The following is a 57,671-nucleotide window of genomic DNA, read 5'->3' as shown; positions in this document are numbered from 1 at the left end:
ATAGAATGTATATAATTTTGAGATTCATTAATTATATCCTCAATATTTAAATGTTGATGCTTATGCAGTTGTAAGTTTAACAAACTAGTAATTAATTGCAAATTGTTTTTTACTCTATGATGCAATTCTTTTAACAAAATTTCTTTCTGCTCTAAAGCGCTAACTACAACCTTTTTTTGATTTATAATAATTTTAGATTTATCCTTATTCTTTTTATAAACTATAAACAAAACAATCATGATTAGTAAAAGAGACAGGATAGCTACTAAATGAATCAAACCCTTTATCTCTTTTCTTTTTACTTCTTTTTTACTCTCTAATAGCTCTTTCGTTTTATTTTCTACATCTAATTTAATTGTTTCTTTTGTATAATTTTTATTAATTTTTAGTTGCTCTAAAGAGTCTACCAAATTATCTTTTCGTTCAAAATAAATATTAGCATTATATACATCACCTTTTAATAGTAAATTTTTAGCTTTAAGTTCTAAAGCATCTATTTTTAAACGATTATTTTTTGATTTATAGTTTAATTTAGAAAGACTATCCAAATATTTTAGAGAAATTATTGGCTGTTTTTTAAAATAGTATATTTTTGCTATTCTATAATAAGTTGCTTGCTGTATATTAGTTTTATCAAGAGCTATACTTGATTTTAATACTTTAAATTGTGCAGGTAAAGCTTTCTCAAATTCTTTATTTACAATATCTATTTTTGATATATTAGAGTTTATTATATTAATAAAATGATTTAGATTGATAAAATTTGATTCATCTACTTTTTTTATATTTAATTGAAGATTTTTTAAAGCTTTATTAAAATAAAATAAAGCACTATCATATTTCTTTTCATGAAAATAAGAAACTCCTAAATTATTTTGACTAGTAGATATTAATTGAAATAAATTATGATTAGATTTTATGGACTTTAAATTTTGTAATTGTAGTTTAAAATATTTTTTAGATTGTTTATAATTTCTAAGATTAAAATATAAATGAGCATATGCATCAATTAATCCTTGTTCAGCAGAGTGTATATTATTTTTCCTATTCTTAAGAGTATGCTTATTTTTAAATTTACCATAATATAATGGCAAAATTTTCAATAGTTCTTCATATTGTTTAGAATTATTGTAAGCTGTTTTTAGAAAAGATAGTACTAATACAGCTTCCTTCATTTCTAAAAAACTATCAAAAGTTAATAACTCTCTTGCATGATAAATAGCTTCGGCTAAAAATTTAGATTGTTTTTTATAAAAATAAAAAATATAGAATTTAACCTTTATAACTGCTTGTTCATCCTCGTATTTTTTACTCCATTTTAAACAATTATTTGCTAATTTTAAATAATCTTTTGATAAATTATAAGTTGAATTATTATACTTTGTAATCTTTTCAAAATAATCGAAAGCTGCTTTAAACTCCGTATAATTTGTTATTGAATTTCTTTTAGGCTTATGTAATTCAATTGTTTTTATTTGACCATTAGATGACAAAACATTAACAAAAAATATAAGAAACAAATATTTATTCATTCAGATAAAGGTGCTACTTGGAGGTTATTAAATTGAAGGCACAAAATTATATAACTAATTTTCAGGAACTATATTATTAGAATTTAAAAATAAAAAAACGTAGAATTATAAATTTATAAATGTTAAACTTGATAATATTTGTGTGAAGTTCAATCGAGTAAAAAAATTAAATAAATTAGTATCTTGACTACCATTCTTTATTTTCTTATTTTTAGAGATATAAAATGTTGATATTATGAAAACTACAAGAAGACTAGAGACTGCATTAATAAAGCTTTACAATGCCTATCATAATAACAGACTGAATCCAGAAGACTGTACAGCTTGTGCTGTGGGAAATATTTTAGATAATCATGATAGCTGGAAACACCTATCTAACGAACACGGTTCTTTAAAATTAAGTTATGTTGGCAGAGTTCATCAAAATTTAGGAAGAAAATTTAATGGATATTCACCAGAAGAAATATTACAAATAGAAAAAGTTTTTCTGGATGCCTGCGGATTTAAAACTCCTTTATGTCACTATAATGTTAAACCCAAAAATTACATGTCAAAAGATGTTCAATTTAATGGTTTATCTGCTGTGATAGACTTACTTTGTAAATTAGACAACATAGATAACGTAATGAATTTCTCAAAACTTTTTGAACAAGAAAATGGTGAACCTATATATCACCTCAAAACTTTTTTAGCATAAAAAAACCGATTCATTTCTGAATCGGTTTATATATAATTTATTCTGGAACCTATCCTCCAAAGTCATCAAAGCGAATATTTTCATCTGAAAGACCAAAATCTTCTCCCATTTTCTGAACAGCTTTGTTCATTAATGGTGGTCCACAGAAATATAATTCTAAATCTTCTGGTGAATCGTGTTTAGATAAATAATTATCAATAACACAGTTGTGGATAAATCCTACAAAACCATCTCCAGCTTCATCATGAATATCGGATTTTACTTTCCAATTATCAGCTTCTAAAGGATCTGATAATGCGATAAAGAATTTAAAGTTAGGAAAATCTTTTTCTAAAGCTCTAAAGTGCTCTATATAAAACAATTCTGCTTTAGAACGTCCTCCGTACCAATAAGTAACTTTTCTACCTGTTTTTAATGTTCTAAATAAGTGATACAAGTGAGAACGCATTGGCGCCATACCTGCTCCTCCACCAACATATAACATTTCTGCATCAGATTCATTGATAAAAAATTCTCCATAAGGTCCAGAGATAACACATTTATCACCTTTCTTTAAATTAAAAATATAAGAAGATGCTACTCCCGGATTTACATCCATCCATCCACCTTTAGCTCTATCAAAAGGAGGTGTAGCAATACGTACATTTAACATAATTTCTCTACCTTCTGCTGGGTAAGAAGCCATTGAATAAGCTCTTTCTACAGTTTCAGTATTTTTCATTACCAACGGACGTAGTTTAAACTTGTCCCACTCTGCTTCAAATTTGTCTGGAGTTTCGTGCTCCTCTGGGTGAGCAGTAATATCCATATCAGCATACTTAACTTCGCAAGGAGGAATTTCAATTTGAATATACCCACCTGCTTTGTATCCCATATCTTCAGGAATCTCAACTACAAATTCCTTAATAAAAGAAGCTACATTATAATTTCTTACAACTACAGCATCCCATTTCTTAATTCCAAAAATTTCTTCTGGAATAGAAATATCCATATCCTGTTTTACTTTAACTTGACATGCTAAACGAATACCGTGTTTTAATTCTTTACGTGTAAAGTGAGGCGTTTCTGTTGGTAAAGCTTCACCTCCACCAGAATTTACGTGACACTCACATTGCACACAAGATCCACCTCCACCACATGCAGATGGTAAAAATATTTTCTCGTTTCCTAATGTTGTTAAAAGTGTGCTACCAGAACCTACTTCTATCTTTTTATCTCCATTAATTGTAATTGTTACCGGACCAGAAGGCGATAATTTTTGTTTTACAAATAATAATAATGCTACCAATACCAGTGTTAATATTAAAAAAGCTGCTACTGTTGCAATAATGGTTCCTGTTGTACCTGCTGCTAATATCATATCTACTCTTGGTTTGTATTTGTGTTTTCAGCTACAATTTCTTTAGCAGCATCTTTTACTTCTTCTTTCTTAATAATTGCTTCTACAGCTGGCTTTTCTTCTTCTTTCTCATCATCTCCTCCAGTTAACATTCCTCCAAAACTCATAAAACCAATTGCCATTAACCCTGTAATGATAAACGTAATACCTAAGCCTCTTAATGCAGGTGGCACACTTGAATATCTAATTTTTTCACGAATTGCTGCAATTGCTAAAATTGCTAAAAACCATCCGATTCCAGAACCAACTCCGTAAGTTAATGCCAAACCTAAAGTAGGAATTTCTCTTGACTGCATAAATAAACTTCCTCCTAAAATTGCACAGTTTACTGCAATTAATGGTAAGAAAATACCTAACGAATTGTATAACGAAGGAGAAAATTTCTCTACAATTATTTCTACCAGCTGTACCATAGTTGCAATAGTTGCAATAAACATGATAAATGATAAGAAACTTAAATCGTATTCTGCATATTCTGGACCTAACCAAACTAATGCGCCTTCTTTTAAAATGTATTGATCTAACAACCAGTTTAATGGTACAGTTACTGCTAATACAAAAATAACAGCAGCACCTAAACCAACAGCAGTAGATACTTTTTTAGATACAGCAAGGTAAGAACACATCCCTAAAAAGGTTGCAAATACCATGTTATCTATAAAAATCGATTTGAAAAATAATTCTATATGTTCCATATATATTTAGTTTTTAGTGGTTAGTTTTTAGTTATTAGCACTTACTACTAACAACTATTTACTAATTACTAATTTTTAATTCTCTTCAATTAATGATTTGTTCTTTGTACGTTGAACCCAAATGATAATACCAACTACAATTAATGCCATTGGTGATAATAACATAAACCCGTTATTTTCGTAACCAATTGCATACAATCCTGTTTTTTCTATCGGATCTCCTAAAACTTTAAATCCTAATAAAGTACCAGAACCCAATAATTCTCTAAAGAAACCAACTGCAATTAAAATTAAACCATAACCAACTGAATTTCCAATTCCGTCTAAGAAAGATCTCCAAGGTCCGTTACCCAAAGCAAAAGCTTCAAAACGTCCCATAATAATACAGTTTGTAATAATCAATCCAACAAAAACCGATAATGTTTTACTTAGTTCGTAAGCAAATGCTTTTAAAACTAAGTCTACAATAATTACCAATGTTGCAACTACAATTAATTGAACGATAATTCTAATTTTTGATGGTATAATATTTCTCATTAAAGAGATTACTACGTTACCTAAACCTAGTACAAACATTACCGAAATTGCCATTACAATAGAGGCTTTTAATTCTGCTGTAATTGCTAAAGCAGAACAAATACCTAAAACTTGAATTGTAATAGGGTTATTATCTAATAATGGATCTGTAATTAATACCGCGTCTTTTTTTGATAAAAGTCCCATAAATTATTTTTTTAATGATTTAAAATAAGGTACGTATAATTTTAAATCAGATTTTATCATGGCAGAAACTCCATCACCAGTAATTGTTGCACCAGCAATAGCATCTACTTCATAATCTGTTTTTTCTTGATTCTTAGGATCATTATTTCCTTTAGCTACAGTAATTCCTTTAAAAACTCCTGCATCTGTTAACAAGTGTTCTCCATAGAAATCATCCATAAAGAAACGTTGTTTAATGTTTGCTCCTAAACCAGGTGTTTCTCCTTTATGGTCAAAATAAGCTCCTTGTACAACCATATTTTCATCCATAGCAACATAACCCCAAATTGCATCCCAAAGACCTTTTCCTCTAATTGGAGCTACATAAAATGTTTTACCATCTTTTTCTCCAATAAATAAAGGTAATTTTCTAATCTCACCTGCTTTTGCATTTGCTTGTTGTTTTTTAACATCAATTAAATAAGGCTCTTGATTATTATTCTCTGCCATGTATTCGGCTCTATTTTGCTGACTAGCAACAACATTACCATTAACCTCAAGAACTAATTGTTCTTTGATATATTTATTAAACTCTTCTTCTGCAACTGCAGTAGAAACAAAATTTGCATTTGACTCATCATTTTCATTAACGCCCATTGCGTATAAAATATTCTGTTGCTTTTCTATTCTTTTATTTTCGTCAATATTTGGTCTTAAAGACGATGCAAAAAATGCTAACAACGAACCAACAATTAATACCATAATTACGGCAAAAATTATTGTATAACTATTACTATCTGTTCTCTTACTCATAATTAGGCAGTTTTAACTTTAGTACGTTTTAATCTTTTCTTTATGTTTCCTTGTACCACATAATGGTCTATTGTTGGTGCAAAAACATTCATTAACAAAATTGCTAACATAACACCTTCTGGATATGCAGGGTTAAATACACGAATCATAATTGCTATAAAACCTGCTAAGAAACCATAAATCCACTTTCCTTTGTTTGTTTGTGCTGCTGTTACTGGATCTGTAGCCATAAAAACAGCTCCAAATGCCAAACCACCAATTAATAATTGCTCCCACCAAGGTGCATTCATTAACCCATAAAACTTACTAGACTCTGTAATAATTTCTGCTCCAACAATTAAGTTAAAGATGAAACCCATTACTGCTGCTCCTAAAAAAGTAGAAAGAATAATTCTCCAACTTCCAATTTTTGTAAAAATTAAAAATGCAGCTCCTAAAAGAATTAAGAAAGTTGATGTTTCTCCTACAGAACCTGGTATAAATCCAAAAAACTTATCCCAAGTAGAGTAAACTACCTCTTGACTTTGAGCATAAGCTCCTAAAATAGTTTCTCCTGAAATTGCATCTTCTGTACCCACTCTATTAACAGCATCATGCACCCAAACTTTATCTCCAGACATCCAAGTAGGGTATGCAAAGAATAAAAATGCTCTAATTGTTAATGCTGGGTTTAAGATATTCATCCCTGTACCACCAAAAACTTCTTTACCAATTACTACACCAAAGATTACTGCTACTGCTAACATCCATAAAGGTGTATCTACTGGTACAATTAAAGGCACTAACATACCTGTTACTAAATATCCTTCTTCTACTTCGTGTCCTTTAATTACTGCAAAAATAAATTCTACAATAAGCCCTACTGCATAAGAAACGATTACTAATGGTAATACTTTTATAATCCCAATCCAAAGGTTATCAAACGTAAAAAAGTTTGCTAACACATCTGTTCTTAAAGAATTATCTATTGCTGCATAGTGTTGAAAACCTGCATTAAACATTCCAAAAATTAAGCAAGGAACTAAAGCCATAATTACAATATTCATTGTACGCTTTAAATCATCTGCTGCTTTTATATGAGTTCCTCCGTGAGTAACATCATTTGGTAAATATAAAAAAGTATGGATTGCGTTAAACGCAGGAGCCATCTTTGTTCCTTTATATTTTTCTTTTAAATTATGTAAATTTTGTTTTAAGCCCATAATCTTATCCTAATTCTTCTCTCATTAAATCTAAACCTTCACGTATTATTTTTTGGTGAGGTTGTTTAGACACACAAATAAATTCTGTTAGTGCAAAATCTTCTGGAGCTACTTCGTAACCTCCTAAAGCTTCCATTTCATCTAAATCTTTATACATAAATGCTTTTAACAATTGCATTGGATAAATATCTAAAGGAAAAACTTGTTCGTAAGAACCTGTAACAACAAATGCTCTATGTTCTCCGTTTGTATTTGTATTTAAGTCGTATTTTTTCTTTGGTGTTAACCAAGAGAAAGTTAACGCTCTAGATGTAGAAATTTTATTAAAAACTGGCTTATTCCAACCAAAAAACTCATAATCATCTCCTTCTGGAATTGCAGTAATTTGGTTATCATAATACCCTAAAAAATCATCCGCTTTTACTTCTTTACCTGAAAGTACATTACCACTAATTACTCTTGCATTATCATTTTCTAAATTACTAGCTGTAATATCTGCAATAGTTGCTCCTGCAATTGCAGTAACATATTGTGGTTTACTAAATTTAGAACCTGTTAAAGCAATTGTTCTTGTTGCATTAAACTTACCTGTTAAAAACAACTCACCAATAATAACTAAATCTTGAGGAGTAATAACCCAAACAACTTCTCCTTTATTAATAGGGTCTATTTTTGCAATTTGAGTACTTACATTACCTGAAGGATGAGGACCAGAAACTTTATGTAATTCTACTCCGTTTACTTTTGATAAAGGAGAATTAGAATTAGCACCAACAGAAACATGCACTTTACCTTCTGTTAATTTAGAAACTGCTGTAATTGCAGCTTGTAATTCTGCTTCTTTACCTGCTAAAGTATAATCTAAATCTGCAGCTAATGGCGCACTTGCATATGCAGAAATAAAGATTGCTTTTGGCGCTTGACTAGGATTTGCAACCACATCATAAGGACGCTGCCTTACAAATGGCCAACAACCAGAAGCAAATAAATAGTTCTTAACCTCTTCTGCAGACATGCTTGCTGCATCTTTAGTACCGAAATCTTTAAATTCTTGTGTAGAATCTGCTGCGATCTTAACTGTTAAAACTTTTCTTCTAGCGCCACGAATTACCTCTACAACTTTACCAGAAACCGGACTTGGAAACAAAATACGTTCGTCACTTTTTGAATGAAAAAGTGCCTCACCTGCTTTTACTTCTGCGCCTTCTTTAGCTATAAGTTTAGGGATAATTCCGTGAAAATCTTCTGGCTTAACTGCATAAACACTACTTAAAGTAATAGCTGTAGTTGTTTTTTCTGCACCGCCAACAAGCTTAATATCTAAGCCTTTTTTAATACGAATGTCTTTTGACATAGTAATTTGGAATTGTTAGTTATCATAAAAAATCAAGCAAATTTAGGCTTTTTGCCATTTATGAAAGAAATATTTTAACTTTTATCTTGGCTAATATTTCTTATTTATAATAATTCTAAATTATTAATTTTATTGAAATCGTTTTAGTAGTAATTTTTGGCTTAAATATTGATTAATCAAAAAAATGAATGTTATTTTTGTTAGATGAGTAAAAAAAATTTTATACCAATATTTATTTTTTTGAGCTTTCATATATTTTCTCAAAATATAAAATCGATACAACTTAGACCCCTACAAGAAAACAACTTTTCTTCTATTGTTCCTTTAGGTACAATTCTAGAATTATCTTTTGATGATTTAGATGCTGACAGTAAAGATTATCAATACAAAATAGAGCACATGACCCATAATTGGGAGTCGAGTAGATTATCTTCTAGCCAATATATAGATGGTTTTGACCAAAATACAATTATAAATGTAACTAACTCTTTTAATACGCTTCAAAATTACACACATTATTCGGTACAAATACCTAATGTAAATACTGTAATTACAAAAAGCGGAAACTATCTTTTATCAGTTTTAAATAGTTATGATGAAGTTGTGTTTACCAAACGTTTTGTATTGTACGAAAACTTAGTAACAACTGGAGTTATTGTAGAAAGAAGCAGAAATACAAAAACACTAAATACACAGCAAACAGTTCAGTTCTCTGTAAATCACCCTAATCTAACAATTAACAACCCTAACCAAGAAATAAGCATCGTTATTTTAAAAAATAATAATTGGAATGAGAAAATTACAGACATTCAACCATCGTTTTTTAAGCAAAATCAATTACTATATACTTATACCAACAAAACAAACTTTTGGGGAGGAAATGAATATTCGTTTTTCGACAGCAAATTAATTAGCAACAGCAGTTTAAATATTGCAAAAGTGATCAAAAAAGACATTTACCATCATTATATTTATCCTGCTAACTACAATCCTTATACGACCTACAAATACAATCCGGATATAAATGGGCAATTTGTAATTAGGACTTTAGAAGCGGATGATTCTGAAACTGAAGCAGATTATGTGTCTATGCATTTTTCACTTAATACAGAAGAACCCTTTGCAAATAAAGAAGTATATATTTACGGTGCTTTTAATGATTTTAAGCTCACTGATGAAAATAGAATGCTGTATAATTACGAGGAAAAAGCGTACAACGGAAACCTTATATTAAAACAAGGTTTTTACAATTATACTTTTGTGACACTTGATAACAATCAAACGGTAGATACTAATGAAATTAATGGTTCGTTTTATCAAACAGAAAATGAATATACTGTTATTGTTTACTACAAACCTTTTGGTAGTTTTTACGAACGTGTAGCCGGAATTGGTACTGGTTATTTTAATCAGAATAAATAAAAAATAAAATTTTAACTTATTGTTTTTATTAATTTAATAAAAAGTCAGTTTTACTTTATGCAATCACTAAAAAACAAATTTACCTTTAAAGTTCTAATAGGATATATTATCCTTGGTTTTTTGGCTACAATTTCTGGTTTTTTAGTACTTTCTGAAATCAAAACTTTTACTCAAATACAAAAACAAGATATTTCTGATAGAAATATTATAGTTAAAACTGGAACTTTAATAGCTAGTATCTATAAAAATGAAAGTTTAGCTAGAGCTGCTCTTCAATTTAATTCTGAATCAAAATTTAATGAATATTTAGATGAAAACAAGCTGTTAGTAACCAAAATAGATTCACTAAAACTTATCATAACTAATAATTCTCAAGAATTTATTTTAGATAGTATTAAACTAATTATTGATAAAAAATTAAAAAACATTATTGATTTAAAGAATTTAGACAACAATACTAATTCTGACGAATCTATAAATAACGCCATTAGCAAATTAAGTTCTATTGACTCTCTTTTGGTTAAAATAACAATAAACGATTTTGTTAATAACCCTTTACTTTTCGACAATGAAACCCGTTCTAAATTAGAAGACTTTGCACTTCAATTAAACCAATATGTACCAAAAGATTCCATAAATAATATCGAACAAAAAAAGATTGATTCTTTAGTATCCGTTTCTAGAGATATGTTAAAAAAAGCTCAGAATAGAAATAACATTCAACGTTTATCCTTAAGAAAAAAACAAAACGAACTTATAGAAAACGACTTAACTATTTCTAGAAAATTATACGAACTTTTAGAAAACCTGGAAAAAGACATTATTCTCTACACAAGTAGCATGAATAAACAACGAGAAGAAACCTTAAATCAAAGTAAAAAAATAATTCTACTGGCAGCAGGAGTCAGTTTTATAATTATTGTTCTCTTTTCTATTATTATTTTGAGTGATTACTGGAAAACCCAGAAATACAGAAATCAGTTAGAAAAAGCCAATACAAAAACAACATCCCTTTTAAAAAGTAGAGAGCAATTAATTTCTATGGTAAGTCATGATTTAAGAACTCCATTAAACACCATTTCTGGTTTTAGTGAACTCCTTCAAAAATCAAGCAAAAATACAAAAGATAAAAATTATATAGATCATATTAGAAGAGCATCTAGTTATATGGGACAATTGGTTGATGATCTTTTAGAGTTTTCTAAACTAGAAAATGGTCATATAAATATAGAATCAATACCTTTTAATTTAGAAAATTGCATTAATGAAATTGTTCTTAATGCTAAAAGCATCATTAAAGACAAACCAATAAACTTAGTGGTTAAGCATGATAAATCTATTGACAACCTTATTATTGGAGATCCTTTTAGGATAAAACAAATTTTATCTAATTTAATTGTAAATGCCTGCAAATTTACAAATGAAGGAACTATAACAGTAGAAAGTATTTTAAGACGTAATACTGATGAAAATACTTTAGAGATTTTAGTAAGTGACACAGGTATTGGGATCAGCAAAAAACAAAAAGAAACTATTTTTAAGGCTTTTAATCAAGCAGAAAATAGTAAAACCAATAATTTAAAAGGATTCGGTTTAGGACTAACTATTTCTAAAAAACTGGCAGAATTACTAAACGGAACTTTAAGTTTAGAAAGTGAAGTAAATGTAGGGAGTACTTTTAGTTTAAAAACACCAATTATTATATCAAAAAAGCCAATTGCAAAAATTGATGAGACTAAAAATGTTATTCCTTTGTTTAACCTAACAGCTGTTGTGGTAGAAGATGATGCTTCTATAAGACAACTTTTAGAAGATTTTTTAAAACAATTTAATATTAAATCTCACACATTTGAAAACGCCCAAGACGCTATTAAATCCATTAAAAAATTAACTTACGATTTTGTTTTAACAGATATTCAGCTACCAAAAATGAATGGTATTCATTTTATGGAAATTCTTAAAAAGAAAAAACATTATTCTAATCAACCTTTTTTCGCAATGACAGGGCGTGCAAATATTTCTAGAGAAGAATTGATGAAAATTGGTTTTTCTGAAGTATTGATAAAACCATTTGATTCTGATAAACTTCAAAACGTTTTACATCATTTTTTTACTGCTCAACATATAGATGCTACATCAAATTATATAAAACAACAAAAAACTACTGACGGATTTAGCCTTAAAACTATAAATTCTTTTTTAAATAATGATGTTAAAGCTATAGAAAACACCTTACAGATTTTCTTAAAAGACACTTTAAAAAACTATGCAACATTAAAAGAAGCTAAAAAAAATGATGACATACAATTACTGAATCAAATAAGTCATAAAATGTTGAGTATGTTTAAACAACTAGAAGTTAAAAATCTAATTCCTCATTTAGAAATGTTTGAAACTGCTGATTCTTTTGATAACGAGGTTTTTATTGATTTTGAAAATCAATTAGATACATTTATAACCTCATTAAAGAATTATCTTAACTAAGATTGTATTCTTTCATTTTATTATAAAGTGTTTTTCTTGTGATATTTAATAATTTAGCTGCTTGTGTTCTATTATTACTCACCTCTTGTAACGCATTTATAATAAGTGCTTTTTCGTTCTCTTTTGTAGAAAATTTATTAGATAAACTTACAGCATTATTAGAACCAGGCTTAACATTTGTTAACTCACTAGGCAAAACATTTACATCTATAATTTCTGATTTTGTTAGTAAAGTAGCTCTTTTAATTACATTAGATAACTCTCTTAAATTACCTGGCCATTGATAATTCTGAAAAACAGTTAATACATTTTTAGAAAAACCTACAACAGATTTATTTAGTTGTTTATTAGATTTATTTAAAAAGAAATCTGCATATAAGATTAAATCATCATTTCTATCTTTTAGATTAGGTACTTTAATAGAAAACTCATTTAAACGATGGTATAAATCCTCTCTAAAATCACCTTTTTCTACTGCTAAAAGTAAATCTTCGTTTGTTGCAGTAATTAATCGGATATCAACGTTAATTTCTTTACTACTACCAATTGGTTTAACTTTTCTTTCCTGTAAAGCTCTTAGTAACTGTATTTGATTTTCGTAAGTTAAATTACCAACCTCATCTAAAAATAATGTTCCACCATTTGCAGACTCAAAATGACCTATTTTATCTTCATTTGCTCCCGTAAAAGATCCTTTTTTATGACCAAAAAACTCACTAGATGCTATTTCTCTTGGTATTGCACCACAATCTACAGGAATAAAAGGCTTGTCTTTTCTAGAACTTTTTAAGTGAATTGTTTTAGCAACTACTTCTTTTCCTGTTCCGCTTTCTCCTGTAACTAACACAGACATATCCGTTGGTGCTACAAGATCTATATACTCATTAAGTACTTTAGAAGAATTACTAATTCCTTTTACAAAATCTGCTGATTTTTTGCTGGTTACTTTCTCTTCTTTCTTTTTAGAAATTACTGTTGAATTTTCTGATTTTTCTTCTAAAGCGTTACTTATCACTTCTAAAACCTCATCTGGGTTAAAGGGTTTAGATATATAATCAAAAGCCCCTTGTTTCATTGCTTGGACAGCAGTAGACACTTCTGCATAACTAGTCATTAAAACAACAGGTACTGGTTCTTTATTTTTTTTTATTTGCTTTAATAAAGCAATTCCGTCACCATCTGGCAGACGTAAATCTGTAAAAACTAGGTCGTAATTTTGTTTCTCTAATTGTTGTAGTGCATTTTTTATATTGTAACTAACGTCAACAATATAATTATGTCGTTTTAAAAATTGCTTTAACATTTCTGAGAATGCCACATCATCTTCTACTAATAAAATCCCTTTCATAAAGCTTATTCATTTCTTACAAAAATATTAAGATAAATTGATTATAATAAAAAAAAGGCATTTTAATTAAAAAATACCTTTTCTCCTCTTTTTGAAAATTTGAAAAATTGAGTTTAAGATTTTTACATCTTTACTTTACTAACTACTTTTTCTTTAATCACTTCATCTTTTTTAAGCCACTCCCCCTTTTTATCTGCATAAACAACTCTTTCTGTTTCATCAACAGTAAGTGCTATTTTATATTGATCATTTGTATTTACATAAACTTTAGTAACTGTTGCTTCTGAAAAATCTTTTAAAATTGCATCTACAACTTTAGCAGGCAATTCTTTAATAGTAATTTCTTTAAAATCGTCATCTACTGATACAACTGCAATTTCATTTATTACCTTATTATTATTGTCCTCTAAAGCAAAAATTGAAACACTACTTGTTAAAATTATTACCGTTACTGTTAAAATTAATTTTTTCATAATTTATTTTTTTTAGTTATTATTAAAAATTGGTATTGATGATTCTATAATATATAATCAGACTCATTTTCTTTCTTTACATCTTCTTTATCCAACCAATTACCTTCTTTGTCTGCATAAACAAAACTTTTAGTTTCGTCATCAATCATAAATTTTATTTTATATTGACTTTTTTCGTTTACATAAGCTTTGGTAACAATTGCGGCGGAAAAATCTTCTAAAATTGAATCTACAACCGCACCTGGCAATTCTTTTAAAGTAATTTCTTTAAATTCATCACTATTAACTACAACAACAATTTGATTTAAATTCTTGTTATAATTATTCTCTAATGCAAATGTTGAAACTCCACTGGTTAAAACTGCTACTGTGATTGTTAAGATTAATTTTTTCATGATTCTTGATTTATATTAGTTTGTATTAAAAATGAGTTTAAAGATCATTTTAATCTCTAATTTACTCACTGACTGTAATTATATCCTCTTTTTTTAACCAATTACCTTCCTTATCAGCATAAAGAACTTTTTCTGTTTCATCAACAGTAATTTCAATTTTATACTGCTCGCTTTCATTTACATACACTTTAGATATAGCACCTGTTTTAAAGTCTTTCAATATTGCTTCAGTAACTGATTCTGGTAATTCTTTTATAGTAATTTCTTTAAATTCATCATTTACGACTACTGTAACAACTTGGTTAGAATTATTGTTACTATTGTTTGATAAAGCAAATGTTGAAACTCCACTTGTTAGTAATACTACTGCTACAGTTAAAACTAATTTTTTCATGATTTGTGTTTTTTAAATTTATAGTTATTGTTTTACGATTAGGTATAAAGAAATAAACATGCCACAGAAACATACTCACACACAAAAACACGTAAAACACTATAAGTCAATATTTTAAATAAAAAACACGATTATTTAACTATATATATTTTGTGTAAAAACCGGGTAATTTTGATTAAAACTGAGTAAACTTTACCCAATTTAAAAACACAAATAGTTTTTACAACTCTCAAAAGCAAGAAATTACCATTTATGGAGTAGTATTTTATTTAAAATAAATAGAAAAAAATCACTTGTAACATTTAAACAAAAAAACTACTTTTACTCATAATGGTATACAAAATAACAAAAGGAATAAAAATTTCTGTCAAAACAAATTACAACGGTGCAGACTATAGAAATAATAGGTTGTACCATACCTTTTCTTATGTAATATCTATTGAAAATAAATCTTCTGATACAGTAAAACTAACAGATAGATTCTGGAAAATTTATGATTCCTTAAATAGTACAGAAATTGTAAGTGGAGAAGGTGTAGTTGGCCAAACACCTGTTTTAAAACCAAATGACACTTATGTTTATAGTTCTGGTTGCTTTTTAGAATCTAATGTGGGAGCAATGAAAGGTTTTTATACCATGATTAATACAGATACATATCAACAATTTAAAGTAATAATACCAACTTTTCAACTAACAACCCTAGCATTATTAAACTAAGAAAAGCAAAAAATAAAAAACTGATTATTAAAGACCCAGAATGTTTAAACTGTGGTCATCCTTTTAGTGGTCATGAAAAATTTTGTCCAGATTGCGGGCAAGAAAATAAAGGTAATAGAATTCCTTTTGCAAATTTTGTTCAAGAATTATTTAGCGGTTTATTTAGTTTTGATGCTAAATTTTGGAAAACCATAATTCCTCTTTTAATAAAACCTGGTAAAGTTTCTAGAGATTATATTGATGGTAAAAGACAACGTTACACAAACCCATTTCGGTTTTACCTAATGGCTTCAATTATATTCTTTCTAATAATTGGGTTATCTAAAAATTTAGACAAGTTTAACGAATTAAAAAACGGTAACTTAAAGACAAGCACAAAAAACTTAGTAACTTTTGATGGTAATGAAAAAACAGAAAGTATTGATTTAGACTCTCTAAGAACAGCCATTAACAACGATTTAAAAAATGCTTGGATTCCTATAGACTCAATTAAAAGAAAACAAATTGCAGATGCTGCTGTAGAAGACGCAAAAGACAGTACCAAAACTGTCAGCAAAAATAGTATTGGTTTTAGCGGCTTAAAAATAGACGACTATATTCGTTTTCAAAAAAAACACCCTACTTTAGAAATAGACAGTGCTTTAGATAGTTTAAGCTTAGAAAAAACGTTTATTAATCGTTTTTTGTACAGCAGAGCAAAAGTTGTAAACTCTTTTATAGATCAACAAGATAGCCAAGAACAATTTTTAAATCAAATGCTTTCTTACGGTTCAATAGCACTTTTTATATTTCTACCTTTTTTTACTTTATTCTTAAAACTTTTTTATATCAGAAAAAAATACACGTATGTAGATCATTTAATTTTTGTTTTCCACACACAAACCGTATTTTTTATGTTAATTTCTATTTACTTTTTATTAGATATTTTCGGCTTAAATCCAAAATCTTGGCTTTTTACAATTTTGTTTTTAATCTACCTTTTTATAGCTATGAAAAATTTTTACAGACAAGGCTTTTTTAAAACCTTTATTAAATTCTTGTTCTTAAATTTAAACTACATGATTATTTCTTGCTTTGGAATTACTATTGTAGCATTAATTTCTTTTGTATTGTTTTAGAACTGTTTACAAAATCTAAATATCTCATTTTAATTTCTGACTCAACTTTCTTTACAGAAGTAATACTTACGGTTTCTACAGTATCACGTTTCATCTTTATAGAAACCTCTCTGTTCCCTAAATTTTCTTGTTGATGAAATTCTAATATTTCCTCTTGCTTAAACTCATCATTTTCTAACACCCAATCAGCAAACCAATTTTTCCTTAAAGCTTTCATTTCTTCTGTGTATAAAGTTGATGAAGACCAAATAGCAGATTCTTGCGCTAACTTATTAAAATGTTTTATTTTTCCATCCCAAACCAACTCATAAGTTTTTAATTGATTACTCCAATCAACCAAAATTAAAGTAAAAGGTTCAATGTTATAAAAATCAAAATTATTAATAAAATCAACTCCATCATCAGAAGATAAAATCTTTTTTACAATAACTCCCCTACTCATTTTATAAGAACTCTGTCTTGTATGAATTCTAAAACCTCCATTTAATAAACAAACTAATCTTTTTTTATCACTTAAGCCAATCCAAGTCCCACCAGCCAACTCATCTTTTGGATACGTTAACTCAACTCCATCTTCTAAATACTCTGTTGGCGGGATTGTTTTTCTTAACGGAGCTTCATCTCTATTAGAAGTTAAAATAAAATTATTATTTCCTAAAGGAAGATAAGTAACGGTGCACATATTTCTTTTAATTATATTATGATAAACTTTAAATTTAGATATAATCTTTAAACTTCCTTTAACAGAAGACATTAAAAACAGACTAAATTTATTGAAACAAAAATTGTAACTTTGAATCTCAAAATTAGTCGATTAAATTTTAAAAACATACAAAATGACAAGAGGATTTTTTAATGTTCCTAAAGCAGTAAATGAACCTGTTAAAGGATATGCTCCTGGTTCTCCAGAAAGAGAAGAATTATTAGCAACTTACAAAGCAATGTTTAATAACAATGTTGATGTACCAATGCACATTAATGGTGAAGAAGTAAGAACAGGAAACACAAAAAACATTACACCTCCTCATGATCATCAACATATTGTTGGTCAATATCACACAGCAGATAAAACACATGTAGACACAGCAATTTCTACAGCTTTAGCAGCAAGAGAAGCTTGGTCTTCTATTTCTTGGATGGAAAGAGCTTCTATTTTCTTAAAGGCTGCAGAATTATTAGCAGGTCCTTACAGAGCAAAAATGAATGCTGCAACAATGATTGCACAATCTAAAAACGTACACCAAGCAGAAATTGACGCTGCTTGTGAAATGATTGACTTCTTTAGATTTAATGTACAATATATGACTGATATTTTTAAAGATCAGCCAGCATCGGCTCCTGGAATTTGGAATAGAGTTGAGTACAGACCTCTAGAGGGATTTGTCTATGCTATTTCACCTTTTAACTTTACTTCTATTGCCGCAAACCTACCTGCAGCAGCAGCTTTAATGGGTAATGTTGTAGTTTGGAAACCTTCTGATCATCAAGCATATTCCGCACAAGTAATTGTAGATTTATTTAAAGAAGCTGGTTTACCTGATGGTGTAATTAATGTTGTTTACGGAGATCCTGTTATGATTTCTGACGCTTGTTTATCATCTCCAGATTTTTCTGGATTACACTTTACAGGTTCTACGTTTGTCTTTAAAGAACTATGGAAACAAATTGGTACAAATATCCACACATATAAAACATACCCAAGAATTGTTGGAGAAACTGGTGGAAAAGATTTTATCTGGGCACACAACTCTGCAAATCCTTTACAAGTTGCAACTGCAATTACAAGAGGTGCTTTTGAGTATCAAGGTCAAAAATGTTCTGCAGCTTCACGCGCTTACATTCCTACTTCTATTTGGAGCGAAGTTAAAGAACACCTAATCGCTCAAACATCTGAATTAAAAATGGGTTCTCCAGAAGATCCATCAAACTTTATAAACGCAGTTATACACGAAGGTTCTTTTGATAAAATTGCAAAACATATAGACTTAGCTAAAGCTGATGAAAATGCAGAGGTAATTATTGGTGGTAATTATGATAAATCTGTTGGATACTTTATTCAACCAACTGTTATTTTAGCAAAATCGCCAACTTTTGCAACCATGACCACTGAGTTATTTGGACCAGTTATGACTATTTATCTTTATGAGGATGCAGAATGGGAAGCTTCTTTAAAGTTAGTTGATGAATCTACAGAATATGCTTTAACAGGTGCTGTTTTATCTACAGATAGATATGTTGTAGAAAAGGCTTCTAAAGCTTTAGAAAATGCTGCTGGTAATTTTTATATTAATGATAAACCAACAGGTGCTGTTGTTGGTCAGCAACCTTTTGGAGGAGCAAGAGCTTCTGGAACAAATGATAAAGCTGGTTCTGCTCAAAACTTATTACGTTGGACTTCTGTTAGATTAATAAAAGAAACATTTGTAACACCTACAGACTACAAATATCCTTTCTTAGGGTAAAATACTTTTACATCAAAATAGATAAAGGCAATAATTTTTATTTATTGCCTTTATTGTTTTTTACAAATCCCTTATCAAAATATAATTGTAACCTCTCTAATTATAATTGTAAAATATTATTTTTTATTGTCTTTGCTAATAATTAATATATATTTGTTTTAATCAATTATAAACAAAATGAGAAACTTTTTTTCTATTCTAGCATTCATTATTTTATTTTTAAGTTTTAGCTGTAACAATGACAATTCCAAACCATTTGTCACTATTTCTGGAGTTATCAAAAACTCTAAAGATTCTGTTTTAACTATTGTTAGCGGTAAGGTTAATAAAAAAATTAAAGTTAGTCCAGAAGGAAAGTTTAGTGACACGTTGTATGTAGAGAAAGCTAAAATTTATAGAATGCACCTAAACAACTCTCAAAAAGGTTTTGTCTTCCTAAATAATGGTTATAATTTAAAACTGGACGGAGACGCAAACAACTTTTTTTATGGTTTTAAATATCTTGGAGAAGGTGCTGACTCTAATAATTTATTAATTTCTCAGCATAATTACTCTAAAAACGTAGGTAGCCCTCAAGACTTTATAAAACTTAATAGAGAAGATTATAATATAAAGGTTAAAAAGGTAACTAGAGATATTGATAGCATTAATAATTTATTTAAAAAGGCAGACACAGTACTTATTAATATTTCTAACAACAATAAAGACCGGTTTCTTACAATAATAGATCAAATGTATCATCAAACTTATGATTTTCAATAATTTTTTAGCACCTAAAAAGATTCTAATATTTAAAATTCAGTCACCCTTATAAAATATAGGCTTTAAAACCCTACTAAAATCATTAGCTCAAACTCTAAAAAACATTTATAATACTAGAACAGAGAATCTAATAACATAGAAATGTTTACTTAAAACATTTTTTTATTATAACCCCTCAAGAACCTTTCTATATCTTTTAGTATTTATTTTAAAAAACTGAAAAACACATCAATAGTAAAGCTATTAAGTATATGTTGTTTATAGACATAACCTTCCAAACAACACAATAAAACATCTTATTTTCTTTAAACACCAAAATAGTCAACTGTTTTTTCCAATTTCATATAACACAAAATAAAAGGTGGTAATTTTTCAATTACCACCTTTGTATATTTTAAAATATTTTTTCAAACTATCTCCAACCTCCTGTAGAGTAATCTGTACCAGCAACACCTTCAGTTCCTCCAAAAGTATAATACTCAGCAGGTATAGATTCTAATGCTGTTCCTGGAACAGGGAAATGCAATAATGTACCAGACTGTAGTAGATTTTCTTTTCTCATTTCAAAAAATGTTAAACCAGTACCTGTATATGCAAACTCAACTATTCTTTCATGATGAATAGCCTCTGCAATTGCATCTGCATCTGCAGCTACCTCAGGTAATTTACCTCTTACTACTCGTGTTCCTGCATTTATTACTGCTGCAGCAGCAGCTAAATCAGGCGCAGATTTGTTAGCTAAAGCCTCTGCAATGTACATATCATTTTCAGATTTAGATATTTCAACTACATTAATTGTCCAGATAGAAATATAATCATCTAAAGCACTGTATCTATAATTACTATAATGATAATAACCTCTTGCAGCAGCAAAACTATTAGAACTTAAATATTCGTAATCTGTATTTAATCGATCATCAATAGGATCTGTTGACTCCTCAATTAAAGTTACCCCATCTTCCCAGTAATCTGGTTGAGTAGGATCCATTTTATTAACAACCCTCATATCTGTTCTACCCCAACCAGGATAAACTAAATATGTTTTAGGTATTAAATCATACCAACTACTATCATCCATGTATATTTCAAAATCTGCTGTCATACCAGAGTTGGCATATTCTAAAACTCTATCCCAGTCAGCTGCAGCTTTTTCTTCACTATTTCTTAAATTACCAACTAACATTCTTGCCCCCATACTATTCATAAACTGAATTAAAGTTGCATTAGCACCACCACCACCAGGCAAAGCTACTTCTGATAAAGAAAGATTATTTTCTTCTGCTAAAGTAATAGCTTCATCTAATTTAGCTAAAGCAAATGTCATTGCTTCTGAATAAGTAGAAGAGCTCTCAAACCTTCCAGTACCAGCAATAGTACCAGTCTCATCAAACACCCATACTGTATCAAAAACCAACGCTAAATAACCAATAGATAATGCTTGCCCTAATTTTGCAATCATTTCAACTGATGCAGGATCGTCAAATTCTGTTCCATTTGCTATAGCTAAGGCTAAAGTGTTTGAATCTGTCAAAACAGCATATAAAGAATTAAAGTAAGACCTAGAAACATTATAACTATAAGAACTATTATTATTGAATGCAACTCTAGGCTCACTAGATGCATCTCTCATTCCAAAATTTCCCCAAGAACATGAAGACACATCCGCCATGGTTGCCATTGCTGCACCAGGAGCATTTGTACTATGAACTGTTAAATACCAATTTTGTAAAATACCTTCACCTGTTGCAACCAACGCTACAGGGTCTGATGTTAATATATTATCATCTGGGTTCTCTGTATTTAATACCTCCAAATCAGTACTAAAATCCTCACATGACATAAATATTGCCAAGAATGTTAGAATAGGTATTATTAATTTAATTTTTTTCATCATTAATATTTTATATGTTAAAATTTAATTTGTAAAGACAATGAATATGACGTTTGTGTAGGGTATACACCATAATCTACACTGTAATATTGCTGAGTAGCACTATCATAATTTGCTACTTCTGGATCCCAACCTTGATATTTAGTAAAAGTAAGTAAGTTTCTTCCAATGGCACTAATTTTTAATTCATCTAAAAATGATAATGCTTTATCTGTTGGTAAATTATAAGTTATTGACGCTTCTCTTAACTTTACAAAACTTCCATCTTCTACCCAAAAACCATTGCTATTATTGATATCATATAAACTAGCATAGTAATTTGTTGTTTTCTTTTCAGAATCTGCTTTCCCAGCTTGATCAACTATAACATTTCTTTCACTAATTGTTGTCCATTGTCCGTTTTTGTTATAAACATCTCCTCCTTTTTTCCAATCCCAAAGTAAATAAAAATCAAAGTTTTTATAGCTTAAATTAGATGTCAAACCAATTCTAAAGTCTGCGTTTTGATTTCCTATTTTTTCAAACACAGCTACTCCATCTTCTCCAACCTCTACAATAGCACTTTCATTAGTAGTACCGATTGTTGAAGTTTCTACAACTACACCATCTGAATTAACACTATAATCAGAAATTGACTGACCATCAGATAACTGATTTTCCATAGTAGATAAGTCTGTAACAAACCTACGCCCATACATAGACCCATATTCTATACCTTCTCTTAATAGAAACAAGCCATCATAACCAACTTTTTGTTCTGGAGCATTTAGTTTTGTAATATCAGAAGCTGTTTTAGTAAAATTAACTCCTATATTTAAAGTTAAATCATCTTTATTAATGATTTTAGAATTTAATGTAAACTCAAAAGTATTAGATTCTAAATCCCCAACATTTTGCCATTGTTGGTTTTTACCTGCATTTGCTGGTGAAAAAAGATTAACTAGCATAAATTGATCTGATGCTATTTGGTTAGAAAAAACAGCTTGTAAATTAAACATATCTAAGAATGACGCATTCAATCCTATTTCATTTTCTGTAGTTAATGATGGTTTTAAATCTGGATTTCCTTTTATCCTGTTTGTAGATAATGAACCTTGAGAAATGTTCGTTTTTTCATATTGCCAATCAAAACCTGGTCTTTGTCCTGAAGTACCTCTAGCAATATTTATTTTTAATTCTTGAACTCCAGGGATTTCTATATCTTGTGAAATTCTATATGCAGCGGAAGCTCTATAATAATCATTCCATCTACTATTGGCTCCAAAAAGAGAAGAACCATCTCTTCTATACAATCCGTCAAAAATATACCTGTCTTTATAAACAAACCCTGCAATTGCAAAATAATTTTGAGCAGTTACATACTCACTATTAGAATTTGCATAAACACTTGCAGTTACAAAGTTATCTAAAGTTGGTAAATCTTGATATAAATAGTCACTTGCACCCGTAGTAAACGTTTCATAATCCCTATCTTCTCCTAAGTAACTTAACTTAGCATTTACATCTAATTCTCCAAATGTTTTAGAGAAATTTAATGTAGCTTGCATTTTCTGAGAAAGCTCATAATAACTAGTTTTTGATAAACTACCTTTACTATAACCGAACCCTAAATCATCTCCACTTGTTGTGTAAGTATCATATTTAGCATTAGCTGTATATCTGTAGTTATTACTTTCAAAAGAATACTCTAAATCTACATTTAAATAATCATTTAACTCGTAATTTAATTTATAACTCCCTAAAAACCTTGCCTGTTTAGAAGCTGCGTCTCTTGCATATAATTCATATAAAGGATTGTCTATTTCATTTTCCCAAGGATCTGGTTTAAAGTAATATGGTTGCCCATCTGGATTATCGACAAGAACCTGAGAGTCTGGCGCCAATCTTGATACTATTCTGTAAATATCACTTCCCCCACCTGGACTATTGTCATTTATTTTAATGAAAGAGTTAGAAGTTGTAAATTTTAATTTATCATTATATTGAAAATCAGCATTAAGTCTAATTGTATTTCTATTATAACCTTCAGTTTCTGCTAATACTCCATCAGAACTAAATGATTCAGAAGAAAAGAACATTCTACCTTTATCATTACCATTAGAAATTGCCGCATATTGCGTAGTATTTACACCTGTTTTAAAGAATAAATCTTGAAAATCATTATAAACCCCATAAGGATTATCTGAATATCCATCTGCAGAAGGAGTACGAGAACCTGCAGGACTATTATCTCCTGAAGCAGCATATACACCTTGGTAATTACTAGAATACTCAACCCCATCATATTTTGTATAAAGACCTTGGTAATCTTCCCAATCAGCTGCTAAATCATAAGCGTGAGATTGATTTGTTTCAATAAAATTAGTGATTTTAGAAAATCCAACTTCTGAACGAAGTGTAACTTGAGTTTTACCTAATTTACCTCTTTTTGTTGTAATAACAATAACACCATTACCTGCTCTAGAACCATATAGAGAAGATGCAGAGGCTCCTTTTACTATTTCAAAAGATGCAATATCATCAACATTGATATCTCCTAATCCTCCTTCAACAAAAATTCCATCCATAATTACAAGTGGCGATTGTGATCCGTAAAAATTAGCACCACCACGCAATAAAATAGTAGCTCCAGCACCTGGTCTACCTAAGTTTGTTACAGTAACACCCGCCACCTTACCTTGTAAAGCACTTGCTGCAGAACCTGCAGGTACTTTTTCAATATCAGCTGCAGATACAGAAGCTACAGTTACAGATAACTTCTTTTTAGATGTTGCACCAGCAACACCTGTTAAAACTATTTCATCTAATACATTAGCATCTTCCACTAAAGTAATATTAATAGTATTAGAACTCCCAACTTTTTTTACAATAGTTTTATAACCAATATAACTAAAACTGATAGCATCACCTACTTTAGCTTTTATTGAATATTTACCATCAAAATCAGTTTCGGCTCCTTTTACCGTTCCTTTTATGAGAACACTTACACCAGGTAACACCCCAGATTCATCTGAGACCACACCAGAAATAGTTTTTTCTTGTGCAAAGGTTATTTGCACAACAAACGCCAATAAAAGCGTTAAAAATCCTTTAAACTTTGTTTTCATTTGCTTAATTATTTGAATTAATTCGCACCAAATGTGCTAAATTTCTACTAATAAAACAATTTTTTATCATAAATTAATAATTTTACTAATGATTTTTGAAAAAACATTAAACTTAAGACAATTAATTAAATTATTATTTTAATACTTATTTTGAAATAAAATATATTATTAATACTATTTTAACATTAATAATATATTTTAAATATTTTTCAACATTTTAAAACTCTTAAAACACCTTTTTAAATATTCTTATTTTTTTGTTAAAAAAATTAACACGCATACCCTTTTTTAACTTTTTTTTATAAAAAATTAACAAAATTATATTTAAAAAAAGTCTAAAATCTAAATTAGAGTAAAAAAGCGACTAAATAATAAAAAAGCCAAATCAAAAAATTGATTTGGCTTTTTTATTAAATTAATTATTAAACTCTCCTACCTAATAATAAGTTTTTGAGTAGTTTGTTTTCCTCCATTTATTACTTTTAACAGGTATAAACCCGCAGAGGCCTTTTCAAAAGATATTCTTTCTGAAAAATCAGTTACTGTGTTATAGTAATTTTTCTCATCAATCAGTCTACCTCTAATATCAAATAATTGTACAGAAACCTCTTCTGTATTTATCACTTTTAAAGTTAATGTAAACTCTCCTTCTGTTGGATTTGGATAAAGATTAAATCCATCAAAATCAATCGCTGTAACAGAAGCTGTATTATCTACAATAATAGTATAATCTTCTGTTTCCCCCCATTCTGAAACATGATTTTCATCACAAGCTCCTCCACCAGGAACAAAACTACTATTATAATACTCTATAAAAACTCTCATTCTTGTAGCACCAAATTGAGCATCACTTGGAATTGTAATCGTAAAAGATGATGTTCCCTCATTACTTGTATCAGGGTTGTTATCATTATCTAACTGACTCCCTAAATCATACTTCTCTGTTTCAACATCAAAAATATAATCTTGATTCCAATCTATATAAACAAAACATTGATCTTGATATCCACCAGTATCAAAAGTAACACTAATTTCATGAGAATCTCCTCTTATCACATTTGTGCTAATAGATGTAAAATCTTCATAACCATCAACTGTATCATTAAAAGAATCATTATTAATTGTATTAAAAGTTACATTAGTTATATGCTCTGTCCCGTTTAACTCATCGGTAAAGGTTGATAAACAATAAGACGGAGTTGTTGTATTAAAGCTAAATACCTCAGAGAAATCACCTTCTCCACAGTTATTTTTTGGTTTTACTCTCCAATAATAAATTGTATCTCCTAACAAACTAGTTAAAGAATAAGTATTTGTTGTTACATTTCCGCTAGAAACTATAGAAGAAAAACCACTATCTGTAGCAACCTCAACATCATAACTCAAAACATTAGAATCTTCTACCCAACTTAAATCTGTATTTATGCTTATATCTACAGAATTATCTTCTGGAGATGATAAGCTTACAGCATTAAAACTAGAGGTTGTAAGATTTAATTCTACGTCTATATTTTGATTTAAGCTATTAGCACTCCCTAAAACATTTATGGTATAAATTTGAGGTGTTGCCGTGTTAAAACCTGTAATTTGCATCGTAACATTTCCGTCTGAATTTATAATTGATGGGCTAAATGTTGCATTAACTCCAGACGGCAATCCAGATGCCGTTAAAGCTACGTTTTCTGAAAAACCATTTATAAAATCTAAACCCAAAACATAACTTGCTGTTTCATTACCTGTGTTACAAATTACTTGAGCGCCACTTGTATTAGTCATTACAAAAGTTGGTTCTGTAGAATTAATTATAAAATTTGTACTATTTACATTATAAAAAATATTATCTGCTGCCTCTACCAATATTCTTGCAGAAGAAGTTGCATTATTAGGTATTACAATATTTTCTGTACCATCGTTTGGTGTATTTGATTTTATTGTAATAGGAAACGTTAACCCTCCATCTATAGATAGTTTAATATTTACTGTAGCACAATTTATCGGAGCAATATCTGTAGTTCCTTTAGCCCAACTTATCGTTTGTGTAGAACCTACATCCCAAGTTACAGCAGAATTTGGAGTAGAAACAGTAAAAGGCACTGCATCTACCACAGAAACATTCATATCATCTCTTGCTGTACTTCCTCCACCAGAATGATTATCTCTTACTAAAAAAGAAAAACTGAAATCTCTTTCTACAGACGGTAAAACCTCCCAAGTAGTTGATGTGCTTCCTGCTACAATAGTTGCCAAATCTGGCATATATCTATCAGGAGATGTTTTAGATGGCAAAGATCTAAACATTGGCCCACTGTCGTTTGTACTTACAGGTGGCATTTCCCCTACTTCATTATCAATTTGCTCCCAATTATAAGTTAAGCTAGACAATCCGTCTGCATCTGTTGCCGTACCTGATAATTTAAAAGGTGTAGATTTTGGTATACTATAATCTAATCCAGCATTTGCTACAGGTGCTGTATTATTAGTATTTGTTATAACGGCACAAGTTCCTGTAGATTGAATTATACTCCAAATTTGAGCAATACTTACTGCATGAAAATAATCATCGCTATTTCCATCTAAGTTTCCTTCTTCAACATTTGGAGAACAAATACCTGCATATCCCATGATTGTTGATCCACTTCCAGGTTCTACCGCGGTAGATCTTGTTCTATTACAATCATTATTTTGTGTATGTGTTGCTCCAAATTGATGTCCTAATTCATGAGCTACTAAATCAATATCATACGGATCTCCAACAGGTGAACCCAAACCAGTAACTCCTCTAGCTTTTTGACTAGTTACACAAACAACACCTAAACCTGCTAAACCAGACAACTGACCTCCAGAAGTACTAAATACATGGCCAATATCATAATTTTCATCCCCTATCTGAGCATCACAAATTGATTGAACTTGATCTATTAAAGTATCTGGATCCGCATCTGACATACCATCTAAATCTGCATCTAAAAAAATAATTTTATCATTATCGTCTACAATTACTAGTTTTACAGCTAAATCTCTTTCAAAAACACCATTAATTCTTGTTATTGATGTATTCATTGCCGACAAAACAGCTGCTTTTTTAACAGCTTCCGAAGCATTATCATCAATATTTTGTTGACTTGCTCCTAAATGAAAATCTGCATACTCACCTGTACAAGCTAATGCTAAGCGAAAAGTTCTTAACTTTCCATCGTCTGCATTATTATTAAAGTCAGAAATTGTAAATTCACTTTGTACAGAAGTTTCTACCTCACATTTAAAATCTTCATCTATCTTACTTAAACTACTTTTTTGATAAACTATCAAATCTTGGTTATCTCTAGAATACGGATCTATATATAATGTACCTTTCTTGCCTGAAAAAACAACCGCATGAAAACCATCTGTACCTATACTAATTTTTGCTACAGCTGTAGGATCATCTATACCTTGTGCAGAATAAGATTTAATTTCTGGATATTTAACTTGTAAAGCTGCCTCAAAATTTGAAGTTTCTTTTATTTGAAATTTTGATAATGTTCCGTCTGAATTTGGCAACTCTATAATGTTACTCTTAGTTACCGACTTACTTTTTAAATTCTTAGAAAAATTATTTACATCTAAGGATAAAATCTCATACTTGGATGGAAAATGCTTTTTTTGATAAACTTCTTTCTTTTGAAGATGGTAATTTATTTTATCTACTTTATTCCATATTTGCTGAGAACTTAGACTATTAATACTTAAAAATAGAATGGCTATTAACAGTATAAATGGTAATTTATTTTTCATGATAAGATATTAAAAATATAAATATATAGTATCAAATATAACGAATTATTTACCTTTGCAATTGATATTATGAACAGAAAAATACTCCTTTCAGATTTAGAAAATAAAGACTATAAAGAAACTTGGGATTTTCAAACCGATTTACTGCAAAAAATAGTTGATGTTAAAATTAGTAACAGAAGAAACAATTTGCAGCAATCTACTAACAATCATTTTTTATTTGTAGAACACCCGCATGTTTATACTTTAGGTAAAAGTGGTGATTTAAGTAACTTATTATTAAATGAAAAGCAACTTGCAGAAAAAGGTGCTACTTTTTATAAAATAAATCGTGGTGGAGATATTACATACCATGGACCTGGACAAATTGTTGGATATCCTATTTTAGATTTAGAAAATTTTTTTACAGATATTCATAAATATTTACGCTTTTTAGAAGAAGTAATTATTTTAACGATTGCAGAATACGGCATAAAAGCAACAAGAAGCGAAGGAGAAACAGGTGTTTGGTTAGATGTTGGCACTCCTTTTGCCCGTAAAATTTGTGCTATGGGAATCCGATCTTCTCGTTGGGTAACTATGCACGGTTTTGCACTAAATGCAAATGTAAATTTGGGTTATTTTGATAATATTATTCCGTGTGGAATTAAAGGAAAAGCAGTTACTTCTATGGAAGCTGAATTGAACCAAAAAGTAGATTTAGAAGAAGTAAAAACCAAAATTCTAAAACATTTTAAAACATTGTTTGAAGTTGAAGCATTTATTTAAACATAAAAAATCCTGCAAAAACAGGATTTTTTATGTTTAAAAGTTTATTTTTCTTCATTAAAATATACTTTGTAATATTTCATTTTCTTTTCTTCGTCATAACCTCTTTCTAAATATTCTGATGCTGCTTCTGGAGCATCTACATCTAATTTTATATTAATGTTAGTATCTAACTTAATTTCTGTTTTTAACTTGTTTTTTTCTTTCTTTAAAACAACACCAGAAACATCAAAATTATTTCTTACTAAAACATCGTTTAAGTTTTCGAAATGTTTTTTATATTCATCAAATTGTTCTTTATGCTTATCATCTCCAAAAACCTCATCTTTAAAAGTAGCATAATCTACAGATTCGTTTTCTTTAAAATAATCTACCGTATTTGCTAAAAAATTACCTTGTTCGTGCATTCCTGACTCTGGCTTAATTACTTCTTCAGAAAACTCTTTACACATTTCTAAATAATTATGTGTATGCGAATTATAATCATCTGCTAGTTTTACAGATAAGAAATTTTTAATCCAATATTGTGCGTCGTAATTATTGTTATCTACAGAAAAAACTACGGTTCCTTCTTCATCAGAAGTATTTAACACTAAACAACCTTTGTCTAGTCTTTTTGTAGAAATCCCTTTTTGAACCACAACATCAAAACTTTCGTTATCATCTAAATACGTTTGAAAAAAATCTACTTTATTTTCTATTTTAAAAATACCAATTGCTTCTGTTAAAACATCTTTATATTCTATACCTTCTATATAAACAACTATTACATCTCCTGTTTTTATTTGTGCCGAATTAGATTGTTCAAATAAATGATTTACAATACTTTTAGAGTATTCTACAAAACTTTCTTCTTCTTTAAAAATTTCTGATGCAAACTTATTTAATTCGTTTAAACGAACATCTTCGTGCTTTGTAAAACGGTAACTCTGGGTTAAAGAACCAAAAGGTTTTAATAAAAATCCTTTCATTAAATCGTAACTTTCTTGATCGAAACGAATTAAATCTTCAGAAAAAACATTTTGTCCGCTATTAAATTTATTAGCAACTTTATGTAAAATACATTTGGTAATTTCTGCTCTGGTTTTTTTAATCATCATTTTAAATTTTGGAGCGTAAAAATAGTTGAACTTTTTAAATAATTAGAAATTAATCTGTAAAGTTTATAAACAAGTTTAGCGCTGATTGAACGGTCTGTTTGAGCTCTTTTTTGGCTTTTTAGACAAAAAAAGCGAGTAGTGAAAGCAGGAAATAGCTTCTAAAAAAGACTTTACAAGTCTAATTTTATTTGTTCTGGCAATAATTTAAAAGTTTTTCGGTGATAATCTGTTGCTCCAAATTCTCTAATAGCATTTCTATGTTCTTTTGTTGGATAACCTTTATTTTTTTGCCAATTATAGATAGGAAATTCTTGATGAATTTTTGCCATGTACTCATCTCTATACGTTTTTGCCAACACAGAAGCGGCTGCAATACTTAGGTATTTTGCATCTCCTTTTACAATAGTTTCATGCGGAATATCTTTATACTTTTTAAATTTATTACCATCTACAATAATAAATTCTGGCTCAATTTTTAGCATTTCTATAGATCTATGCATGCCAATTATAGAAGCTTGTAGCACATTAATTTTATCTACTTCTTCTTGCCAAACAAATGAAACACCAAAAGCAATGGCATTTTCTTCTATAAACGGACGTAACAAATCTCTTTTTTTTTCTGACAATTGTTTAGAATCATTTAAAAAAGGATGTGTAAAATCTTTTGGTAAAATAACTGCTGCGGCAACAACGGGTCCAGAAAGACAACCTCTACCCGCCTCATCTGTACCTGCTTCTAAAGTAAAACCACTAAAATTTGATGCTAACATTTTACAAAGAAAAGAAATCTTTTTATTTTAAGTACTTTAGAAAATGCTCTATTTTTAACATTCTATTTTTAGAAAAATCTATAGTTAGTTTTAAATTTTAATTAACAAATATACTCATAATTATTAGCAATTACTTTCGTTTTATTATTTTACATTTGCTTCTCTTATAATTATGATGAATAAATTTAAAGCTTTCTTTCTTATTTTTTTTCTGTTTAGTGTTAATTACGCTTTTTCTCAAAGAAATTTAAATAGTATTAATAACACTTCTAATGATTCTATAAGTTCTAAAAGAACTAAAGTTATTCTTTCTGGGAAAACAAAATATACAGATTATAAAATTATTTCTCATAAAGGTGATACTACTTATATTGATACTACTTTATCTATAAAAAAAGACTACAAGTTCAACTATCTAAGAACAGATAATTTTGAGTTATTAGGCTTCCATAACCAAGGACAAACTTTTACTAATTTAGGCTATGATTTTAGCAACGTAAAATTATTTCCGGATATTGGTTTTACAGCAAAACAATTTAGCTATTTAGATATTGATGAAATAAAATATTACGAAGTACCTACACCAACTACAGAAATAACTTATAGAACAGGTTTACAACAAGGGCAAGTTGTTGATGCTATTTTTACTGTAAATTTTTCTAAAAGACTAAACGTTTCTATGTCATACAAAGGCTTGCGTTCTTTAGGTGCTTACAGAAGATCTTTGTCTAGTAATGGCAATTTTAGAGGAACTTTCCATTATGTTACAAAAGAAGGTCAATATCAAATTCGCGGACATATGGCTTCTCAAGATTTTTTTAACGAGGAAAGTGGAGGTTTGCCAGATACAGAAGTTGATAAGTTTGAAAGTGATGACCCTGATTATACTACAAGATCTTACTTAGACGTAAATTTAGATGATGCAGAAAATCAATTTGATGCCAGTAGAGTCTACTTAGACCATAGTTACAAACTTATTTCTAGTAAAGATACAGTTAACAAAAAAGATTTTAGTAATTTAAAAATCGGACATATTCTAACGAATGAATCTAAAAGTTACGAGTTTATTCAAACAACAGAAACTACCGATTTTTTTGGAGATATAAATGATGCTGATGCTAATGATAAAAAAGCAAAAAGCACTCTTTTTAATAATGAATTTAATTTAGAATTTAACTCTAAATATGTTTTAGGGAAATTTAAAGCAAAAACAAATCTTACACAATACACTTATGGTTACGATACTATTTTAAATAGCAACAGTTCTATTGATAAAATAAAACTAAAAGGAAATGCTATTTCTTTTGGAGCGGATTGGAATGCTAAGATTAAAAACTTTAAATTAAATGCAGATGCATCTGTAACACCTGGTAATAGTAGATTGTCTGGTAACTTTTTAAAAGGTGAAGCTGTATACGAAAAAGACAGTGTTTTAACTGTTAAAGGTAGTTTGTTACTGAGTTCTAAATCACCAAATTTTAATACTCTTTTACACCAAAGTGAATATGATGATTATAATTGGCAAAATGATTTTAGTAATGTAAATACAAGAGATTTAGGCTTTGTGCTTTCTTCTAAATGGATTAATGGAACTCTAAACTTTACAAATATTGATAATTATACTTATTTTGGTGAAGACAATAAACCACTACAGTTTGATGGTCAAATTGCATATTTAAAAGTAAAAGCAAATAAAGAGTTTAAATACAAAAAGTTTGCTTTAGACAACACCGTAATGTATCAGAATGTAAGTAGTGGTAGTTCTGTTTTTAGAGTCCCAGAAATAGTGACAAGAAATACTTTTTATTACCAAGATTACTGGTTTAAAGGAAAACCAATGTTGGTAAATATAGGTGCAACACTTAAATATTTTACTAAATATAAAATGAATGCTTACAATCCTTTATTGGCAGAATTTACTTTACAAAACACACAAGAAATCGGTTTTCCTACTGTAGATGTTTTCTTTAACGCACAAGTAAGAAGAACTCGTTTGTATTTTAAAATTGATAACGTAACCTCTAGCATAACCGCTAAAAATTATTTTTCTGCACCAAATTACCCTTACAGAGATTTTACCATTCGTTTTGGATTGGTTTGGAACTGGTTTATATAGCCATAATATGGCAGATAAGGTATTTTTTCTTATTATGTACTTATAAAAATGAAGAAACAACTTAAAGTAAACTGGAAACTTTTTTTATTAGCGAGTTTAACTTTAGGATTAGCTCCTTTTAATCCGCCTCATATTCTAGGAAAAATTGAATGGATTTTAGGAGGAAATGCATTTTCTACAGAAAACGGAATGCAAGCTCAAGATTGGTTTGATGTTTTATTACACGGAAGTCCGTGGTTGCTTTTATTACTTTCTATTATTTTAAATCTTTTTGCATTAAAGACAAAAAACGTCCAGAAATAGCACTACCAATTTTATTTTTTTCTAGAAAACCTTGAGATTTATAAAAAGGAATTGCATTTGGGTCTGCTACTAACTCTATTGTTTTTACTTTAGAATTAACAGCATTTTTTAACGCATGTTCTAACAATTCTTTTCCGTTTCCTTTTCCAATAAAAAGAGGTAAAACAAACAACATTTCTAACTTAACAATATCCCCTTTGGAGTTATTTAAAACATAAAAACCAACAATTACATCATCAACTATAAGTTTATAAACATTGCAAGTTTCTATCGTTTTAGATGTAACTGTTAAATCTTCTCTCCAACCTTCTATCAACTCACTAGAATATCCCCAAAATGCTTTGCTTTTTAAAGCAATATCCGTAAGTTTCTCTGCATCAGAAATAACAGCTTTAACAATCACTTTTTATTTTTTAACTAGTTGCTTAATTTTAATATTAAAAGCGGCAAAAATCAATGTCATAAACGGACTTAACCAGTTAAAGATTGCAAAGAAAAAGTACTCTGAAACAGAAACACCTAATACTCCAGATTGATATGCTCCACAAGTATTCCAAGGAATTAAAACAGAAGTGACAGTACCAGAATCTTCTAAAGTTCTACTTAAATTTTCTGGCGCTAATCCTTTATCTTCATACGCTTTTTTAAACATTTTACCAGGAACTACAATCGCCAAATATTGATCTGAAGCTGTAACATTTAAAGCTAAACAACTTGCTACAGTACTAGCAAATAACCCAAAAACAGAAGAAGCTAAACTTAATAAAGCTTTACTAATTCTTGCCAAAGCACCAATTGCATCCATAATTCCACCAAAAACCATTGCGCAAACTATCAACCAAATAGTCCCTAACATTCCACTCATTCCTCCCGCAGAAAATAAATCATTTAATTCTTCACTAGTAGTTGCTACTGCAGAATCTACAGTAATTGCATTCATTACTCCTTTATAAGCAGAGTTTATAGTTAAAAAATCTGCACCAGCAACATTCATTACTATTTCTGGCTGAGCGATTATAGCCACAATACCTGCAAATAAAGTACCAACCAATAAAGCTACTAAAGGTTCTGTCTTTTTTATGATCATAAAAATTACAGTTATAGGTACAATAAATAACCAAGGTGATATATTAAAAGCAGCATCTATAGCTGCTAATTTATCCGAAACATCTGGCGTACCCGTTGTTTCTATAGAAAAACCAATAATTACAAAAACTAATAAGGTAATTACAATTGTTGGTATTGTAGTTAAAGACATATACTTGATATGCGTAAATAAATCTCCACCTGCCATTGTTGGTGCAAGATTTGTTGTATCTGATAAAGGAGACATTTTATCTCCGAAATATGCCCCAGATAATACTGCTCCTGCCGTCATACCTGCAGAAATACCTAATGTATTTCCAATACCTACTAAAGCAATACCAACCGTTGCAGAAGTGGTCCAAGAACTACCTGTTGCAATAGAAATAATAGCACAAATAATTACGGAAGCAGCTAAAAATATTGTTGGATTTAGTATTTGTAATCCATAATAAATCATAGATGGAATAATACCACTTATTAACCAAGTTCCTGCTAAAGCACCAACCATTAATAAAATTAAAAGAGCACCAGAAGTAGATTTTATATTTTCTGACACTTCTTCCATCATTTGTTTATAAGAAACCTTATTTTTAAAACCAACGATAGCCGCAACTGCTGCACCCATTAACAAAATAAACTGATTACTACCACTTAAAGCATCATCACCATATACAAAAAACACATTATAAAATAACATACCAATCAATGCAAAAACTGGTATTAATGCTTCCCAAAGACTTAATTCTTTATTTTCTATAATATTTTCGTCTTGTGGTTCTGTTGGTGTAATATTCTTGCTCTCCATATAGTTAAAATTTCGTTTTGTAATGTTACGATTTTACTAAGTTTTATGCAAACAACTTGTAGTTATCATTAATGATTTATCAGCTACATTTTTTTGAGATGTTTTTTTTATACATAACATTCTAAAAAAGACCAAAAAGTGAGATAACCTTTCTTTATTTAGAGGCTTATTAAAATAATAAGTATTGTTTTTAAAATACCTAAAATTAAAAACATATATTATTTTTGTTATTAAACAATTAATAACACGACAATTGTATGATGCAAAGTATACGTTATAAACTATTTGAATTAATTATCATTTTTATAGTAATTCCTGTTAGTTTTATTCTTGACTATTCACCTTTATTAAAATTAATAATTGGCTTTTTAGGTTTTGCTTATATTTTATATCTTCTAATTAAGGTTGAAAAAAATACTTTTAAAATTACAAAGAATATTGAGTGGAAAAACTTTTGGAAAGTAACATTAATAAAATTCTTTTCAATAATTATAATAACCATTATTTTTGTTTGGTCTACAGATAAAGCAAACCTTTTTAACGTTGTTTTAAACAAACCTAAATTATGGCTTCTTATTCTCCTTTTTTATTCTATCTTTTCTGTTTATCCACAAGAATTACTTTATAGGACTTTCTTTTTTAAACGTTATGAAGCTCTTTTTAAAAATGAAAAACTATTTATTTTTATAAATGCTCTTTTATTTTCTGTAGCTCATTTATTATTTAAAAATACTTTGGTTTTGTTACTTACTTTTATTGGCGGGATTCTTTTTGCATATACTTACAAAAAAACAAGATCTACCTTACTTGTTTCTATAGAACACAGTATTTACGGTTGCTGGCTTTTTACAGTTGGTATGGGAAGCATGTTAGGCTTCCCATCTTAGATTTTTATTTTTTAGAAAAAACTATTTTTTCTGATTGCTTATTAACTAATTTATTATAAAACTCTTTTAACCCAGCATAATATTTAGGTGCTATAATTGCATTATTAAATTGCAAACTTGAAATCACTTGAATTTTAGCACCCATTTGAGTTACTTTATATTTGAAAAAGCCTAAATTATCTGGAAGACCAATAGCTATAGGTTCTGGTAATTTTTCTACTTGATAACCTTCTGGTACCGCTAAAGACATATTATTATTATCTTTCCAAGGAGTTGCAAAATCTACCGGAAACTTTCTATCCTCTAACTTAAAAGGATTTGTATTAGAAGCTAAAAACAATAAAGGTTCAATATACAATTTATCATTTATTTCTTCAATTAAATCTTCGCTACTAAATTTTAAAGTTCTTAAAATTGGTTTGGAAATATCTAAACTATTACTAACTCTAAAATCTTCTATTTCTAGATTATAATTTTCCTCTAATTTGGTAATTATATTTTCTTCTTTAATATGGTTATTATTTTCTCTATAACTTAAAGCACTATAATCCTTAAATTTAGTCCTCAATAAACCTTCAATAATTAGATCTTCAGAAATTTTAACCATCAAATTATTATCTTCTTCTGCATACTTGGTAGAAGAAAGGCTTACCCAAGAAGAATTACCTTCTTTTGTCACTTTTCTTCCATTCCAATTTAAAGCTCTTTCTGGTAAGGTATTTGGTAAACTAAAAGGTTCTGTTGCATCTAATAACACATAACTTCCATCACCAAATTCAACCATAGAAATTACATAATTAAACCCTTCTAAAGTAGGAAAAATAGGCGTACCATTAGATCTTGTGCTTACTAAAACAGGATTCGCTTCTAAGCCTACATAACGCAACATAGAGGTTAACATTAGGTTTATTTCTGCAGCATTACCAACTCTTTCTTTAAATGCTTTTCTAACTCCTTTATCTGTATATATATTATTATAGCCATTCCATTTTACTTTATCTTTTACAAAAGATAAAATGGCCATAATTTTATGCGATTCTGAACTAGCATTTACAAGTACACTCTCTAACTCATCTTTATAATAGCTTGTTTTATTTAATTCTGCACCAAAACTAGGGGCTTTAAAAATTTGCTTACTAACATCTTCCCAAGTGTTTGAGTACGTTGTTAAATCTCCTCCAATACTCAAAAAATCTCTTTGAGTAAGTTCAAACTTCATGCTTCCTCGATAATTATCTATACTACTTATATAGGGCTCATTATCTTTTAATGCTGGTACATTATTACCATTAAATTTAAAAACGTCTATTCTGTAATTTGTTTCACCAACACTACCAATTTTAGATTCTTGTTTCATAGGTAATGTATAATATCCTGTACTTCTTTTGTTAAAAACATAAAATTCTGGTATCTCTATTTGATAATCTAAGTTCTTAACAGGTACACCAAACTGAAACTGTAAATCATTTATAGAACTTGTGTAAGGAGAAGTTAGTTTGTATTTTATTTCTAATACACATCCCTCTTTTACGTTAGGCATTGTAATTTTTTTAATGCTATAATATTTATTTTTATTTTCTTTAAAAATACTTTGTTTAGAAAGCTTCTCTTTTTCTAATTTATTATTAATGATAGAATAAGTATAACCTTTTATAGAATTTACAGATTGTTCTTCTCCATTTTCTGGATCATAATAAGCTATCGATTTTGTAGCCATATTAAATCCTTCTTTGGTGTAAATCTTAATTCTTTCATGAATTTCTGTTGTCATTTGAAAGCCACTATTTGTTAGATACTCATAATAAGTTCTTCTTTTTCTAAACAAATAGGCCGCATCTGCAGTAGAATCTAGAGGATAAACTTTTTCTTCTACTTCTTCTTTAGAAACTTTACCAAATTTATAATCTTGAGAGAATAAAGGTAACTGACTTAACAGTAATAATACAATTGTAATTTTTTTCATGCTTACTTATTTTTTATAATTGCAATTCTTAAATTTTCTGATTTAGCGATACTTCTTCTAAAACTTCTATATAATTTATAATCTTCTTTTGGATAAACTCCTTCTTTAATTAGTAATGTTTTTTTATATTTTAAAGTAGTATCATCTATTTTGGTAAAAGCAATCTTATAGCTTCCAAATTTTGTGTCGAGTATTTTTTCTATTGGCAAAGCGCTTAAAGTATAGTCTTCTGGTATTTTTATTTCATATTCGTCTACATCTTTATATCCTCTAGAAATTTTTAAAGGTAATTTTCTGCTTCTGTACCTTTTAGGCACAAAACTATTTTTATTAAAAACATTTACTCTAAATAAGTATTCTTGTTCATTTACAGACGCGTAATTTTTAATTGAAGCTTTTATATCTTCTGTAAAAGTTACTTTTTCTTTATCATTTATTAAATCTACAGATTCAACTTCTAAGTTATTATTATAACTCCAAACATTAGACTTATAATTTTTATCTAATTCTTCTCTACTAAAAACATCATAATAAGATTTATCGTCATATTGAATTCCTTTAGAAACAATTTTTAAATCAGCAATTAAACTTCCATCTGGTTTTAATTGAATTGTTCCTTTTGACTCTTGTAAATTGGTTTCGTCTTTATATGCTGGTGTTCTTTTAATAATTCCTCCTTCTGGTGTAATAACTAATGCATTTCTATCATCTGTAAAATCACCTAAGAAACCAAAAGGTATTGTCTGGCTGGTACACTCTAACCAAATATCATTTCCTTCATTAGGTATATTTAGTATTACATGATTACCTTGCATACCAAAGAAATCTTTTTCTACACTCCTTTGATCGTCTCCAGCCCAAATTACAGAATAATGAGATTTTACCCCAACAGCATCTAACAATGTTTTTGTGTAATTTGTTAAACCTTTACAATCTCCATAACCTACTTTATCTACTTCTCTTGCTGGTACTGGCATCCAACCACCAACACCTTCTTGTACACTTATATACCTTGTCTTATTTTGCATATATTTATATACAATTTTTGCTTTCTCAACAGGGTCTGTAACTCCTTCTACAAGGTTTATTACATCTTGTTTCACCTCATCAGATAAATAATCATTTCCATTTTTTAAGTAATCATATCTCCACTTACCAAACTCTCTCCAATTATTTGCTTTACCTTTTATCTTTTTTAATGCAAATTCATTTACACCAACTAATAACCAAGGCATAATATCAGAAAATAAAGGTGCATTATTTTCATACTCAACTGCCTTTTGATTATTCATTTTATAACTTACTTCAAATTCATTTGAAGTGTTTTCTATAGAAAAAGAGTTAAAGTTATTCTCCTTTTTTCTAATTGTAAAATTTTGCGGATTATTCACTTTGTAACTACTATTTTCTACAGATAAAAAATAGCCGTTAACTGGATACCAACTTGGTATAAAACCTGTTGATGATGTTTTATATTCCGACTCAAAAACAACCGTATAAGGATAGGAGATTGGAGTAAAATCAATATACTTTACTCTAGAGTCTGAGTATAAAGTACCACCATCTACTGCACTAACATCTAAAAAATCATTTTTAGAGTATTTATCTATTTTAGAGCCAAGAGCATCGTAGATGATTGCAGTAAGTTTTGTTATTTTAGTATCATTATCATAGCCTTCTTGCATAGAAGCATATCCATTGCCCAATTTATTTAAAACGGTAACAACCTTTCTTTTGGTTACAACCATTTCGTCGACATTTTCAATAGTAACTTCTATAGAATTATCTCTAACTACAGCATTAGCATTTTCCTTCAATTCAGAGGGTATCAATAAAGATGAAAAGTTTATTTGTTGAGAAAAGCTTAAAAAAGGTAGAAATAGAAAAAATAATTTGGGGGTAATATTTTTTATCATGTTTATTTTTTAATAGGCTCGCTAATTTAAAAAAAAAGAAACCCAAAACAATTATTGTTTTGGGTTTCTTAAAAAAAAAATGATTTTAATTATAATTTATGCTTTTGTTTTCACTACAAAAGACATCTCCATAATATCATCTATAAACTTGTCTTGTAAATCGCCAAAGAAAGTTTTAGAACCATATTTTACGTTAAAATCTGCTCTATTAACATTAAACGTTTCACTTTTAAGCGTAATTACACCACCTTCTTCTAAAACTGTAGCAGGAATGGTTACACTTTTTGTAACATCTTTAATTGTTAAATTACCTGTTACAGCTAATTTATCTTCTACTTCTTCTACAGAAGTAATCACAAATTTAGAAGTTGGATAAGTTGTTACATCAAAAAAGTCTTCATTACTTAAATGAGCTACTAATTTTCCATTACCTTTATTATCTGCAGGAATATCTAAATCCGTAATTGTTGTCATGTCAATAACAAATTCTCCAGATTTTAAAACTCCTTCTTCCACAACAATAGTTCCACTTTCTAGAGCTACTGTTCCGTTATGTGCACCACCAGGTTTTGTTCCTTTCCAGTTTAAAACAGATACTTCTGTATCTACATTATCTAAATCTACTGTTTTTTCTTCAACTTTTACAGCTTCTTTTACTTCAATCTTTTCTTTTTTCTCACTTTTACATGCAGTTAAAACTGACGCTACTAACACTAATGATAAAACTACTTTTTTCATTTTTATTTGATTTAGTTATTTTTTTGATTTATTTTCCATGGCAAATATACAATAATTTATTTTCCTTGGAAACTATTATTTACTTTTTTATAAGGTAATTAATAACATAAGCTGCTGCCTGTAAACCAAACGCTGCTGGCATATAGCTTATTGTACCGTAATAAGATTTCTTAAATTTTGTACCATCTGTAATTTTAACGCTTTCCGCAATCTGAACTTCATCAGAAAAAACAGCTTTTACACCTTTATCTACTTTACGTTCTTTTAATCGTTTACGTAAAACTCTTGCCATTGTACAGTTCCTAGTTTTAGCAATATCTTTTACTTTTATCTTTGTTGAATCTAATTTACCACCTGCTCCCATTGATGATATTATTTTTACTTTTTTTCTTCTTGCAGCAACTATTAGATTCACTTTTGGTGTAATGCTATCAATACAATCTAATACATAATCGAACTCTTTAGAAACAATTTCGTAAGCTCTTTCTGGTGATAAAAATTCTTGTAATAAAGTTAATTCAATATCAGGATTTATATCTTTTAATCTTTCTGCCAAAACGGTTACTTTGGGTTGACCAATTGTAGAATTTAAAGCTGGTAATTGTCTGTTTTTGTTGGTTTCATCAAAAACATCACCATCTACAATCGTCATTTTATTTACACCAGCTCTTGCAATAAATTCTGCTGCGTAAGAACCAACTCCTCCTAAACCAACCACTAAAATATTAGCTTTTTGTAATTTCTCTAGTCCTTCTTTTTGTACTAATAATTCAGTTCTTTCTAACCAACTCATTTTTTAAAAATAGTATTAAAGTTTTGTTTTATTTCTTTTTGAAGCTCGTCAATTTTCATCTTTTTTATTATTGATGCTTTTTGATATACTTCTTTTATTTCTACTTCATTATCATCGGTTTCTAATACTATTGATGATAAAGGAAGTGCTAAAAAAGTTTCTTGTAATTTTTTATTTTTGATAAAAGCCGAACCAAACGAAAGCACAATTCCGATTTTTATGCAGCTTTCTGCCAATTGTTTGCTTTTATTAAATCCGTGTAAAATCCAAATTTGTTTGGGTTTTACTATTTTTTTAAGCTCAATAATTTCTTGATGTGCTTTTACACAATGTATTATTAATGGTTTTTGATATTTTTCTGAAAATTGAATTTGTTTGATAAACACTTCTTTTTGAAACTCAAAATCGATTGTTGCTAATTTATCCAATCCGCATTCACCTAAAGCGTAACAATTTTTGTCTTGTAATTTAGTTTCTAGAATTAAAAAATCTTCTGTAATTTTTTCTTTTTTGATAAACCAAGGATGAATTCCTATTGAGAATGGTCTAGAAAAATCAGTAGAATTTGGATACTTATTTACAATTGAAACAACATTTTTATCGCTCGATAAACGATGTGTATGTACATCAAAAAAAATCATAAAAATTTACTCTTTATTCTTAGAATCGATGATAATTGTAACAGGACCATCATTTAAAAGTTCTACTTTCATGTCTGCACCAAATTCTCCAGTTTGTACTTTTTTATCGAATTGATTTTCTAAAGTTTTTACAAAATTTTTATACAAAGGAATAGCAATATCTGGTTTTGCTGCTTTTATATAACTAGGTCTGTTTCCTTTTTTTGTGGATGCTTGTAATGTAAACTGACTGACAACAATTACTTCTCCATCAACATCTAAAAGAGAATTGTTCATTACTTCATTTTCATCATTAAAAATACGAAGATTTAAAATTTTACGAATTAACCAATCAATATCTTCTTGTGTATCTTCATTTACAATCCCTAATAAAACTAAAAGTCCGGTTTTAATGTCTGCAACCTTAATTTTATTAATAGTTACACTTGCTTTAGAAACTCTTTGAATTACAATCTTCATCCTTTTTTAATCTTCTTCTTCTTCGTTCCAAATATCGGTTCTATAGTGTTCCGATTCTTCTTCTCCTTCTAAGATTTGTAAATAACTTTTATAACGAGACCAAGAAATTTCTTCTGTTTCTAATGCTTCTTTTACAGCACATTGAGGTTCTTTTAAGTGTAAACAATTATTGAATTTACAATGTTGTTTCATTTCAAAAAACTCAGGAAAATAATCACCTAATTCATATTTATCAATATCTACAATTCCGAAACCTTTAATTCCTGGTGTATCAATAATTCTTGCATCAAAATTTAAATCAAACATTTCTGCAAAAGTTGTAGTATGTTGTCCTTGTTTATGTTGATCCGAAATTTCTTTAGTTTTTAAATCTAAAGTAGGTTCTATAGTATTTACCAAAGTAGTTTTACCAACACCAGAATGACCAACAAACATAGAAGTTTTGCCAATCATCATTTCTTTTATTTTATCTACATTTTTATTCTCGGTTGCAGAAACCTCTACACATCTATAGCCAATGGCTTCGTAAATATCTTTTAGGTATAAAATTTCTGCACGTTCTTCTATTTCATAGGAATCTACTTTATTAAAAACTAAAATTGTATCGATTCTATAGGCCCTTGTAGACACTAAAAACCGATCGATAAAAGCAGTAAAAGTTGGTGGATTATTTATGGTGATTAATAAAAAAACCTGATCTACATTTGCAGCAATAATATGTGTTTGTTTAGATAGATTTACCGATTTTCTGACAATAAAATTATCTCTATCTAAAATCTTTTTAATAACACCCGTTTCTTCATCTCCTTTTTTTTCTAAATCGAACACAACTTTATCTCCTACTGCAATAGGATTGGTGCTTTTAATACCTTTTAATCTAAATTTTCCTTTTATTCTACATTGATAAAATTCTCCTTCATCAGATTTTACCTGATACCAACTTCCTGTAGATTTGTATACGATTCCTGTCATTACTACAAAGATGAGAATTTTAAATAAATATATGAATGTCAGTACGACATGATTTTACAATATTTAATTAAAATATTTAATCAACCTATTTCGTAAATTAAGAAAACAACTTCTTATGATAAAAAATCATATAATTTCTAAAATAAATCTATATTCGTCCTTGAACTTAAAAAACTATTATGAAAAAAATTCTATTTTTATTAATACTTATCGTGTCCCCTATCGTTCTTGCTCAAACAAGCCTTTATGAAAACCCAGAATTTGATGAAATTGCTAAATCACACAAATCTATTGCTATTTTACCTTTTAAAACTACTGTAAAACTAAGGCCTAAGCAGATGGAAGAAATGACTCCAGAAACACTTTTAAAATTAGAAATTGCAGAAGGAAAAAGTATACAACTCGCCATGTTTTCTTGGTTTCTAAAACGTAAAAAAAGAGGAGATTTAAAAACTATTGAAGTACAAGATCCTAATAAAACAACTGCAATTCTTGGAAAAAAAGAAATAACACAAGAAAACATTACTAATTTTACATCAGAAGAGTTGGCTGATATGTTAAGTGTAGATGCTATTATTACAGGAAACTACGAAACAAGCAAACCAATGTCAGAGGGAGCATCTGTTGCCTTAGGCTTATTAATTGGGTTTTGGGGGTCAACAAATAGTGCCACAGTAAATATGAATGTACATAATGCAGCAGATGGGGTATTACTTTGGAATTATAACAAAAAAGTACGTGGATCAATAGGTAGTAGTCCTAGTGACTTGATAAATAAATTAATGAGAAAAGCCTCTAGAAGACTATCATACACTAAGAAAAAATAAAAAAAGCGGCTTAAAGCCGCTTTTTTATATAAATTAATACCAAAAATTATCCGTTAATAATCTTTTCTTGATGATTGATAGATTCTTGGTGAATTGCTTTAAACATTTTTAAAACAAATTCTTCACTTAAACCTTTACTTTCTCCTTCTAAAACCATGTTTCCTAAAATCTCGTTCCAACGACGTGATTGTAAAACGGCTACATTTTGTTCTTTTTTAAGTTCACCAATACTGTCAGCAACTTTCATACGTTTTCCTAACAAATCAATTAATTGATCATCTACAACGTTAATTTGTGCTCTTAAACTTTCTAAAGGTTCTCTGTAACTTACAGCAGTTTCTGTTTGTTTTTTAACCTTTAAATCTTCCATAATTTGTTTTAAAGCATCTGGCGTAACTTGTTGTGCGGCATCTGACCAAGCATTGTCTGGATCGTAATGAGTTTCTATCATTAAACCATCAAAATTTAAGTCTAATGCAGTTTGACAAACATCAAAAACCATGTCTCTTTTTCCTGTGATATGAGAAGGATCGTTGATTAATGGTAAATCTGGAAATTTATTTTGAAACTCAATAGCTAATTGCCATTCTGGAGTATTTCTATATTTTGATTTTTCATATGTTGAAAATCCTCTATGAATTGCTCCTAAGTTTTTAATTCCTGCAGTATATAATCTTTCGATACCACCTAACCATAAAGCTAAATCTGGATTTACTGGATTCTTAACTAATACAATTTTATCTGTACCTTCTAATGCATCTGCAATTTCTTGCATAATAAATGGAGATACTGTAGAACGAGCACCAATCCATAATAAATCTACATCATATTCTAAAGCTAACTTTACGTGTGCTGCATTTGCAACTTCTGTACAGGTTTTCATACCTGTTTCTGCTTTTACTTTTTGTAACCATTTTAAACCTAAAGCACCAACTCCTTCAAAATTTCCTGGTCTTGTTCTAGGCTTCCAAATTCCTGCTCTAAAATAGTTTACATCAGAATCTTTTAATTCGTGTGCAATTTTTAAAACCTGTTCTTCGGTTTCTGCACTACAAGGCCCTGCTATTACTAGTGGATGATCTAATTTCATATCATCCAACCATGTTCTTAATTCTTTAGTATTCTCCATCTTTCTACTTGTTTTGGCTTATTATTTTATGCCGTTTAAAATTTGTTTTATATAATTTGTATTCTCCATTTCGTTAAAAATTTCAGAGAAATTATCTTGTTCCATCAACTCTTTAAAGCGTTGTAAATTATTGATGTATTCTTCTAACGTTTCTATTACGTTTGTTTTATTTTGTTCAAAAATTGGTGTCCACATTGCTGGCGAACTTTTTGCCAAACGCACTGTTGATGCAAAACCTGAACCTGCCATATCAAAAATATCACGTTCGTTTCTTTCTTTATCAATAACCGTTTTACCTAACATAAACGCACTAATGTGAGATAAGTGCGAAACATACGCAATATGCTTGTCATGAGAAACCGGATCCATATATCTAATACGCATTCCAATGTCGCTAAAAAGCTTTAAAGCTTTCTCTTGAAGCTTAAAAGTTGTCTTTTCTACTTCGCAAATAATATTCGTTTTTCCAACGTATAAGCCAAATATAGCCGATTTTGGTCCAGAATTTTCTGTTCCTGCAATTGGATGCGCTGCTAAAAAATTACGTCTTTTTGGATGATGTTCAACCACCTTACAAATTGCTTCTTTTGTTGAACCAGTATCTACAACCAAACCGTTATCTGATATCTTATCCAAAATAATTGGCAATAATTTTACGGTTGCATCAACAGGAATCGATATAATTACCAAATCTGCATTTTCTAAATCATCTAAAGTTGCTTTCTCTTCAATTACTCCTAATTTTAGAGCTTCATCTAAATGACTTTCGTTAGCATCAATTCCGTGAATTATAACTTCTGGATTGTTCTTTTTAATGTCGATAGCAAAACTACCTCCTATTAAACCAATACCAATCATATATATATTTTTCATAACTTATAGTCTTGATATTGCTTCTTTAATTACATCTGTTGTTACACATAATGAAAATCGGATATATCCTTCTCCTTGAGAACCAAAAATAGTTCCTGGAGTAATAAAAATATCGTTATCATATAAAACAGCATCTGTTACTTCTTCAGATTTTTTTCCTTCAGGAATTTTTGCCCAAACAAATAATCCTGTAGAATTTTTATTATACGTAGCACCTAATTTATCTGCTAATTGCCAAATTAAATTTCTACGTTCTTCGTAAATTTTATTCTGATCAGAAAACCAATCATCAGGTAATTGTAAGGCTTCAATGGCTCCTTTTTGAATTCCGTAAAACATACCAGAATCCATATTCGATTTTACTTTTAAAACTTCGTTGATGTACGTTGCATTACCTAATAACATACCAACGCGCCAACCTGCCATATTAAAAGTTTTACTTAAAGAATTCAACTCTAAAGCAATGTTTTTTGCGCCTTCTACTTGTAAAATACTAATCGGATTATCATTTAAAATAAAACTATAAGGATTGTCATTAATGATTAATATATTATGCTTTTTACCAAAAGCAACTAACTTTTCGAACGTTTCTAAAGTCGCATTTGTACCTGTTGGCATGTGCGGATAATTTACCCACATAATTTTTACATCACTTAAATCTTGACTTTCTAATGCATCAAAATTTGGTTGCCAATTGGTCTCATCACTCAAATTATAAAAAAGAGGTTCTGCACCTACTAATTTGGTAACTGAAGTATATGTTGGATACCCTGGATTTGGAATTAAAACTTTATCGCCTTCATTTAAAAAAGCCATAGAAATATGCATAATTCCTTCTTTACTACCCATTAAAGGTAAAATCTCATTTTCTGGATTAGCATCTACAGAAAACTTATTTTTATAAAAAGCAGCAATTGCATTTCTTAATTCTGGCAATCCTTGATAAGATTGATATTTATGCGCACTTGCGTCTCCTAAACTATTTTGAATTGCTTCTAAAACTTGTACTGGTGGTTGCAAATCTGGAGAGCCAATTCCCATATTGATAATTGGTTTTCCTGCAGCCGTTAAACCTCTTACTTCTCTTAATTTTTTAGAAAAATAGTATTCTTGTACGGTGTCTAATCTTTTGGCTGGTTGTATCATATCTTTATTTAATAAAATCCCGAAATACTTATCAGGATAACTGTATTATTTTCTACCGTTTTTGTAAGTTCCTAAAATTTTAAATTCTTCTGCCATTATTTCTATAATCGCTTTTGCTTTTTCGTAATCTTTATATTCATCAAAAGTAACATCTACAAAAAAAGAATATTTCCAAGGAGTTTCTATTACTGGTAAAGATTGAATTTTAGTTAAATTCATTTTACAATCACTCAACACATTTAAAATGGCAGCTAAACTCCCTCTTTTATGATTTAATTCAAATTTTAAAGATGCTTTATTTACTTCTTCATTTACTTTTGGCACTGCTGTTTGTACAATTACAAATCTTGTAGAATTGTCTTTTATGGTTTGTAACTCATCTTCTACAACCTCTAAATCAAATATTTCTGCAGCAATTTTTGGAGCAATTGCTGCAATGCCAATTAAATTTTCTTTTGATATTCTTTTGGCAACTTCTGCAGTATCTACATCTTCTACCAATTTAATATGAGGATGTTTTTTAAAGAATTCTTTACATTGTAATAATGCCATTGGATGTGACCAAACCTCTTTAATATCTTCTATTTTTTGCCCCTTTAAAGCCATTAAATGATGATGAATATTTAAATACTCCTCGTCTATAATGTGTAAATTATGCTTATCAATTAACGCATAATTAGGAATAATAGAACCCGCAATTGTGTTCTCTAAAGCCATAACCCCTAAATCTGAAGATTTATCTAACAAACTATCTACCAACTCATCAAAAGACATGCACTCTTTTAACTCAATTGCGTTTCCATAAAAGTCGCGTGCAACTTTATGATGGTTTGAACCTTCGGCTCCTTGAATGGCTATAATTCTTTTCATTTTATATCAAAAAAAAAGCCTCGAATTAAATTCGAGACTTTATATATTTTATATGCTTGTTAACAACATGATACAAAGTCTCTCCTCTTACTAAAAAAGTAAAAGTAAAAATAGAAACGAGTAAAATTGTTATTTAACATTTGTATTCTCTTTGTTTGAGTGACAAATCTAAAGATTAAATTGATATAAAAAAACTATATCTCTTTTTTTTAAAAAATTTGACATATCATTAAAAATAATATAATTTAATGGATCTATATTACAGATTCTTTTTATAATACGAAGGATTCAGTATAAAATTCTAAATATTAAACCACTCTTTTACCAATTCTTTTTCTATTGGATCTACCGTTTTGTGTGTATAATCGTTTTTAATTGCCTCGTATTGATAGTCTTTAGACCATTCTTCTATATTTACAGACAATTCTTTTAAAGAATTACAAATAAAATTTAATTCTTCTGTAGTTATTGTTGGATGCACAGACAAACGCACCCAACCTGGTTTTTGAGTGTTGCAACCGTGTAAAATTTCGTCTTTTATTTTGTTTGATGTTTCCTGATCTACATTTAATAAAAAATGACCGTAAGTTCCGGCGCAAGAACAACCTCCTCTTGTTTGAATTCCAAAACGATCATTCAACAATTTAACAACTAAATTAAAGTGGTATTTTTCAAAATAGAAAGAAAAAATACTCAACCTTTCTTTATGACTTGGCGCTAAAATTTTAACATCAGGCAAAGATTCTAAGGTTTCAAAAACAACTTTATTTATTTCTTCTTCTCTATTTTTAATATTTTTTACACCCATTTTCTCTTTTAACTGTATTGAAAGAGCAATTTTAATTGTTTGTAAAAAACCTGGTGTTCCACCATCTTCTCTTGTTTCTACATCATCAAAATAATCATGTTGTCCCCAAGGATTTGTATAACTTACTGTACCTCCTCCTGGATTATCTGGAATGGTATTTTTATATAATTTCTTATTAAAAATTAAAACACCAGAAGTTCCTGGTCCTCCTAAAAATTTATGGGGAGAAAAGAAAATAGCATCTAAATACTCTTCTTCGTTTTCTGGATGCATATTAATACTTACGTAAGGCGCACAACATGCAAAATCTACAAAACACAGTCCGTTGTAATTATGTATTAATTTTGCAATTTCATGATAAGGAGTTTCGATACCTGTTACATTAGAGCAAGAAGTTATAGAAACAATTTTAATTTTTCTATCTTTATGTTTTAAAATACTTTTTTCAAATTCTTTTAAGCACAATAAACCTTCATCATTACAAGGTACAACCTCTACATCTGCAATTGTTTCTAACCAAGAAGTTTGATTAGAGTGATGTTCCATATGGCTTACAAAAACAATAGGCTTTAACTCTTCTGGAATTGTAGTATAATTTTTAAAATTTTCTGAGATCTTTAATCCTAAAATTCTTTGAAACTTATTCACAGCTCCCGTCATACCAGTACCTGCTGTAATTAAAACATCATCTTTTGTTGCATTAACATGGCGCTTAATAATATTTCTAGCTTCATGATAAGCCAACGTCATTGCTGCACCAGAAGTAGATGTTTCTGTATGGGTATTTGCCACAAAAGGTCCAAATTGTTTTAATAATTTTTCTTCAATTGTCGCATACAATCTTCCGCTTGCTGTCCAATCTGTATAGATTAATTTTTGTTCTCCATAAGGAGATTGAAATGTTTGATTGATACCAACAATATTTTCTCTAAATTGATTAAAATACTGCTCTAAATCTAATTTTACTATAGTTTCTTTTGATGAATTCATAACTTATTAAAGTTTCAAAATTTACTCTTTATTACTTTTATTAAAAACCTCTAAACCACATTTTAAAAACTGTGCATATTCATTTTCATCTGGCGTATAACCAACTGCTTGGTTTAGAATTTTTGTTGCATCAGAATTTAACAACACATAATAAGGCTGCGAGTTTGTTTTAAAAAACTGTGTTTGATAATTTGCCCATTTATGTCCGTAATTCTTTAACTTTCTAGTTCCTCCATTCACACGATTTACTAAAATCTGCTCTTCTTTCGGTAATTCTTTTTTATCATCAACATACAAAGAGATTAAAACATAATCGTTTCGTAAATAATCATCAATCTTCGGATTTGGCCAAACATGCTCTTCCATTTTTCTACAATTTACACATGCATAACCTGTAAAATCTAACATTATAGGTTTGTTTACTTTCTTTGCATATTCTATACCTGCTTTTAAATCTTTAAAACAATCTAAATTATTTGGACAATCGTTTGGGTATATAAAACTATAACCAACTGGTGGAGCTAAACCACTAAGTAAAGTTAACGGAGTAAATGTTTTGGTTTCTTTATTTACCATAAAACCAGAAGCCAAATAAATTACAAAAGATGCTACTAAAATACCTCCTGCAATTCTAGGAAAAGATAATTTCTTTATTGGAGAATCGTGCGGAAATTTAATTTTGCCTAATAAATATAAAGCTAAACCGGCAAAAATTAAAATCCATAATAATAAGAAAGGTTCTATTTTTAAGAGATTCCAATGTGCAACTAAATCTGCATTTGATAAAAATTTAAAAGCTAAAGCCAGTTCTAAAAACCCTAAAATTACTTTTGTGGTATTTAACCAACCTCCAGATTTTGGCAAAGCATTCATCATATTAGGAAACATTGCAAATAATGCAAACGGTAAACCTAAAGACACTCCAAAACCAGCCATACCTGCAGTTAATTGCCAAGCGCCGCCATCTGCAGTTAAAGAACCTGCTAATAAAGACCCTAAAATTGGTCCTGTACAAGAAAAAGAAACAATGGCTAAAGTTAATGCCATAAAAAAGATTCCGACAAAACCACCAGAACTTTCTCCTTCTGTAGTTTTATTAGTCCAACTTGCAGGAAGTGTTAACTCATAATATCCGAAGAAAGAAAAAGCAAAAAACACAAAAACAATAAAAAAGATAATATTTAGCCAAATATTGGTTGATATTTCGTTTAAGATATCTGGATTTACAGAATCTAATAAATGGAATGGTAGACTTAAAATAATATAAACTGCAAAAATAAAGAAGCCATATAATAAAGCTTTCGAAACTCCAGCACTTCTATTTCGCCCACTTTTTTTTGTAAAAAAACTAACTGTTAACGGAATCATCGGAAAAACACATGGCGTTAATAAAGCCAATAGTCCTCCTAAAAAACCTAGTCCGAAAATGCTCCACAAAGATTTCTCTCCACTTTGTATATCTTTAGCACTACTTATAACCTCATCATCGCATTTTATATCAGAAATAATTAAATGATCTGTATCCATCCCGTAAAGAAGATTATTTACAGAGGTATTATTTATTTTAGTCGTTGTTAAATTGGTAGTTTCTTTATTTCCATTTAGAGAAAAAACAAAATTCTCATCAATCTGAATACAAGCCTCTTTACAAACTTGCCCCGTTAAATTTAAAGTAATTGTAGCTAGTTCTTTAGTTAATTTAACTCTTTGTTTTAAAGTTGCTTTGTCTGCAAAAAAAGTTTCTTGTACTTCAAAAACATCACTAAACTTTTTAATTGTATCACTTTCTACAGCTTTCCCTTGTAGTTGATAAGCATCGTTTTCTTTGGCTTTTGTAATAATAACTGGTAACGAACCTCCGTCTGCTGTGTATTGAGAATACAAATGCCAATCTTTTTCTAATTCTGCATCTATTATTAAGTCATACTCATCATCAGAAATTTTTTCTACTGATGTTTTCCATTTAACAGGACTTAACATCTCATTTTGATTCTTAAAAACAGCATTTGTTTTTTTAGGAAGGTTAAAAACTAAATCTATTTCTGTTGGTGGCAAACATTTAGAATCATCACAAACCATAAATTCTACAATACCGTTAACTATATTTACATCTGAAATAGTCGTTATTTTCTGTTTAAAAATAGCTAAATCTTCAAAAAATTTAATTTCCATTCCAAAAACAGGATCATCTACAGTATGACCTTCTTCCTCTAACGTTTTATCTTCTAAAGAGAAGTTATTTTTAGAATCATCATAAGTAAAGGTTGTTGGTATTGGTCCGTCTTCTGGAACATTTTGAGAATATAAATGCCAACCTCTTTCTATAGTTGCTTTAGAAACCAATAAATATTCTGTTTCAGAAATTTTTTCTACGGATGTAGACCATTCTATCGGGTCTTCTATTTGAGAAAAAAAAGATACTGTAAATGTTAAGAAAAAAATGTAAAGAAGATGTTTCATACTTAAAAATTTCAAATAAAAAGATAAAAACTATTATCTTGAAATACAGCACGAAAATATTACTTTTAAGTGATTTTAAAGATTAATATTTTCATAAATAACAACAAAAACTTCTTTCCTTTATAAAAAATGAATTAAACATGCTCTATTTATTAAAACCATTGCATTTTTATTGTTATTTCTTTTAAAGGAAGTATCTTTATCTAAAACACAAAGACGTATTTAAATTATGGAAATAAAGTTAGCAGTTTTGATTGATGGAGATAATATACCATCTGCTTATGTAAAAGAAATGATGGAGGAAATTGCAAAATATGGTAATCCAACTATTAAACGTATTTATGGTGATTGGACAAAACCAAACTTATCTAAATGGAAAAATTTATTGTTAGAAAATGCCATAACTCCCATTCAACAATATGGTTATACAACGGGTAAAAATGCCACAGATTCTGCAATGATTATTGATGCTATGGATATTTTATACTCACAAAAAGTAGATGGTTTTTGTATTGTTTCTAGTGATAGTGACTTTACTCGCCTAGCAATGAGATTGCGAGAAGCTGGCATGAAAGTCTATGGATTAGGAGAAAAGAAAACTCCAAATCCTTTTATTGTTGCTTGTGATAAATTTATTTACATAGAAATTTTAAAACAACAAGTCCAAAAAGACGAAATAGAAACTACAGTAAATAATAAAAATGAATATGATAAAATTACCCAAAAAGAAATTCGTTTAATAGCAACAAGTATAGATGATGTTGCTGATGATGATGGTTGGGCTTTTTTAGGTGACGTTGGTAGTTTAATGCAAAAGAAAAGACCCAATTTTGATTCTAGAAACTATGGATTTCAAAAATTAACTCCGTTAATTAAATCTATCAATACTTTCGAAATAGAAAGTCGTCAATCTAAAGGAAGAATGAAATTGGTTTATGTTAGAATTAAAGAAATTACTAATTAATTTTACTTTTAATCTCTTCTATAAAAAAAGCCTTTTCAATTTATAATAATTGAAAAGGCTTTTTTATTACTTAAAATACAGTTTTATTCTCTGTTATTTTTTTAAGAATTTTATTAATGGATTTATAAAGGCATTAAACTTTTCTATATGTGGTAAATGCCCAACATTTTCTATTTCTATTAATTCTGCATCAGGAATTTTCTTTTGTGTTTCTTTACCTAAATTACTATATAATCCCATAGTTTTTTCAACCTCGGCAGAAACCAAAGGTTTACCTAATGCTGTTCTATCTCTTGTACCAATAATTAAAAGTGTTGGTGATGTAATGTTTTTAAATTCATAAACTACTGGTTGTGTAAAAATCATATCGTAAGTTAAAGCTGCATTCCAAGCAACTCTTTTGTAATCAGAATTTAATGTCCAACCCGCTAATAAATTTACCCATTGGTCATATTCTGGTTTCCATTTATTATCATAATAACTTACTAATTGATATTTTTTAATTCCTTCGTAACTCTTTTTTAGTTCATTTTTATACCACCAATCTACGGATTGATATGGTACTTTTAGTTTCCAATCTTCTAATCCTATCGGATTTTCTAATATTAATTTCTCTGTAATTTCTGGATACATTAACGCAAAACGAGTTGCAATCATACCTCCCATAGAATGTCCTAGAATTGCAGATTTTTCAATCTCTAAAAAATCTAAAAGTAACTTTGTATTTTTAGCTAATTGCTGAAAAGTGTAATGAAAATATGCCGGTTTTGTAGATTTACCAAAACCTATTTGATCTGGTACAATTACTCTAAAACCTTCTTTAATTAAAGCGTCTATGGTTGTTTTCCAATAAGCACCGTTAAAATTTTTACCATGAATTAATACTATATTTTTTCCGTTATAATTATCTGGTTTAACATCCATATAAGCCATTTTTAAATCTTGAGCTTGAACATTTAAGTCTAAAACATCTACAGGAAAAGGATATTTATAATTGGCTAAATCAATATCTAACCATTGTAATTGATCGTTTTGTGCATTGCTAAACTGTAAGGTAAATACAGTTAAAAATATTGCAAATATGTTTGTTTTCATCTTGTTATTTTATAAAAAATAAAGGTAAGTTTAATCTTTTTTTATTAATTAAATTAATCGGACTTTAAGTTTTTTTTAACTCCTATACAGCTTTAAAATAGGATATAAATCAATGAGAATATTGATATAAATACCCACAAACTTAATGCTAACAAAACTGGTTTTATTCCGGTTGATTTTAAATCCTTTAAAGAAATTGTTGATCCGACAAGAAACAACGTTACTATTAATATCTTTTTGGCATAATGTACAATTTCTACTGTTATCTCGGTTGGAATTACATCACAACTATTTACAATTACCGCCAATATAAAAAGTAAAATAAAATATGGAATTTTAATTTTTTCTCCTTTTGTCTTAAAAATAAACATCGAAAAAACCGACAAAGGAATTATCCAAAGTGTTCTAGATAATTTTACGGTTGTTGCTACTTTTAAAGCTTCATCTCCGTAAGTTAATGCAGCTCCTACAACAGAACTTGTATCGTGTATTGCAATTGCACACCATAATCCAAATTGCTCTTGAGACAACTTTAATAAATGACCAATTGAAGGAAAAACAAACAAAGCAATCGAGTTTAGAAGAAAAACAATACCTAAAGCAACACTAATAGCTTTTGTTTTTGCTTTAATTACTGGTGAAATTGCTGCAATAGCACTTCCGCCACAAATAGAAGTTCCAGAAGTTATAAGATGACCTAATTTTTTATCAACCCTAAATAATTTTGTCAATAAAAAACCTAAACTAATCGTTAAAAAAATTGAGAAAAAAGTTATACCAAAAGCTTTTTTACTTGTTATTAAAGTTTCCTTTAAAAGCATACCAAAACCCAAACCTACCACAGCTATTTTTAAAAAATGATGTATCGCTTTGTAACTGTATTTTTTATATGGATTTTTAAAAATTAAAGCAAATATAAAACCAAGAATCAAAGCTATAGAACTATTTAAAAAACCTAATAATGCTATAATTATAATTGAAAAAAAAGTGATTTTTGCGATTAAATTTTTCATATCGTTCTTATTTAACGATACAAAACTAATTAGTTTGCATAACTTTTAAGCAAACAAATAAATTGTTTGATATAACTAAAAGTTATAATTACTTAAAGTGTATTTTTCAAAAAAACTCATTAAGTTAGATTGATATCCTGTTCTAGAAACAAAATAAAACCATCTTTCTACCAATAAATCTTTAACATCAATTATTTTAAGCTTGTTGTTAATTAAATCTTCTGAGATAGCATTTATAGAAATAAAAGCATAATTATCAGAATTTAAAAGGTAATTCTTAATAGCTTCTGTACTGTTTAAAGTTACCACAGTATTTAGTTTAAAAACACCTTTATCATTTAAATGCTGTAAAACAATTTCTTTTGTACCAGAGCCAATTTCCCTCATAATTAAAGGAATTTCTTGTAAGCTATCTAGAGTTATTGTTCCATTTTTAAAACGATTATTTTTAGCATTTGTAACCAAAACAATTTCATCTTTAATAAACTTATTAAACTGTAATTTTCTATTGGTATTTTTTCCTTCTATAATTCCAAAATTTAATTTCTGATTCAAAATCAATTCTTCTATATCATCAGAATTACCAGAAATTATTTCGAATTTTATTTTAGGAAATTGCATTCTAAATTTTGCAATAACTATTGGCATTATATAATTAGCCAAAGTTGTACTAACTCCAAAATTTATAACATCCGGAAAAGTTTCTTTTTTATGTAGAAATTGATTTTCCATTTCCTGATAAATTTCTAGAATCTTATCAACATATATTAAAAAAGCTTTTCCCTCATTGGTTAACTCTATCGAATTTCTTTTCCTTAGAAAAAAAGTAGTTTTATACTTATCTTCTAGATTTCTTATTGTTTTAGATATTGCTGGTTGAGAAACAAACAATTGTTCTGCCGCTTTTGTAAAACTTAAATAGTTAGCAACTGTTTTAAAAATAAGCAATTTATTTTCCATCTATTTCTCGTTAAATCAATAAAAAAATAGGCTTAATTATTCTAAAAAAAACCTATTTTTCTAATTATTATTCAGAATCTCCATTAATAACTTCTTCATTAAAATCAGAAATTACCTTTGTTATTACAGCATCAATTCTAGCTTGTTCAGTATTATATTTTGGTTCTAATCCTTTCTTCTCTGGAAACTGTTCTATAGTAACCGTAGTTGATGGAAATGCAAAATCTACACCCAGTTCCTTTGCTAATTTTACAATTGCAATGTGTAATCTGTGTTTAGAAGATTGCTCTACACCCCAAGCTAAACTTTTAAAATAGACATTTACCATTACCAATAATGCAGAATCTCCAAAACCTGTAAACTCTACATTATAAGAATCTGAACGAGTTTCTGGGTGCGCAATAATAATTTCTCTAACACCTTTTACAAAAGCTTCTATTAACTCTGGTGGTGTATCGTAACGCAAGCCTAAATTAGT

At 29.0% G+C, this 57,671-nt stretch carries 49 protein-coding genes (2 of these 49 running past the window's edge); 13 read left to right on the top strand and 36 right to left on the bottom strand.

Annotated elements, in window-relative coordinates:
- Positions 1 to 1,532 carry the 5' portion of a histidine kinase dimerization/phosphoacceptor domain -containing protein gene (locus ACJJVY_RS12425; RefSeq protein WP_405609087.1) on the bottom strand. Its footprint begins 463 nt before the window's first position, so the window shows 1,532 of its 1,995 coding nt (coding positions 1-1,532); the start codon lies at positions 1,530 to 1,532; the stop codon falls past the left edge of the window.
- 235 nt (positions 1,533 to 1,767) lie between these two features.
- On the opposite strand from ACJJVY_RS12425, the gene ACJJVY_RS12420 reads away from it, so the two are divergent.
- Complete coding sequence (locus ACJJVY_RS12420; RefSeq protein ID WP_405609084.1) at positions 1,768 to 2,229, top strand: Na(+)-translocating NADH-quinone reductase subunit F; 462 nt, start codon at positions 1,768 to 1,770, stop codon at positions 2,227 to 2,229.
- Positions 2,230 to 2,278: 49 nt separating this feature from the next.
- On the opposite strand, the gene nqrF is transcribed toward ACJJVY_RS12420, so the two are convergent.
- The 6 genes from nqrF to ACJJVY_RS12390 form a co-directional block, all read right to left on the bottom strand.
- A complete protein-coding gene (gene nqrF / locus ACJJVY_RS12415) occupies positions 2,279 to 3,589 on the bottom strand; it encodes an NADH:ubiquinone reductase (Na(+)-transporting) subunit F (RefSeq protein WP_405609081.1) in 1,311 nt (436 codons plus the stop codon).
- A gap of 2 nt (positions 3,590 to 3,591) precedes the next feature.
- On the bottom strand, positions 3,592 to 4,323 hold the full coding sequence (gene nqrE / locus ACJJVY_RS12410; protein ID WP_405609078.1) for an NADH:ubiquinone reductase (Na(+)-transporting) subunit E: 732 nt from the start codon (positions 4,321 to 4,323) through the stop codon (positions 3,592 to 3,594).
- A gap of 75 nt (positions 4,324 to 4,398) precedes the next feature.
- Entirely contained in the window at positions 4,399 to 5,046 is a 648-nt protein-coding gene (locus ACJJVY_RS12405; protein WP_405609075.1) for an NADH:ubiquinone reductase (Na(+)-transporting) subunit D, read from the bottom strand.
- A 3-nt stretch (positions 5,047 to 5,049) separates the two neighbouring features.
- Positions 5,050 to 5,838: a Na(+)-translocating NADH-quinone reductase subunit C gene (locus ACJJVY_RS12400; protein WP_405609072.1), complete on the bottom strand. Its 789-nt coding sequence runs from the start codon at positions 5,836 to 5,838 to the stop codon at positions 5,050 to 5,052.
- 2 nt (positions 5,839 to 5,840) lie between these two features.
- Positions 5,841 to 7,040, bottom strand: a complete 1,200-nt coding sequence (locus ACJJVY_RS12395; protein ID WP_405609069.1) for an NADH:ubiquinone reductase (Na(+)-transporting) subunit B — start codon at positions 7,038 to 7,040, stop codon at positions 5,841 to 5,843.
- A 4-nt stretch (positions 7,041 to 7,044) separates the two neighbouring features.
- On the bottom strand, positions 7,045 to 8,394 hold the full coding sequence (locus tag ACJJVY_RS12390; RefSeq protein WP_405609066.1) for a Na(+)-translocating NADH-quinone reductase subunit A: 1,350 nt from the start codon (positions 8,392 to 8,394) through the stop codon (positions 7,045 to 7,047).
- Positions 8,395 to 8,634: 240 nt separating this feature from the next.
- On the opposite strand from ACJJVY_RS12390, the gene ACJJVY_RS12385 reads away from it, so the two are divergent.
- Positions 8,635 to 9,816: a DUF5103 domain-containing protein gene (locus tag ACJJVY_RS12385; RefSeq protein ID WP_405609063.1), complete on the top strand. Its 1,182-nt coding sequence runs from the start codon at positions 8,635 to 8,637 to the stop codon at positions 9,814 to 9,816.
- Between the two features lie 57 nt (positions 9,817 to 9,873).
- On the top strand, positions 9,874 to 12,300 hold the full coding sequence (locus ACJJVY_RS12380; RefSeq protein ID WP_405609060.1) for a hybrid sensor histidine kinase/response regulator: 2,427 nt from the start codon (positions 9,874 to 9,876) through the stop codon (positions 12,298 to 12,300).
- On the opposite strand, the gene ACJJVY_RS12375 is transcribed toward ACJJVY_RS12380, so the two are convergent.
- The 4 genes from ACJJVY_RS12375 to ACJJVY_RS12360 form a co-directional block, all read right to left on the bottom strand.
- On the bottom strand, positions 12,293 to 13,648 hold the full coding sequence (locus tag ACJJVY_RS12375) for a sigma-54-dependent transcriptional regulator (RefSeq protein ID WP_405609057.1): 1,356 nt from the start codon (positions 13,646 to 13,648) through the stop codon (positions 12,293 to 12,295). The two genes, ACJJVY_RS12380 and ACJJVY_RS12375, sit on opposite strands and share 8 nt — an antisense overlap.
- Positions 13,649 to 13,770: 122 nt before the next feature.
- The gene (locus tag ACJJVY_RS12370) at positions 13,771 to 14,121 is read right to left on the bottom strand and encodes a hypothetical protein (protein ID WP_405609054.1); all 351 of its coding nucleotides are present in this window, start codon (positions 14,119 to 14,121) and stop codon (positions 13,771 to 13,773) included.
- 44 nt (positions 14,122 to 14,165) lie between these two features.
- Positions 14,166 to 14,516 carry a hypothetical protein gene (locus tag ACJJVY_RS12365; protein WP_405609051.1) on the bottom strand — a complete coding sequence of 117 codons (351 nt, stop codon included), beginning with the start codon at positions 14,514 to 14,516 and terminating at the stop codon, positions 14,166 to 14,168.
- Positions 14,517 to 14,577: 61 nt separating this feature from the next.
- Positions 14,578 to 14,910, bottom strand: a complete 333-nt coding sequence (locus ACJJVY_RS12360) for a hypothetical protein (protein WP_405609048.1) — start codon at positions 14,908 to 14,910, stop codon at positions 14,578 to 14,580.
- Between the two features lie 330 nt (positions 14,911 to 15,240).
- Between ACJJVY_RS12360 and apaG the strand changes: the two genes are divergently transcribed.
- Positions 15,241 to 15,627, top strand: coding sequence for a Co2+/Mg2+ efflux protein ApaG (gene apaG / locus ACJJVY_RS12355; protein ID WP_405609045.1), 387 nt, complete (start codon positions 15,241 to 15,243; stop codon positions 15,625 to 15,627).
- Complete coding sequence (locus ACJJVY_RS12350) at positions 15,615 to 16,745, top strand: DUF3667 domain-containing protein (protein WP_405611662.1); 1,131 nt, start codon at positions 15,615 to 15,617, stop codon at positions 16,743 to 16,745. Before apaG ends, ACJJVY_RS12350 begins: the two co-directional genes overlap by 13 nt.
- Here the strand turns inward: ACJJVY_RS12350 and ACJJVY_RS12345 are convergent.
- Positions 16,711 to 17,499 (bottom strand): NRDE family protein, encoded by a 789-nt coding sequence (locus tag ACJJVY_RS12345; protein ID WP_405609041.1) that lies wholly within the window; start codon positions 17,497 to 17,499, stop codon positions 16,711 to 16,713. The two genes, ACJJVY_RS12350 and ACJJVY_RS12345, sit on opposite strands and share 35 nt — an antisense overlap.
- An 82-nt stretch (positions 17,500 to 17,581) precedes the next feature.
- On the opposite strand from ACJJVY_RS12345, the gene pruA reads away from it, so the two are divergent.
- Positions 17,582 to 19,207 carry an L-glutamate gamma-semialdehyde dehydrogenase gene (pruA, locus tag ACJJVY_RS12340; RefSeq protein ID WP_405609038.1) on the top strand — a complete coding sequence of 542 codons (1,626 nt, stop codon included), beginning with the start codon at positions 17,582 to 17,584 and terminating at the stop codon, positions 19,205 to 19,207.
- A 177-nt stretch (positions 19,208 to 19,384) separates the two neighbouring features.
- Entirely contained in the window at positions 19,385 to 19,969 is a 585-nt protein-coding gene (locus tag ACJJVY_RS12335) for a hypothetical protein (RefSeq protein WP_405609035.1), read from the top strand.
- Positions 19,970 to 20,381: 412 nt separating this feature from the next.
- On the opposite strand, the gene ACJJVY_RS12330 is transcribed toward ACJJVY_RS12335, so the two are convergent.
- From ACJJVY_RS12330 to ACJJVY_RS12320, 3 genes are all read right to left on the bottom strand, one after another.
- Complete coding sequence (locus tag ACJJVY_RS12330) at positions 20,382 to 21,860, bottom strand: hypothetical protein (RefSeq protein WP_405609032.1); 1,479 nt, start codon at positions 21,858 to 21,860, stop codon at positions 20,382 to 20,384.
- Between the two features lie 17 nt (positions 21,861 to 21,877).
- Positions 21,878 to 24,967 (bottom strand): SusC/RagA family TonB-linked outer membrane protein, encoded by a 3,090-nt coding sequence (locus ACJJVY_RS12325; protein WP_405609029.1) that lies wholly within the window; start codon positions 24,965 to 24,967, stop codon positions 21,878 to 21,880.
- A gap of 432 nt (positions 24,968 to 25,399) precedes the next feature.
- Positions 25,400 to 28,741 (bottom strand): reprolysin-like metallopeptidase, encoded by a 3,342-nt coding sequence (locus ACJJVY_RS12320; protein WP_405609026.1) that lies wholly within the window; start codon positions 28,739 to 28,741, stop codon positions 25,400 to 25,402.
- A gap of 69 nt (positions 28,742 to 28,810) precedes the next feature.
- On the opposite strand from ACJJVY_RS12320, the gene lipB reads away from it, so the two are divergent.
- On the top strand, positions 28,811 to 29,509 hold the full coding sequence (lipB, locus tag ACJJVY_RS12315; RefSeq protein ID WP_405609023.1) for a lipoyl(octanoyl) transferase LipB: 699 nt from the start codon (positions 28,811 to 28,813) through the stop codon (positions 29,507 to 29,509).
- Between the two features lie 44 nt (positions 29,510 to 29,553).
- Here the strand turns inward: lipB and ACJJVY_RS12310 are convergent, their stop codons facing one another.
- Positions 29,554 to 30,606, bottom strand: a complete 1,053-nt coding sequence (locus tag ACJJVY_RS12310; protein WP_405611659.1) for a nucleoid-associated protein — start codon at positions 30,604 to 30,606, stop codon at positions 29,554 to 29,556.
- Between the two features lie 173 nt (positions 30,607 to 30,779).
- On the bottom strand, positions 30,780 to 31,379 hold the full coding sequence (locus ACJJVY_RS12305; RefSeq protein ID WP_405609020.1) for a ribonuclease HII: 600 nt from the start codon (positions 31,377 to 31,379) through the stop codon (positions 30,780 to 30,782).
- Between the two features lie 172 nt (positions 31,380 to 31,551).
- Here ACJJVY_RS12305 and ACJJVY_RS12300 point away from each other — a divergent pair, with 172 nt between their 5' ends.
- Both ACJJVY_RS12300 and ACJJVY_RS12295 read left to right on the top strand, forming a co-directional pair.
- Positions 31,552 to 33,495: a putative porin gene (locus ACJJVY_RS12300; protein ID WP_405609017.1), complete on the top strand. Its 1,944-nt coding sequence runs from the start codon at positions 31,552 to 31,554 to the stop codon at positions 33,493 to 33,495.
- A 48-nt stretch (positions 33,496 to 33,543) separates the two neighbouring features.
- Positions 33,544 to 33,798, top strand: a complete 255-nt coding sequence (locus ACJJVY_RS12295; protein ID WP_405609014.1) for a hypothetical protein — start codon at positions 33,544 to 33,546, stop codon at positions 33,796 to 33,798.
- On the opposite strand, the gene ACJJVY_RS12290 is transcribed toward ACJJVY_RS12295, so the two are convergent.
- Both ACJJVY_RS12290 and nhaC read right to left on the bottom strand, forming a co-directional pair.
- Positions 33,752 to 34,201 carry a GNAT family N-acetyltransferase gene (locus ACJJVY_RS12290; protein ID WP_405609011.1) on the bottom strand — a complete coding sequence of 150 codons (450 nt, stop codon included), beginning with the start codon at positions 34,199 to 34,201 and terminating at the stop codon, positions 33,752 to 33,754. The genes ACJJVY_RS12295 and ACJJVY_RS12290 overlap by 47 nt on opposite strands.
- Before the next feature lie 3 nt (positions 34,202 to 34,204).
- Positions 34,205 to 35,689, bottom strand: coding sequence for a Na+/H+ antiporter NhaC (gene nhaC / locus ACJJVY_RS12285; RefSeq protein ID WP_405609008.1), 1,485 nt, complete (start codon positions 35,687 to 35,689; stop codon positions 34,205 to 34,207).
- Between the two features lie 257 nt (positions 35,690 to 35,946).
- Here nhaC and ACJJVY_RS12280 point away from each other — a divergent pair, with 257 nt between their 5' ends.
- On the top strand, positions 35,947 to 36,576 hold the full coding sequence (locus ACJJVY_RS12280; protein ID WP_405609005.1) for a CPBP family intramembrane glutamic endopeptidase: 630 nt from the start codon (positions 35,947 to 35,949) through the stop codon (positions 36,574 to 36,576).
- Positions 36,577 to 36,580: 4 nt separating this feature from the next.
- Here ACJJVY_RS12280 and ACJJVY_RS12275 read toward each other — a convergent pair whose 3' ends face one another.
- The 7 genes from ACJJVY_RS12275 to rsgA all read right to left on the bottom strand — a co-directional run bounded on the left by ACJJVY_RS12275 (position 36,581) and on the right by rsgA (position 44,058).
- The gene (locus ACJJVY_RS12275; RefSeq protein WP_405609002.1) at positions 36,581 to 38,539 is read right to left on the bottom strand and encodes a DUF3857 domain-containing protein; all 1,959 of its coding nucleotides are present in this window, start codon (positions 38,537 to 38,539) and stop codon (positions 36,581 to 36,583) included.
- A gap of 2 nt (positions 38,540 to 38,541) precedes the next feature.
- Positions 38,542 to 40,455: a DUF3857 domain-containing protein gene (locus ACJJVY_RS12270; RefSeq protein WP_405608999.1), complete on the bottom strand. Its 1,914-nt coding sequence runs from the start codon at positions 40,453 to 40,455 to the stop codon at positions 38,542 to 38,544.
- 96 nt (positions 40,456 to 40,551) lie between these two features.
- Positions 40,552 to 41,193, bottom strand: a complete 642-nt coding sequence (locus tag ACJJVY_RS12265; protein ID WP_405608996.1) for a YceI family protein — start codon at positions 41,191 to 41,193, stop codon at positions 40,552 to 40,554.
- A 79-nt stretch (positions 41,194 to 41,272) separates the two neighbouring features.
- The gene (locus ACJJVY_RS12260; RefSeq protein ID WP_405608993.1) at positions 41,273 to 41,986 is read right to left on the bottom strand and encodes a ThiF family adenylyltransferase; all 714 of its coding nucleotides are present in this window, start codon (positions 41,984 to 41,986) and stop codon (positions 41,273 to 41,275) included.
- Positions 41,983 to 42,627, bottom strand: a complete 645-nt coding sequence (locus ACJJVY_RS12255; protein ID WP_405608990.1) for a TatD family hydrolase — start codon at positions 42,625 to 42,627, stop codon at positions 41,983 to 41,985. Before ACJJVY_RS12255 ends, ACJJVY_RS12260 begins: the two co-directional genes overlap by 4 nt.
- A 6-nt stretch (positions 42,628 to 42,633) precedes the next feature.
- Positions 42,634 to 43,086, bottom strand: a complete 453-nt coding sequence (gene dtd, locus ACJJVY_RS12250; protein ID WP_405608987.1) for a D-aminoacyl-tRNA deacylase — start codon at positions 43,084 to 43,086, stop codon at positions 42,634 to 42,636.
- Positions 43,087 to 43,092: 6 nt separating this feature from the next.
- The gene (rsgA, locus tag ACJJVY_RS12245) at positions 43,093 to 44,058 is read right to left on the bottom strand and encodes a ribosome small subunit-dependent GTPase A (RefSeq protein WP_405608984.1); all 966 of its coding nucleotides are present in this window, start codon (positions 44,056 to 44,058) and stop codon (positions 43,093 to 43,095) included.
- Positions 44,059 to 44,237: 179 nt separating this feature from the next.
- Between rsgA and ACJJVY_RS12240 the strand changes: the two genes are divergently transcribed.
- A complete protein-coding gene (locus tag ACJJVY_RS12240; RefSeq protein ID WP_405608981.1) occupies positions 44,238 to 44,885 on the top strand; it encodes a hypothetical protein in 648 nt (215 codons plus the stop codon).
- Between the two features lie 46 nt (positions 44,886 to 44,931).
- Here the strand turns inward: ACJJVY_RS12240 and ACJJVY_RS12235 are convergent, their stop codons facing one another.
- The 6 genes from ACJJVY_RS12235 to ACJJVY_RS12210 all read right to left on the bottom strand — a co-directional run bounded on the left by ACJJVY_RS12235 (position 44,932) and on the right by ACJJVY_RS12210 (position 53,161).
- Entirely contained in the window at positions 44,932 to 46,014 is a 1,083-nt protein-coding gene (locus ACJJVY_RS12235) for a chorismate mutase (RefSeq protein WP_405608978.1), read from the bottom strand.
- Between the two features lie 21 nt (positions 46,015 to 46,035).
- On the bottom strand, positions 46,036 to 46,887 hold the full coding sequence (locus ACJJVY_RS12230) for a prephenate dehydrogenase (protein WP_405608975.1): 852 nt from the start codon (positions 46,885 to 46,887) through the stop codon (positions 46,036 to 46,038).
- 3 nt (positions 46,888 to 46,890) lie between these two features.
- Positions 46,891 to 48,033: a pyridoxal phosphate-dependent aminotransferase gene (locus ACJJVY_RS12225; protein ID WP_405608972.1), complete on the bottom strand. Its 1,143-nt coding sequence runs from the start codon at positions 48,031 to 48,033 to the stop codon at positions 46,891 to 46,893.
- Positions 48,034 to 48,078: 45 nt separating this feature from the next.
- A complete protein-coding gene (locus ACJJVY_RS12220; RefSeq protein WP_405608969.1) occupies positions 48,079 to 48,903 on the bottom strand; it encodes a prephenate dehydratase in 825 nt (274 codons plus the stop codon).
- A 301-nt stretch (positions 48,904 to 49,204) separates the two neighbouring features.
- Entirely contained in the window at positions 49,205 to 50,701 is a 1,497-nt protein-coding gene (locus ACJJVY_RS12215; protein WP_405608966.1) for an aminotransferase class V-fold PLP-dependent enzyme, read from the bottom strand.
- A gap of 21 nt (positions 50,702 to 50,722) precedes the next feature.
- Positions 50,723 to 53,161: a protein-disulfide reductase DsbD domain-containing protein gene (locus ACJJVY_RS12210; RefSeq protein WP_405608963.1), complete on the bottom strand. Its 2,439-nt coding sequence runs from the start codon at positions 53,159 to 53,161 to the stop codon at positions 50,723 to 50,725.
- Between the two features lie 229 nt (positions 53,162 to 53,390).
- Between ACJJVY_RS12210 and ACJJVY_RS12205 the strand changes: the two genes are divergently transcribed.
- The gene (locus ACJJVY_RS12205) at positions 53,391 to 54,125 is read left to right on the top strand and encodes an NYN domain-containing protein (protein ID WP_405608960.1); all 735 of its coding nucleotides are present in this window, start codon (positions 53,391 to 53,393) and stop codon (positions 54,123 to 54,125) included.
- A gap of 93 nt (positions 54,126 to 54,218) precedes the next feature.
- Here ACJJVY_RS12205 and ACJJVY_RS12200 read toward each other — a convergent pair whose 3' ends face one another.
- The 4 genes from ACJJVY_RS12200 to ACJJVY_RS12185 all read right to left on the bottom strand — a co-directional run.
- Positions 54,219 to 55,220, bottom strand: coding sequence for an alpha/beta fold hydrolase (locus tag ACJJVY_RS12200; RefSeq protein WP_405608957.1), 1,002 nt, complete (start codon positions 55,218 to 55,220; stop codon positions 54,219 to 54,221).
- Positions 55,221 to 55,312: 92 nt separating this feature from the next.
- Entirely contained in the window at positions 55,313 to 56,233 is a 921-nt protein-coding gene (locus ACJJVY_RS12195; protein WP_405608954.1) for a YeiH family protein, read from the bottom strand.
- A gap of 75 nt (positions 56,234 to 56,308) precedes the next feature.
- Entirely contained in the window at positions 56,309 to 57,193 is an 885-nt protein-coding gene (locus tag ACJJVY_RS12190) for a LysR substrate-binding domain-containing protein (RefSeq protein WP_405608951.1), read from the bottom strand.
- Positions 57,194 to 57,260: 67 nt separating this feature from the next.
- Positions 57,261 to 57,671, bottom strand: the end of a protein-coding gene (locus ACJJVY_RS12185; protein ID WP_405608948.1) for a mechanosensitive ion channel family protein. The gene runs 1,230 nt beyond the window's last position; only the last 411 of its 1,641 coding nucleotides appear in the window; its start codon lies off the right edge, out of view — the gene reads right to left on this strand; its stop codon occupies positions 57,261 to 57,263.

The sequence above is a fragment of the Polaribacter sp. Asnod1-A03 genome, assembly GCF_045063585.1.
Lineage (GTDB): Bacteria > Bacteroidota > Bacteroidia > Flavobacteriales > Flavobacteriaceae > Polaribacter.
This window is presented reverse-complemented; position numbering and strand designations above follow the sequence as displayed.

Excerpts from the sequence above, each read along its gene's own strand:
- ACJJVY_RS12420 (WP_405609084.1), top strand. The coding sequence starts at position 1,768 with ATGAAAACTACAAGAAGACTAGAGACTGCATTAATAAAGCTTTACAAT.
- nqrF (WP_405609081.1), bottom strand. The coding sequence starts at position 3,589 with ATGATATTAGCAGCAGGTACAACAGGAACCATTATTGCAACAGTAGCA.
- nqrE (WP_405609078.1), bottom strand. The coding sequence starts at position 4,323 with ATGGAACATATAGAATTATTTTTCAAATCGATTTTTATAGATAACATG.
- ACJJVY_RS12405 (WP_405609075.1), bottom strand. The coding sequence starts at position 5,046 with ATGGGACTTTTATCAAAAAAAGACGCGGTATTAATTACAGATCCATTA.
- ACJJVY_RS12400 (WP_405609072.1), bottom strand. The coding sequence starts at position 5,838 with ATGAGTAAGAGAACAGATAGTAATAGTTATACAATAATTTTTGCCGTA.
- ACJJVY_RS12395 (WP_405609069.1), bottom strand. The coding sequence starts at position 7,040 with ATGGGCTTAAAACAAAATTTACATAATTTAAAAGAAAAATATAAAGGA.
- ACJJVY_RS12390 (WP_405609066.1), bottom strand. The coding sequence starts at position 8,394 with ATGTCAAAAGACATTCGTATTAAAAAAGGCTTAGATATTAAGCTTGTT.
- ACJJVY_RS12380 (WP_405609060.1), top strand. The coding sequence starts at position 9,874 with ATGCAATCACTAAAAAACAAATTTACCTTTAAAGTTCTAATAGGATAT.
- ACJJVY_RS12375 (WP_405609057.1), bottom strand. The coding sequence starts at position 13,648 with ATGAAAGGGATTTTATTAGTAGAAGATGATGTGGCATTCTCAGAAATG.
- ACJJVY_RS12370 (WP_405609054.1), bottom strand. The coding sequence starts at position 14,121 with ATGAAAAAATTAATTTTAACAGTAACGGTAATAATTTTAACAAGTAGT.
- ACJJVY_RS12365 (WP_405609051.1), bottom strand. The coding sequence starts at position 14,516 with ATGAAAAAATTAATCTTAACAATCACAGTAGCAGTTTTAACCAGTGGA.
- ACJJVY_RS12360 (WP_405609048.1), bottom strand. The coding sequence starts at position 14,910 with ATGAAAAAATTAGTTTTAACTGTAGCAGTAGTATTACTAACAAGTGGA.
- apaG (WP_405609045.1), top strand. The coding sequence starts at position 15,241 with ATGGTATACAAAATAACAAAAGGAATAAAAATTTCTGTCAAAACAAAT.
- ACJJVY_RS12345 (WP_405609041.1), bottom strand. The coding sequence starts at position 17,499 with ATGTCTTCTGTTAAAGGAAGTTTAAAGATTATATCTAAATTTAAAGTT.
- pruA (WP_405609038.1), top strand. The coding sequence starts at position 17,582 with ATGACAAGAGGATTTTTTAATGTTCCTAAAGCAGTAAATGAACCTGTT.
- ACJJVY_RS12335 (WP_405609035.1), top strand. The coding sequence starts at position 19,385 with ATGAGAAACTTTTTTTCTATTCTAGCATTCATTATTTTATTTTTAAGT.
- ACJJVY_RS12330 (WP_405609032.1), bottom strand. The coding sequence starts at position 21,860 with ATGAAAAAAATTAAATTAATAATACCTATTCTAACATTCTTGGCAATA.
- ACJJVY_RS12325 (WP_405609029.1), bottom strand. The coding sequence starts at position 24,967 with ATGAAAACAAAGTTTAAAGGATTTTTAACGCTTTTATTGGCGTTTGTT.
- ACJJVY_RS12320 (WP_405609026.1), bottom strand. The coding sequence starts at position 28,741 with ATGAAAAATAAATTACCATTTATACTGTTAATAGCCATTCTATTTTTA.
- lipB (WP_405609023.1), top strand. The coding sequence starts at position 28,811 with ATGAACAGAAAAATACTCCTTTCAGATTTAGAAAATAAAGACTATAAA.
- ACJJVY_RS12310 (WP_405611659.1), bottom strand. The coding sequence starts at position 30,606 with ATGATTAAAAAAACCAGAGCAGAAATTACCAAATGTATTTTACATAAA.
- ACJJVY_RS12305 (WP_405609020.1), bottom strand. The coding sequence starts at position 31,379 with ATGTTAGCATCAAATTTTAGTGGTTTTACTTTAGAAGCAGGTACAGAT.
- ACJJVY_RS12300 (WP_405609017.1), top strand. The coding sequence starts at position 31,552 with ATGATGAATAAATTTAAAGCTTTCTTTCTTATTTTTTTTCTGTTTAGT.
- ACJJVY_RS12295 (WP_405609014.1), top strand. The coding sequence starts at position 33,544 with ATGAAGAAACAACTTAAAGTAAACTGGAAACTTTTTTTATTAGCGAGT.
- nhaC (WP_405609008.1), bottom strand. The coding sequence starts at position 35,689 with ATGGAGAGCAAGAATATTACACCAACAGAACCACAAGACGAAAATATT.
- ACJJVY_RS12280 (WP_405609005.1), top strand. The coding sequence starts at position 35,947 with ATGATGCAAAGTATACGTTATAAACTATTTGAATTAATTATCATTTTT.
- ACJJVY_RS12275 (WP_405609002.1), bottom strand. The coding sequence starts at position 38,539 with ATGAAAAAAATTACAATTGTATTATTACTGTTAAGTCAGTTACCTTTA.
- ACJJVY_RS12270 (WP_405608999.1), bottom strand. The coding sequence starts at position 40,455 with ATGATAAAAAATATTACCCCCAAATTATTTTTTCTATTTCTACCTTTT.
- ACJJVY_RS12265 (WP_405608996.1), bottom strand. The coding sequence starts at position 41,193 with ATGAAAAAAGTAGTTTTATCATTAGTGTTAGTAGCGTCAGTTTTAACT.
- ACJJVY_RS12260 (WP_405608993.1), bottom strand. The coding sequence starts at position 41,986 with ATGAGTTGGTTAGAAAGAACTGAATTATTAGTACAAAAAGAAGGACTA.
- ACJJVY_RS12255 (WP_405608990.1), bottom strand. The coding sequence starts at position 42,627 with ATGATTTTTTTTGATGTACATACACATCGTTTATCGAGCGATAAAAAT.
- dtd (WP_405608987.1), bottom strand. The coding sequence starts at position 43,086 with ATGAAGATTGTAATTCAAAGAGTTTCTAAAGCAAGTGTAACTATTAAT.
- rsgA (WP_405608984.1), bottom strand. The coding sequence starts at position 44,058 with ATGACAGGAATCGTATACAAATCTACAGGAAGTTGGTATCAGGTAAAA.
- ACJJVY_RS12240 (WP_405608981.1), top strand. The coding sequence starts at position 44,238 with ATGAAAAAAATTCTATTTTTATTAATACTTATCGTGTCCCCTATCGTT.
- ACJJVY_RS12235 (WP_405608978.1), bottom strand. The coding sequence starts at position 46,014 with ATGGAGAATACTAAAGAATTAAGAACATGGTTGGATGATATGAAATTA.
- ACJJVY_RS12230 (WP_405608975.1), bottom strand. The coding sequence starts at position 46,887 with ATGAAAAATATATATATGATTGGTATTGGTTTAATAGGAGGTAGTTTT.
- ACJJVY_RS12225 (WP_405608972.1), bottom strand. The coding sequence starts at position 48,033 with ATGATACAACCAGCCAAAAGATTAGACACCGTACAAGAATACTATTTT.
- ACJJVY_RS12220 (WP_405608969.1), bottom strand. The coding sequence starts at position 48,903 with ATGAAAAGAATTATAGCCATTCAAGGAGCCGAAGGTTCAAACCATCAT.
- ACJJVY_RS12215 (WP_405608966.1), bottom strand. The coding sequence starts at position 50,701 with ATGAATTCATCAAAAGAAACTATAGTAAAATTAGATTTAGAGCAGTAT.
- ACJJVY_RS12210 (WP_405608963.1), bottom strand. The coding sequence starts at position 53,161 with ATGAAACATCTTCTTTACATTTTTTTCTTAACATTTACAGTATCTTTT.
- ACJJVY_RS12205 (WP_405608960.1), top strand. The coding sequence starts at position 53,391 with ATGGAAATAAAGTTAGCAGTTTTGATTGATGGAGATAATATACCATCT.
- ACJJVY_RS12200 (WP_405608957.1), bottom strand. The coding sequence starts at position 55,220 with ATGAAAACAAACATATTTGCAATATTTTTAACTGTATTTACCTTACAG.
- ACJJVY_RS12195 (WP_405608954.1), bottom strand. The coding sequence starts at position 56,233 with ATGAAAAATTTAATCGCAAAAATCACTTTTTTTTCAATTATAATTATA.
- ACJJVY_RS12190 (WP_405608951.1), bottom strand. The coding sequence starts at position 57,193 with ATGGAAAATAAATTGCTTATTTTTAAAACAGTTGCTAACTATTTAAGT.